This window comes from Achromobacter veterisilvae, assembly GCF_900496975.1.
Taxonomy (GTDB): Bacteria; Pseudomonadota; Gammaproteobacteria; order Burkholderiales; family Burkholderiaceae_B; genus Achromobacter; species Achromobacter veterisilvae.
The window spans coordinates 105,747-162,032 of the sequence record NZ_UFQC01000010.1 but is presented as its reverse complement, the minus strand read 5'-3'; the positions used below and the strand labels follow the sequence as shown (position 1 = coordinate 162,032).

47 protein-coding genes (1 of these 47 cut by a window edge) are annotated in these 56,286 nt (G+C 68.8%); 19 read left to right on the top strand and 28 right to left on the bottom strand.

Annotated elements, in window-relative coordinates:
• Nucleotides 1-83: 83 nt before the first annotated feature.
• From AVE30378_RS11595 to gtdA, 12 genes are all read right to left on the bottom strand, one after another.
• The gene (locus AVE30378_RS11595) at nt 84-776 is read right to left on the bottom strand and encodes an ABC transporter ATP-binding protein (RefSeq protein ID WP_129241062.1); all 693 of its coding nucleotides are present in this window, start codon (nt 774-776) and stop codon (nt 84-86) included.
• A complete protein-coding gene (locus AVE30378_RS11590) occupies nt 776-1,528 on the bottom strand; it encodes an ABC transporter ATP-binding protein (RefSeq protein WP_129241003.1) in 753 nt (250 codons plus the stop codon). Before AVE30378_RS11590 ends, AVE30378_RS11595 begins: the two co-directional genes overlap by 1 nt.
• Nucleotides 1,521-2,507 (bottom strand): branched-chain amino acid ABC transporter permease, encoded by a 987-nt coding sequence (locus AVE30378_RS11585; RefSeq protein WP_422393650.1) that lies wholly within the window; start codon nt 2,505-2,507, stop codon nt 1,521-1,523. Before AVE30378_RS11585 ends, AVE30378_RS11590 begins: the two co-directional genes overlap by 8 nt.
• A gap of 5 nt (nt 2,508-2,512) precedes the next feature.
• Nucleotides 2,513-3,427, bottom strand: coding sequence for a branched-chain amino acid ABC transporter permease (locus AVE30378_RS11580; protein WP_129241002.1), 915 nt, complete (start codon nt 3,425-3,427; stop codon nt 2,513-2,515).
• 67 nt (nt 3,428-3,494) lie between these two features.
• Nucleotides 3,495-4,667 (bottom strand): ABC transporter substrate-binding protein, encoded by a 1,173-nt coding sequence (locus tag AVE30378_RS11575; RefSeq protein WP_129241001.1) that lies wholly within the window; start codon nt 4,665-4,667, stop codon nt 3,495-3,497.
• A 31-nt stretch (nt 4,668-4,698) separates the two neighbouring features.
• A complete protein-coding gene (locus tag AVE30378_RS11570) occupies nt 4,699-5,922 on the bottom strand; it encodes a 3-hydroxybenzoate 6-monooxygenase (RefSeq protein WP_129241000.1) in 1,224 nt (407 codons plus the stop codon).
• A gap of 17 nt (nt 5,923-5,939) precedes the next feature.
• Entirely contained in the window at nt 5,940-7,292 is a 1,353-nt protein-coding gene (locus AVE30378_RS11565) for an FAD-dependent oxidoreductase (protein WP_129240999.1), read from the bottom strand.
• Between the two features lie 42 nt (nt 7,293-7,334).
• A complete protein-coding gene (locus tag AVE30378_RS11560) occupies nt 7,335-8,348 on the bottom strand; it encodes a Bug family tripartite tricarboxylate transporter substrate binding protein (RefSeq protein WP_129240998.1) in 1,014 nt (337 codons plus the stop codon).
• A complete protein-coding gene (locus tag AVE30378_RS11555) occupies nt 8,341-8,724 on the bottom strand; it encodes a chorismate mutase (protein WP_129240997.1) in 384 nt (127 codons plus the stop codon). The genes AVE30378_RS11560 and AVE30378_RS11555 overlap by 8 nt, the downstream gene beginning before the upstream one ends.
• Nucleotides 8,721-9,359, bottom strand: a complete 639-nt coding sequence (gene maiA / locus AVE30378_RS11550; protein ID WP_129240996.1) for a maleylacetoacetate isomerase — start codon at nt 9,357-9,359, stop codon at nt 8,721-8,723. Before maiA ends, AVE30378_RS11555 begins: the two co-directional genes overlap by 4 nt.
• 17 nt (nt 9,360-9,376) lie before the next feature.
• Nucleotides 9,377-10,075, bottom strand: coding sequence for a fumarylacetoacetate hydrolase family protein (locus AVE30378_RS11545; RefSeq protein ID WP_129240995.1), 699 nt, complete (start codon nt 10,073-10,075; stop codon nt 9,377-9,379).
• Nucleotides 10,076-10,155: 80 nt separating this feature from the next.
• Nucleotides 10,156-11,208, bottom strand: a complete 1,053-nt coding sequence (gene gtdA, locus AVE30378_RS11540) for a gentisate 1,2-dioxygenase (RefSeq protein ID WP_129240994.1) — start codon at nt 11,206-11,208, stop codon at nt 10,156-10,158.
• Between the two features lie 171 nt (nt 11,209-11,379).
• Here gtdA and AVE30378_RS11535 point away from each other — a divergent pair, with 171 nt between their 5' ends.
• Together AVE30378_RS11535 and AVE30378_RS11530 are read left to right on the top strand one after the other, a co-directional pair.
• A complete protein-coding gene (locus tag AVE30378_RS11535; RefSeq protein WP_129240993.1) occupies nt 11,380-12,315 on the top strand; it encodes a LysR family transcriptional regulator in 936 nt (311 codons plus the stop codon).
• A complete protein-coding gene (locus AVE30378_RS11530; RefSeq protein ID WP_129240992.1) occupies nt 12,315-12,860 on the top strand; it encodes a hypothetical protein in 546 nt (181 codons plus the stop codon). The genes AVE30378_RS11535 and AVE30378_RS11530 overlap by 1 nt, the downstream gene beginning before the upstream one ends.
• Nucleotides 12,861-13,305: 445 nt before the next feature.
• Here the strand turns inward: AVE30378_RS11530 and AVE30378_RS11525 are convergent, their stop codons facing one another.
• From AVE30378_RS11525 to AVE30378_RS11515, 3 genes are all read right to left on the bottom strand, one after another.
• Nucleotides 13,306-14,784 carry an efflux transporter outer membrane subunit gene (locus AVE30378_RS11525; protein ID WP_129240991.1) on the bottom strand — a complete coding sequence of 493 codons (1,479 nt, stop codon included), beginning with the start codon at nt 14,782-14,784 and terminating at the stop codon, nt 13,306-13,308.
• A gap of 72 nt (nt 14,785-14,856) precedes the next feature.
• Nucleotides 14,857-18,072: an efflux RND transporter permease subunit gene (locus AVE30378_RS11520; RefSeq protein WP_129240990.1), complete on the bottom strand. Its 3,216-nt coding sequence runs from the start codon at nt 18,070-18,072 to the stop codon at nt 14,857-14,859.
• Between the two features lie 18 nt (nt 18,073-18,090).
• Complete coding sequence (locus AVE30378_RS11515; RefSeq protein ID WP_165360154.1) at nt 18,091-19,287, bottom strand: efflux RND transporter periplasmic adaptor subunit; 1,197 nt, start codon at nt 19,285-19,287, stop codon at nt 18,091-18,093.
• Nucleotides 19,288-19,663: 376 nt separating this feature from the next.
• Here AVE30378_RS11515 and AVE30378_RS11510 point away from each other — a divergent pair, with 376 nt between their 5' ends.
• From AVE30378_RS11510 to AVE30378_RS11495, 4 genes are all read left to right on the top strand, one after another.
• Nucleotides 19,664-20,731, top strand: coding sequence for a LysR family transcriptional regulator (locus AVE30378_RS11510; RefSeq protein ID WP_129240989.1), 1,068 nt, complete (start codon nt 19,664-19,666; stop codon nt 20,729-20,731).
• 151 nt (nt 20,732-20,882) lie between these two features.
• Nucleotides 20,883-21,971, top strand: a complete 1,089-nt coding sequence (locus AVE30378_RS11505) for an AI-2E family transporter (protein ID WP_129240988.1) — start codon at nt 20,883-20,885, stop codon at nt 21,969-21,971.
• A gap of 114 nt (nt 21,972-22,085) precedes the next feature.
• Entirely contained in the window at nt 22,086-22,862 is a 777-nt protein-coding gene (locus AVE30378_RS11500) for a phytanoyl-CoA dioxygenase family protein (RefSeq protein WP_129240987.1), read from the top strand.
• Between the two features lie 115 nt (nt 22,863-22,977).
• On the top strand, nt 22,978-23,805 hold the full coding sequence (locus AVE30378_RS11495) for an IclR family transcriptional regulator (protein ID WP_129240986.1): 828 nt from the start codon (nt 22,978-22,980) through the stop codon (nt 23,803-23,805).
• 927 nt (nt 23,806-24,732) lie between these two features.
• Here AVE30378_RS11495 and dapA read toward each other — a convergent pair.
• The 5 genes from dapA to AVE30378_RS11470 are packed head-to-tail and all read right to left on the bottom strand — an operon-like array spanning nt 24,733 to nt 31,092.
• Nucleotides 24,733-25,638: a 4-hydroxy-tetrahydrodipicolinate synthase gene (dapA, locus tag AVE30378_RS11490; RefSeq protein WP_129240985.1), complete on the bottom strand. Its 906-nt coding sequence runs from the start codon at nt 25,636-25,638 to the stop codon at nt 24,733-24,735.
• A 33-nt stretch (nt 25,639-25,671) separates the two neighbouring features.
• Complete coding sequence (locus AVE30378_RS11485) at nt 25,672-27,447, bottom strand: ABC transporter permease subunit (protein WP_129240984.1); 1,776 nt, start codon at nt 27,445-27,447, stop codon at nt 25,672-25,674.
• Nucleotides 27,448-27,451: 4 nt separating this feature from the next.
• Entirely contained in the window at nt 27,452-28,531 is a 1,080-nt protein-coding gene (locus AVE30378_RS11480) for an ABC transporter ATP-binding protein (RefSeq protein ID WP_129240983.1), read from the bottom strand.
• Between the two features lie 20 nt (nt 28,532-28,551).
• Entirely contained in the window at nt 28,552-29,634 is a 1,083-nt protein-coding gene (locus AVE30378_RS11475; protein WP_129240982.1) for an ABC transporter substrate-binding protein, read from the bottom strand.
• A gap of 30 nt (nt 29,635-29,664) precedes the next feature.
• The gene (locus tag AVE30378_RS11470; protein ID WP_129240981.1) at nt 29,665-31,092 is read right to left on the bottom strand and encodes an FAD-binding oxidoreductase; all 1,428 of its coding nucleotides are present in this window, start codon (nt 31,090-31,092) and stop codon (nt 29,665-29,667) included.
• Nucleotides 31,093-31,383: 291 nt separating this feature from the next.
• Here AVE30378_RS11470 and AVE30378_RS11465 point away from each other — a divergent pair, with 291 nt between their 5' ends.
• Together AVE30378_RS11465 and proC are read left to right on the top strand one after the other, a co-directional pair.
• Nucleotides 31,384-32,517, top strand: a complete 1,134-nt coding sequence (locus AVE30378_RS11465; protein WP_129240980.1) for an alpha-hydroxy acid oxidase — start codon at nt 31,384-31,386, stop codon at nt 32,515-32,517.
• Between the two features lie 28 nt (nt 32,518-32,545).
• Nucleotides 32,546-33,352 carry a pyrroline-5-carboxylate reductase gene (gene proC, locus AVE30378_RS11460; RefSeq protein WP_129240979.1) on the top strand — a complete coding sequence of 269 codons (807 nt, stop codon included), beginning with the start codon at nt 32,546-32,548 and terminating at the stop codon, nt 33,350-33,352.
• Here the strand turns inward: proC and AVE30378_RS11455 are convergent.
• Nucleotides 33,349-34,791, bottom strand: a complete 1,443-nt coding sequence (locus AVE30378_RS11455) for an MFS transporter (protein WP_129240978.1) — start codon at nt 34,789-34,791, stop codon at nt 33,349-33,351. The genes proC and AVE30378_RS11455 overlap by 4 nt on opposite strands.
• A 96-nt stretch (nt 34,792-34,887) precedes the next feature.
• Between AVE30378_RS11455 and AVE30378_RS11450 the strand changes: the two genes are divergently transcribed.
• The 4 genes from AVE30378_RS11450 (at nt 34,888) to AVE30378_RS11435 (ending at nt 38,384) form a co-directional block, all read left to right on the top strand.
• Nucleotides 34,888-35,775 carry a helix-turn-helix transcriptional regulator gene (locus tag AVE30378_RS11450; RefSeq protein ID WP_129240977.1) on the top strand — a complete coding sequence of 296 codons (888 nt, stop codon included), beginning with the start codon at nt 34,888-34,890 and terminating at the stop codon, nt 35,773-35,775.
• 87 nt (nt 35,776-35,862) lie between these two features.
• On the top strand, nt 35,863-36,756 hold the full coding sequence (locus tag AVE30378_RS11445) for a DMT family transporter (protein WP_129240976.1): 894 nt from the start codon (nt 35,863-35,865) through the stop codon (nt 36,754-36,756).
• A gap of 60 nt (nt 36,757-36,816) precedes the next feature.
• The gene (locus tag AVE30378_RS11440) at nt 36,817-37,542 is read left to right on the top strand and encodes a PadR family transcriptional regulator (protein WP_208742380.1); all 726 of its coding nucleotides are present in this window, start codon (nt 36,817-36,819) and stop codon (nt 37,540-37,542) included.
• 26 nt (nt 37,543-37,568) lie between these two features.
• Nucleotides 37,569-38,384, top strand: coding sequence for a siderophore-interacting protein (locus AVE30378_RS11435; RefSeq protein WP_129240975.1), 816 nt, complete (start codon nt 37,569-37,571; stop codon nt 38,382-38,384).
• A gap of 206 nt (nt 38,385-38,590) precedes the next feature.
• Here AVE30378_RS11435 and AVE30378_RS11430 read toward each other — a convergent pair whose 3' ends face one another.
• Nucleotides 38,591-39,466 (bottom strand): LysR family transcriptional regulator, encoded by an 876-nt coding sequence (locus AVE30378_RS11430; RefSeq protein WP_129240974.1) that lies wholly within the window; start codon nt 39,464-39,466, stop codon nt 38,591-38,593.
• A 104-nt stretch (nt 39,467-39,570) separates the two neighbouring features.
• On the opposite strand from AVE30378_RS11430, the gene AVE30378_RS11425 reads away from it, so the two are divergent.
• A complete protein-coding gene (locus AVE30378_RS11425) occupies nt 39,571-40,431 on the top strand; it encodes an isocitrate lyase/PEP mutase family protein (RefSeq protein WP_129240973.1) in 861 nt (286 codons plus the stop codon).
• Nucleotides 40,432-40,452: 21 nt separating this feature from the next.
• On the opposite strand, the gene AVE30378_RS11420 is transcribed toward AVE30378_RS11425, so the two are convergent.
• Nucleotides 40,453-43,329 (bottom strand): WG repeat-containing protein, encoded by a 2,877-nt coding sequence (locus AVE30378_RS11420; RefSeq protein ID WP_129240972.1) that lies wholly within the window; start codon nt 43,327-43,329, stop codon nt 40,453-40,455.
• Nucleotides 43,326-46,355 carry a WG repeat-containing protein gene (locus AVE30378_RS11415; protein ID WP_129240971.1) on the bottom strand — a complete coding sequence of 1,010 codons (3,030 nt, stop codon included), beginning with the start codon at nt 46,353-46,355 and terminating at the stop codon, nt 43,326-43,328. Before AVE30378_RS11415 ends, AVE30378_RS11420 begins: the two co-directional genes overlap by 4 nt.
• A gap of 295 nt (nt 46,356-46,650) precedes the next feature.
• Between AVE30378_RS11415 and AVE30378_RS11410 the strand changes: the two genes are divergently transcribed.
• On the top strand, nt 46,651-47,892 hold the full coding sequence (locus AVE30378_RS11410; RefSeq protein WP_129240970.1) for an MFS transporter: 1,242 nt from the start codon (nt 46,651-46,653) through the stop codon (nt 47,890-47,892).
• 1 nt (nt 47,893) lies between these two features.
• Here AVE30378_RS11410 and AVE30378_RS11405 read toward each other — a convergent pair whose 3' ends face one another.
• Nucleotides 47,894-48,274, bottom strand: a complete 381-nt coding sequence (locus AVE30378_RS11405) for a cupin domain-containing protein (RefSeq protein ID WP_129240969.1) — start codon at nt 48,272-48,274, stop codon at nt 47,894-47,896.
• An 80-nt stretch (nt 48,275-48,354) separates the two neighbouring features.
• Here AVE30378_RS11405 and AVE30378_RS11400 point away from each other — a divergent pair, with 80 nt between their 5' ends.
• The 4 genes from AVE30378_RS11400 to AVE30378_RS11385 all read left to right on the top strand — a co-directional run bounded on the left by AVE30378_RS11400 (nt 48,355) and on the right by AVE30378_RS11385 (nt 51,663).
• The gene (locus AVE30378_RS11400) at nt 48,355-48,594 is read left to right on the top strand and encodes an Arm DNA-binding domain-containing protein (RefSeq protein ID WP_129240968.1); all 240 of its coding nucleotides are present in this window, start codon (nt 48,355-48,357) and stop codon (nt 48,592-48,594) included.
• On the top strand, nt 48,591-49,136 hold the full coding sequence (locus AVE30378_RS11395) for an ureidoglycolate lyase (RefSeq protein WP_129240967.1): 546 nt from the start codon (nt 48,591-48,593) through the stop codon (nt 49,134-49,136). The genes AVE30378_RS11400 and AVE30378_RS11395 overlap by 4 nt, the downstream gene beginning before the upstream one ends.
• 105 nt (nt 49,137-49,241) lie before the next feature.
• Nucleotides 49,242-50,729: a DUF1254 domain-containing protein gene (locus AVE30378_RS11390; RefSeq protein WP_129240966.1), complete on the top strand. Its 1,488-nt coding sequence runs from the start codon at nt 49,242-49,244 to the stop codon at nt 50,727-50,729.
• Between the two features lie 4 nt (nt 50,730-50,733).
• Complete coding sequence (locus AVE30378_RS11385; protein ID WP_129240965.1) at nt 50,734-51,663, top strand: LysR family transcriptional regulator; 930 nt, start codon at nt 50,734-50,736, stop codon at nt 51,661-51,663.
• On the opposite strand, the gene AVE30378_RS11380 is transcribed toward AVE30378_RS11385, so the two are convergent.
• Genes AVE30378_RS11380 through kce form a run of 3 tightly spaced genes read right to left on the bottom strand, consistent with a single transcriptional unit; the run spans nt 51,664 to nt 54,671 of the window.
• Nucleotides 51,664-52,482 carry an SDR family oxidoreductase gene (locus AVE30378_RS11380; RefSeq protein ID WP_129240964.1) on the bottom strand — a complete coding sequence of 273 codons (819 nt, stop codon included), beginning with the start codon at nt 52,480-52,482 and terminating at the stop codon, nt 51,664-51,666. It lies immediately after the preceding gene.
• A 25-nt stretch (nt 52,483-52,507) separates the two neighbouring features.
• A complete protein-coding gene (locus AVE30378_RS11375; RefSeq protein WP_129240963.1) occupies nt 52,508-53,704 on the bottom strand; it encodes an ABC transporter substrate-binding protein in 1,197 nt (398 codons plus the stop codon).
• Between the two features lie 31 nt (nt 53,705-53,735).
• Nucleotides 53,736-54,671, bottom strand: a complete 936-nt coding sequence (kce, locus tag AVE30378_RS11370) for a 3,5-dioxohexanoate:acetyl-CoA acetone transferase (RefSeq protein ID WP_129240962.1) — start codon at nt 54,669-54,671, stop codon at nt 53,736-53,738.
• Nucleotides 54,672-55,022: 351 nt separating this feature from the next.
• On the opposite strand from kce, the gene AVE30378_RS11365 reads away from it, so the two are divergent.
• Nucleotides 55,023-56,286 carry the 5' portion of a xylulokinase gene (locus tag AVE30378_RS11365; RefSeq protein ID WP_129240961.1) on the top strand. The gene runs 248 nt beyond the window's last position, so the window shows 1,264 of its 1,512 coding nt (coding positions 1-1,264); its start codon is at nt 55,023-55,025; its stop codon lies off the right edge, out of view.

Here is a 56,286-nt window from a genome sequence, read left to right as displayed (position 1 = left end):
AAAAACAATCTGCCCACGGCCGCATGGGTTTCGCGCGTTCGGCAATCGCGTTCTGGCTTAAGGACTCTCGCGCTCCACCCATCCTACACACCAAGATATCGTTGCGCCAGTTCCGGCTGCGCCGCGAGTTCCGTGGGGCTGCCTTGCCATACGACGCGGCCCTTTTCCAGCACGTGGTGGCGGTCGACCAGCGTGGCCATCTCTTTCAGGTTCTTGTCGATCACCAGGATGGTCTGGCCTTCTTCTTTCAGGCGGCGCAGGCAGTTCCAGATTTCCTGGCGGATCAGGGGCGCGAGGCCCTCGGTGGCTTCGTCCAGGACCAGCAGGCGCGGATTGATGAGGAGCGCCCGGCCCACGGCCAGCATCTGCTGTTCGCCGCCGGACAGGGTGCGGGCGGACTGCGCGCGGCGTTCCTTCAGGCGCGGGAACAGTTCGAACACGCGCTCCACGTGCCAGCCCGCCCGGGTGTTGCGGGCGGTGGCGACGAGGTTTTCCTCCACCGACAGCGAGCCGAAGACGCGGCGGCCTTCGGGCACCAGCCCGATGCCCAACTGCGCGATGCGGTGCGGGGCCAGGCCCGCGATGGGCCTGCCGTCCAGCAGGATGTCGCCGCCCTGCGCGGGCAGCATGCCCATGAGTGTCTTGACCGTGGTGGTCTTGCCCATGCCGTTGCGGCCGATCAGGGACACAACCTGCCGCGGCGCGATGTCGAGGTCCACGCCGAACAGCACTTTGCTTGCGCCGTAGCCGCCTTGCAATGCCTTGAGTTGCAGCATCATTCCTCCTCGCCCAGGTAGGCGGCGCGCACGTCGGGATGGCGGCGCACTTCGTCCGGGGTGCCGGTGAAGATCGTCTTGCCGTAGACCAGCACGGTGATGCGGTCGGCCAGCGCGAAGACCGCGTCCATGTCGTGTTCGACCAGCAGGATGGCGTAGCGGCCCTTGAGCTCTTGCAGCAGGGCCGTCATGCGCTGCGACTCCTCCGCGCCCATGCCGGCCATGGGTTCATCCAGCAGCAGCAGGGACGCGTCCAGCGACAGCGCCATCGCCAGTTCCAGTTGCCGCTTTTCGCCATGCGCCAGCGCGGACACGCGCACGCCGCCGCGGCCGCCCAGCCCGACGCGCTCCAGCGCCTGGCGGGCGGGGTCGCGCAGTCGGGGCAGCCCGCGGGCGTTCTTCCACAGGTTGAAGCCGCCGGGGCTGCGCGCCTGCACGGCCATGGCGACGTTGTCCTCGGCGGTGAAGCCGGGATAGAGCTGGCTGATCTGGAACGAGCGGGCCAGCCCCGCCGCGGGCCGCTTGTGCGCGGGCATGCGGGTGATGTCGCGGCCGTCGAGCAGGATGCTGCCGGCGTCGGGCAGGATCTCGCCGCCGATCTGCGACAGCAGGGTGGTCTTGCCGGCGCCGTTGGGGCCGATCAGCGCGTGCAGTTCGCCGGGCCTGACCGCCAGGTCGACGCCCTGCGTGGCGTGCACGGCGCCGAAGCGCTTCTGAAGGCCGCGGATTTCCAGTTTGGGCCGATCAGTCATGGTGTTTCCCTCCCACCAGCCAGCCATACACGCCGCGCTTGCCGAACAGCACCACCAGCACCAGGACGGGACCCAGGATCAGCATCCAGTGTTCCGTCCACGCGGTGGCGACCTGCTCCAGGCCCAGGTACACGGCCACTCCCAGCACCGGCCCGAAGATCGAGCCCATTCCGCCCAGGATGACCATGGCCATCAGTTCGCCGGACTTCTGCCAGGACGACATGTCCGGGCTGACGAAGAGCGCGTAGTTCGCCCACAGCGCCCCGGCCAGGCCGGTGCCGGCGGCCGACAGCACGAAGGCGGTGAGCCGGTAGCGCAGCGGCGCCAGGCCCAGCCCGACGCTGCGGCGCGGGTTCTGCTTGATGCTTTGCAGCGCCATGCCGAAGGGCGAATCGACGATGCGGCGGCAGGCCAGCACCCAGGCCGTCATGAGCGCCAGGCAGACGTAGTAGAAGGTGGCGGGGCGGTTCATGTCCAGGCCGGGCAGCGTATTGCGCGCGTCGATCGACAGGCCGTCGTCGCCGCCGTAGACCATCAGGCCGACGAGGATGAAGTACAGCATCTGCCCGAATGCCAGCGTGATCATGATGAACTGCACGCCCGAAGTGCGCAGCGACAGGAAACCCACCGCCAGCCCGGCCAGCGCCGCAACCGCGACGGCCAGCGGCCACATGGCCAGCGCGGCGTTGCTGCCGCTCCAGCCGAACAGCGTGTCGCCCTGGCCCAGGTGGAAGCCGGCGATGCCGATCACGTAGCCGCCCAGCCCGAAGAAGGCGGCGTGGCCGAAGCTGACCATGGCGCCGTAGCCCAGGATCAGGTCCAGGCTGACCGCGGCGATGGCGTAGATGAGGAAGCGGGTCATCAGGTTGACCAGGAAGGCCTCGCCCGTGGCCGACGCGATGGCGGGCACCAGGGCGAACAGCAGGAACCCGATGGCGTTGACGAGGACTTTTCTATTGATCGAGGTGTTTGACACTATCGTTCCTAACGCTGCGCGGGCACGAGGCCTCGCGGCTTGAACAGCAGCACGACGGCCATCAGGATGTAGATGCTGGCCGACACCAGGCTGGAACTGGCGGAATCCGACAGTTCCGGCGGCAGCAGCCGCGACATCCAGAACGGGATGTACGCGCGTCCCAGCGCGTCGGTCATGCCTATCATCAGGGAGCCCGCCAGCGCGCCGCGCACCGAGCCCACGCCGCCCACCACGATGACCACGAAAGTGGTGATCAGGATGCGTTCGCCCATGCCGATCTCCACCGCCAGCAGCGGCGCCGCCATCACGCCGGCAAAGCCGCAGAGCAGGGCGCCGAGCGTGAAGATCAGGGTGAACAGGCGCTGGATGTTCACGCCCAGCGCGTCGACCATTTCGCCGTCGTCCGCCCCGGCGCGCACCAGCATGCCGATGCGGGTGCGCGAGATCAGGAACCACAGCCCGACCGCCACCAGCACGCCCGCGCCGATGAAGGCCAGCCGCATCACGGGGTAGTTCAGGCCCGGCAGCAGCGCCACGGACCCCGACAGGAACGGCGGGATGTCCATGAACGGCGGGCTGCGGCCGAACAGCACCGTGACCAGTTCGTTGGTGAACAGCGTCAGGCCCAGCGTGGCCAGCACCTGGTCCAGGTGGTCGCGGCGGTACAGGTGGCGGATCACCAGCAGTTCCACCGCCAGGCCGTACAGCGCCGCGCCGGTCAGCGCCGCCAGCAGGGCCGCGGCGAACGAGCCCGTGGCGGCGGCCGCGCTGGCCGCGCAGAACGCGCCCACCATGTAGAACGAGCCGTGCGTCAGGTTGATGACGTTCATGATGCCGAACACCAGCGTCAAGCCCGCCGACAGCAGGAACAGCAAGGCGCTGTATTGCAGGCCGTTGAGGACCTGCTCCAGGAACATCAGCATGGAAACTCCTTGTGGAGCGGCGCGGAGGCGGTCCGGCCGTGCGCCGTCCGCCCGCCTCCGTCCCGGCCTACATCTTGCAGTCGGCCGCGTGCACGTCGGTGTGGTCGCGCGCGATGACCTTGAGGTTCTTGTAGGTCAGCTTGCCGTCCGGGCCGGCCTCGATGTGCAGCAGGTACCAGTCCTGGATGGGGTGCTGGTTCGGACCGAACTTGAACTTGCCCCGCACGCTGGGGAAGTCGGCGCGGCGCAGCGCGGCGCGGAAGTCGTCGGCGCGGCCGGCGATGTCGCCGTCGACGGCCTTCAGGGCCGAGGCCATGAGGTTGGCGGTGTCGTAGGCCTGCGCGGCATAGGCGGTGGGCGCGCGGTTGTACGTCTTGGTGAAGGCCTCCACGAAGTGCTTGCTCTGCGGGTTGTCCAGGTCGGCGCTCCACAGCGAACTCAGGTAGAAGCCCGCGCCCGCCGTGCCGGTGGCGGCCAGCATGCGGTCGTCCATCGAGTAGATGGGCGTGATCATCTTGATCTGGCCGGCCAGCCCGGAATTGGCGAACTGCTTGGTCAGGTTGATGCCCGCTCCGCCCGGATGGAACTGGAAGATGGCGTCGGGGTTCAGCGAGCGGATGCGCGCCAGTTCGACCGAGAAGTCGGCCTGTTCCAGCTTGGTGTAGATCTCGTCGGCGATTTCGCCCTTGTAGGCGCGCTTGAAGCCGGCGACCGCGTCGCGCCCGGCCTGGTAGTTGGGCGCCATGATGACCACGCGCTTGGCGCCCAGTTCATTGGCAGCCATGCCGGCGGTGTCCGCGTAGGAATCGTTCTGGAACGCGACGGCGAAGTAGTTGGGGTTGCAGGCCTTGCCGGCGTAGTTGGACGGGCCGGCGTTCAGGCTGACGTAGAAGGCGCCGGCGTTCAGCACCGTCGGACCGACCGCGGCCATCACGTTCGAGAAATTGATGCCGGTGAACAGGCGCACGCCGCCCTGCACCATCTTGTCGGCGATCTGCTTGGCGTTGGCGGGCTTGAGCGCGTCGTCCTCGACGCGCACATTGACCGGCACGCCGCCGAGCTTGCCGCCGCCTTCCTTCACGGCCAGCATGAACGCGTCGCGCTCGTCTTCGCCGATATAGCCGGCGGGGGTGGACAGCGTGCCGATGAAGCCGATGTCCACGGGCTTGGGCTGCGCGCCGGCCGCGAACGAGGCCAGCGCCAGCGCGATGGCGGTTCCGCCGATGGTCTTCTTGTACATGGTTGTCTCCTCCTGAGCTTGTTTTTTCTGCTTACTGCGCCGAACCCCGCGCGAGGCAGTTCTCCACTTTCCACCCATACAGCCACTGCAACGCGTCGTAGAACTGGGACTGGCTGCGGCCCGTCCACAGCATGTTGCGCACGGTGCGTTCGACGCCCCGCGCGTGATAAAGCCTGCCCATCTCCCGCGTGGACCAGACCACGCGCGCGCTGCGCGGGATGCGGACCGATTCGTACAGGCGGAAAGCGGCTTCCAGGTCCTGTCCGCAATGCCGGATCGCTTCGCCCAGCGTCACCGCGTCTTCCAGCGCCATGCAGGCGCCCTGGGCCATGTATTGCGTCATGGGATGCGCGGCGTCGCCCAGGATGGTGACGCGGCCCTGGCCCCAGCGCTCCACGGGCTCGCGGTCGGCGGTGGCCCAGCGCTTCCACGAAGTGGGGCGGTCCAGCATCTGGCGCGGGCGGGGGTGGATGCCCTCGAAGTAGGACAGCACTTCCTCCTTGCTGCCTTCGCGCACGCCCCATTCTTCCTGCTCGCGGCTGTGGAAGGTCACCACCAGGTTGTATTGCTGGCCGCCGCGCAGGGGGTAATGCACCAGGTGGCAGTGCGGGCCGGCCCACAGCACGGGCGCGTTGATGCGCAGTTCCTCGGGCATGTTCTCGCGCTCGACCACGGCGCGGTACACGACGTGGCCCGTCACCCGCGCCGGATCGCCCACCATGCGCTCGCGGATCACGGACTTCACGCCGTCCGCGCCCACCACCGCGTCGGCGCGGTAGCGGTTGCCCTGCGTGTCCACCACCTCCACGCCCGCGCCATCCTGCGACATGCCGGCGATCTGCGTGGACGTGCGGAAGCTGATCAGCGGGTTCTGCTGCACGGCTTCCAGGATGGACAGGTGGATGTCGGCGCGGTGGATGACGGCGTAGGGGCCGCCGAACCGTTCGCGGAAGGCTTCGCCGGTGTCGATGCGCACCACTTCCCGGGCGTCCACCGCGTCCATCATGATGATGTGGTCGGTGAACACGGCGCGCCCGCGCGCCGCGGCGCCCACGCCCAGCGCGTCCAGCGCCGCGAAGGCGTTGGGCCCGAGCTGGATGCCGGCGCCGATCTCGCCGATGTGCGCGGCCTGTTCCAGCAGTTGTACGGCGATTCCCTGGCGGGTCAGCGCCAGCGCGGCGGCCAGGCCGCCGATGCCGCCGCCGACCACGATGACGGATTGCCCCGAGGGCGTTATTTTCTGCGTTGCGTTCATTGCGGCCTCCGCGCCGTTCAGTCCCGGCCGCCCAGGAAGGCGCCCTGCTTTTTCAATTGAGCCTGCAAAGCGGGGATGGAAACGCCGGCCGGCGCGATCCCGGCCTGGAGCGCCATCGCCGCAGCCGTGCCGGCCGCTTCGCCCATCACGAAGCAGCTACCGCTCACCCGCGCGGCGGACTGGCCCTCGTGCGTCATGGACGCGCAGCGTCCGGCGACCAGCACGTTGTCCGACAGGCCCGGCCCGCGCCGTGGCACCATCATTCGGAACGGTAGCTGGTTGTAGCCGCGGGATTCCGGGATGGGCGGCCAGACCCACTGCACGTCGCCGGCCGTGTGCATTTCCAGCGGCCAGCCGTTGACGCCGATGCTGTCCTCGAAGTCGGCGCAGCCGAGCACGTGTTCCTTGGTCAGCACGGCTTCGCCGACGATGCGGCGCGTTTCCCGGATGCCCAGTTGGGGAGCGATGTCCAGCACGTAGGCGTTCTCGAAGCCGGGCACCTTGGCGCGCAGGAATGCCAGGTACTGCACGATCTGGCGCCGGCCTTCCAGTTCGCCGGCCGACAGCGAGTCCGCGTCCGTGCCGTCGGCCGCGCTGCCGTCCGCGTTGGCCAGTTGGGTCACGTTGACCCGCCATTCGTAGTCGTGCTTTTGCGGACGCACGATGGCGCCGCGGCGGGGGAACGTGAATTCCCCGCTGGCGGCGGCCTGGTCCATCAGTTGCGGGATGGTCTTCCATGCTTCCTGCGCGCGGGCGCCGTCCACGTTGCCCACCTTGAACATCAGCGTGGGGTAGAGCATGCGGCCGCGGTCGTCGCCCTTTTCGAAGGGCAGGCCGCCCCACTGGGCGATATCGGCGTCGCCCGAACAGTCGATGAAGATCCGGGCGCGCACCGCGCAGCGGCCCGACTTGGTCTCCAGGAAGAGCGCGTCCACGCGGCCGTCCGCGTCCCGCGCCACGCCCGTGGCCAGGGCATGGAACAGCACCTGCGCGCCGCTGTCCTGTACCAGCCCGTCCGCGGCGCACTTGAAGGCCGAGATGTCATAGGCCTGGGCGTGGATCTTGCCCAGGATCAGGTGCGGATCGTTCAGGCCGTCCATGGCGCGCATGCGGTCCAGCAGTTCGTCGGTCATGCCGTGGACCACCTGCCGGATGTCGCCATGGATATTGGCGTGAAGCCCGCAGAAGTTGGACACCCCCGCCGCCGTGCCCATGCCGCCCAGGAAGCCGTAGCGCTCCACGAGCAGCACGCTGGCGCCGTTGCGCGCGGCGCTGGCGGCGGCCAGCAGGCCGGCCGGGCCGCCGCCCAGCACGACGACGCCATATTCGCCGTAGAGAGGGACCTGGCGGGCGGGTTCGGTGATGGCCATCTGATTCTCCTTGCCTGTACTGAGAGGTTGCGCGGCGCCGCGTTACTGGCCCTTGATGCCCAGCTTGCGGATCAGGGGTTCCCAGCGCTTGAGCTCGTCGTCCATGTAGCCGCGGAACTCGGCCGGCGTGCTGCCCACCGGATCCATGAACTGCGCCTGCAGCCGCTTGGCCACGTCCGGATCGCGGACCGCCTGGATCAGCGCGTCGGACAGCTTCTTCTGGATGTCGGCGGGAACCTTGGCCGAGATCACGAAGCCGATCCACGCGGATCCCTCGATGCCCGGCACGCCCACTTCCGCCAGCGTCGGGATGTCGGGCAGCAGCGAAGAGCGCCTGGACGAAGTGACGGCCAGCGCCTTCAGGCGGCCGTCCTTCACCATGGGCATGACCGCGATGGGCGGCAGGGCGGCGAATTGCGTGTCGCCCGACAGCAGCGAGGTCAGCGCGGCGGGCGACGAGGGATAGGGCACGTGGGTGGCGCGCGCGCCGATCTGCTGCAGCATCAATTCCACGGCGAGGTGCGACACCGTGCCCGCGCCCGGCGACGGGAAGTTGTACTTGTCCGGATTCTTCTTCAGCGCCTCCAGCAATTCGCCGACGCTGCCGATGCCGGCGGTGGCGGGCACGACCAGCACGTTGGGCTGGTGCACGGCGAGCGTCAGCGGCGACAGGTCGGTCGCGGGCGCGTAGGGCAGCTTGTCGAACAGCAGGGTGTTGTTGACCAGCGGACCCGTAATCGAGACACCGAAGGTGTAGCCGTTGGGCTTGGCGTTGGCGATGGCGTAGGTACCGATGTTGCCGCTGGCGCCCGGCTTGTTCTCGATGACGATGGACTGGCCCAGGATGGCGCCGGCCTTTTCGCCGACGATGCGCGCCACCTGGTCGGGGCTGGAGCCCGGGCCGAACGGCACGACGGCCTTGAGCGGCTGGGCGGGCCAGGCGTCGGCATGCGCCGCGCCCAGCGGGGCCAGGGCGGCGAACGCCAGCGCCAGCGCGCTGGACGCGATGCGGCGCGCGGGCTTGCGCGGGGCGGCCGGCGTCGAGGACTTATGCATGGGTGTCTCCCAGGTCTTTCATGCTGTTGAAGTAGGTCTGTTCGTTGGCGATGAAGGCGGCGACCATCGCGCGGTAGGTGGCGTCCACCACCTGTTCCAGGTTGGCGAAGCCCCGGTTGTGGCGGTCGGCCAGTTGGCGGGCCTTATCGAAGACCTGGGCCTGGCGGGCGGGCGCGCTGACCTGGAAGGCGTCGCGCTTGAAGCGCGCGGCGTCCTTCACGTACATGGCGCGCTCGGCGATCAGCCGGACGATCTCGTCGTCCAGGCGGTCGATATTGGCGCGCACGTCGGCCAGCGTGGCGCACAGCGGGCGGTAGGCGGGGTCCGTGTAGGCGCGCAGCGGCGCGCCCTGGGCGTCGGGTTCCTGGTTCGTCATGAGGTGTAGTCCGGTTGCTGGGCGGGCGCGGCCTGCTGGAAGGCGGGCTGCGCGTTGCAGTGTTCATGGATGCGCAGCACGCGCGGGTAGGCGGAAAGGTCGCAGCCCATGCGCTGGGCGTTCGCCACCTGCGGCACCAGGCAGCAGTCCGCCAGGGTGGGCGCGTCGCCGAAGCAGTAGGCGCCGTGGCCGTGGCGGGCCAGCAGCGCTTCCACGGCCGTCAGGCCTTCCCGGATCCAGTGGTGGTACCAGGCGTTCTTCTGTTCGTCGCTTGCGCCCAGCACGTCCTGCAGGTAGCGCAGGATGCGCATGTTGTTGACGGGGTGGATGTCGCAGGAAATGGCGTCGGACAGTTCCAGCACGCGTGCGCGCGCCAGCGTGTCGGCCGGGATCAGGCGCGGCTCGGGGTGCGTGGCGTCCAGGTAGTCGACGATGGCCAGCGATTGCGACAGCCTGAGGTCGCCGTCGACCAGCAGGGGCACGCCGGCCGAGGGGTTCAGGGCCACGTAGTCCGCGGCGCGCTGCTCCTGCCTGCGCAGGTTCACGGGCAGGTAGTCGTAGGGCAGGCCCTTGAGCGCCAGCGCGATGCGCACGCGGTAGGAGGTGGAGCTATTGAAGAAACTGTGGAGTTGCATGCGGGTTCCCGGGAGGTTCAGGCGATCTGCACGCTGAGCGTGCCCAGGCCGTCGACGCCGCCGACCATCTTGTCGCCGCGGACCACGGGGCCCACGCCTTCGGGCGTGCCGGTGTAGATCAGGTCGCCGGCTTCCAGGCGGAAGTATCGGGACAGGTAGGAGACGGTTTCGGCGATGGACCAGATCAGCTTGCCGATGTCGCTTCTCTGCTTGTCGGCGCCGTTGACTTGCAGCCAGATGCCGGCCTTGTGGATGTCCTTGACGGCGCTTGCGGGATAGAGCGGCCCGATGGGCCCGCTCTGGTCGAAGGCCTTGCCCAGTTCCCAGGGCCGGCCGGCTTCGCGCATTTTCATCTGCAGGTCGCGGCGCGTCATGTCCAGGCCGACGGCATAGCCCCAGACGTGTTCGAGCGCCTGCTCGACGGGGATGTCGGCGCCGCCGCGGCCGATGGCCGCGACCAGTTCGATCTCATAGTGCAGGTTGGCCGTCTCGGGCGGATAGGGCAGCGACAGCGTGCTGCCTTCGGCCACGGGCACCACGGCGTCGGCGGGCTTGCAGAAGAAGAACGGCGGTTCGCGGTCGGGGTCGAAGCCCATCTCCCTGGCGTGGGCGGCGTAGTTGCGGCCCACGCAGTAGACGCGGCGCACGGGGAAGCGGTCCTGGCTGCCGGCCACGGGAACGGCGACGGGAGCGGCGGGATCGAAGACGAAAGACATGGATCACCCTTTGGGTGCGCGATGCGCACGGAATGGAAACGGAAAGGCGGCGGCCGGCGCCTGGCTACTGTCGGCGGCCTTCAGCCGGCGCGGGCTTCGCGCCAGATGCCCAGCGCGTCCTGCACGGGGCGGTCCGAATAGCTGAACAGCGTGGCGTCTTCCAGCGCGGCAAGCTCCACCGGCATCCAGGACGGCGCGACGAACACGTCGCGCGGACCGAAGTGGAATTCCCGGTCGCCGATGCGCGCCGTGCCGCGGCCCTCGACCACGCTGTAGACCGTGGAATCGGTGCTGCGGTAGGTCTTGCCCTGGAAGCCGGCCGGCAGGAACTGCATGAAGGTGGCCATCGTCGGCATGGGGTAGCCGCCGGTGGCCGGGTTCAGGTAGCGCAGCTTCACGCCGTCCCAGGGATCGAGTTCGCCATGGCGGTAGAGCTGGTCCAGCGCGTCGCGGCTGCGCTCGTAGGGATAGTTGAAGATGGGCGAGGTGCCGCTCGCGGCCTGGTGGCGCACCGGCATCATGTTGTGGCCGTAGCGGGCCATGCTGTCGCCCTCGGGGCGCGTGACCGGCTGGGTGGCGGAGGGGTAGTTCTCGGCGAAGCCCGCGTCCAGGAAGCGCAGCAGCGGGATGTCCAGGCCGTCCAGCCACACCACGGGCTCGCCGCCCTCGGCGGTTTCGGCGTTGCCGTGGTCATGCCAGGTCCAGGACGGCGTGATGATGAAGTCGCCGGGGCGCATGGTGGTGCGTTCGCCGTTCACGGCCGTGTAGGCGCCGCGGCCTTCCACGATGAAGCGCAGCGCCGATTGCGTGTGGCGGTGGCTGGGCGCGATCTCGCCGGGCAGGATCAGTTGCAGGCCGGCGTACAGGCTTTGCGTGATGCTGGCCTGGCCGGGCAGGCCGGGATTTTCCAGGATCAGGACGCGCCGCACGGCTTCCTCGGCGCTGATGAGCGAGCCGGAGGCCATGACGTCGTCGCGCACGTCGTCGTATTTCCAGATGGCGGGCACGCAACGCGGCGCGGGCTCGCGCGGCACCAGGTTGTGCAGCGACTCCCAGAGGGGAGCCATGTTTTTCTTGGCGATGCGCGCGTAATAGGCGGCGCGATCGGCGGCGGGCGTGTGGCCGTCGGGCATGTTTGTCTCCGGAATGTCCGGCTGGCGCCGGCTTCTGCGGGTGGCCGCCGCGTGTTCGCGGCTGATCCTGTTGTGGAGACGATTATGCGTACGGAGCTATGTGTTTTGAAATGAAATTATCTTATTATCCATATCAATAAGAATATACATACGAGACAAACGAGGGCCTGTATGGACTGGACTCACCGGTTGCGCCTGCGCAATCTGAAAATGCTGCTCAGCCTGGCCCAGACCCGCAACATCAGCCATTCGGCGGCGATGCTCAACACCACGCAGCCGGGCCTGTCCAAATGGCTGAAGGATCTGGAAGACGACATCGGGCTGCCGCTGTTCGAACGCCACGCGCGCGGGCTGCGCCCGACGCCGCACGGCGACGTGCTGATCGCCCATGCCCAGCGGGTCGAGGCGCAGTTGGACCGCGCCAGCGCGGACATGGCGGCGCTGCGCGAGGGCGGCGGCGGCAGGGTGGTGATCGGCGCGTCGGGCGCGTCCGCGTCGGACACGGTGCCGCTGGCGGTGATGAAGCTGCTGGAACGCATGCCGCAGGCGCGCGTGAAGCTGGTGGAGGGCACCACCGACCATCTGCTGGCGCAACTGGCGCAGGGCGACCTGGACATCGTGGTGGGCCGTTCCGCGCCCGAGCACCACGATCCCGCCATCCGCTTCGAGGCCCTGTACCTGGAGCCCATCCACCTGGTGGCGCGGCCCCGGCATCCTTTGTTCGCGGTGGAGCAGCCATCCTGGCAGGACCTGCTTTCCTACCGCTGGATCCTCTGGCCCAAGGGCACGCCCATCCGCAACGCGGTGGACGCCGCGCTGGCCGCGGCGGGGCAGGCCCCGCCGCCCGACCACGTGGAGTCCAACTCGGTGACCATCAACCTCACCTTGATCAACAACAGCGACATGATCGGGGTGGCCTCGCATCGCGCCGCGCTGCGCTTTTCGCAGATGCGGGCCATGCGCGTCATTCCCGTGCGGCTGTCGGGCTTCGGGTCGGTGGCCATGTACTGGCGCGAGGATCCGTTCCGTCCGATCGCGGTGCAGGAGGCCATGGCGGCCCTGCGCAACACGGTCGCGGAACATGCGCCGGGCGCCGCGAGGGTGTGATGGACCAGCCGCGCGCGGGCCTGAACGCGCTGATCGCGCAATGCCGCAGGCTGGAAGCCGCGCTGCCCGGGCAGGACGAGCCGTCCTCTTCGGCGGCGATGCACCGCTTCGTGGCGGCCATGGATGCGCGCCGCGCGCCGCCGGGCATGTGGTCGCCGCTGGTGCTGGCCGTGCTGGTGATGACGGGCGGCCTGGGCGTGGGGATCGGGGTATTGGATCTGCTGCGACACGGCGCGGGATCGGCGCCGGCGGCCTTCGCGCTGGTGCTGGTCTGCGCCGGCACGGCGCTGGCGCTGGCGATCGGCGTGGTCGCGTTCATGGGCGGACACGCGTTCGGCCTGGTGGTGCTGAAGCGGCTGGCCGCGGGCCTGGTCGCCGTCGGCATCCTGGGCGGGATCGCCTGGACGCAGGGCGACATGCGAGCGGTGGGGCCCGTGGTGGCGCTGCTGGGCGGCCTGGGCGCCTGGCTGGTGCTCAATAGCAGCGGGTTTTATGTGTACGCCGGGTACCAGATGGCGCGGCGGTATATGGAGCGGAAGAGGTAGGGCGAGTGTCTGACACCTGGCTTTTACATGGAGCGGAGGGGGGTAGGTCCAGTGTCTGACACCCGTACGAGCTGACGGTACGGGTGGAAGGGATGTTCCGGGGTGTCTGACACCCGGGGGAAGATGCTGCTGCCGCGGGTGGGTGTCAGACACCCGGGAAGCGCTGCTTCGGGGTTGAGGCGGCTTGCCGTACGGGTGTCTGACACCTGGTTTTTACATGGAGCGGAAGGGGGCAGGCCCAGTGTCTGACACCCGTATGAGATGGCGGTACGGGCGGAAGGGATGTTCCAGGGTGTCTGACACCCAAGGGAAGATGCTGTTGCCGCGGGTGGGTGTCAGACACCCGGGAAGCGCTGCTTCGGGGTTGAAGCGGCTTGCCGTAGGGGTGTCTGACACCTGGCTTTATACCTGGCTTTGTGTTGTGCCAGGCGCCGGACACTCCGACTCATTTCGCCGCCACCTGCTCCGCGGGCACGGGGTTTTCCCAGCCGCCGCCGATCGCGCGGATCAGGCCGACGGCCGAGCGCGCCTGTTCGCCGCTCAACTGCACGGCCACGCGCTGCTGCAATAGCACGCTGCGGTCGGCTTCGATCACGTCCAGGTAGCTGATGGATCCTTCCCGGTACTGCGTGTGCGACAGCTTGGCGGCGCGCGCGGCCGATTCGACGGCGGCGTCCTGGGCGCGGGTCTGGTCGGCCAGGATGCGCAGGTTGGCCAGGTTGTCTTCCACTTCGCGGAAGGCGTTCAGCACGGCCTGGCGGTAGGTGGCGACGTCTTCCTCGTAGACGGCGCGGGCCCGGTCCAGGCCGGCCTGGCGGCGGCCGCCGTCGAAGATGGGCATGGACAGGGCGGCGCCCACCAGCGGGCCAAGAAGGAAGGTGCGGCTGGACCATTGGAACAGGTTGCCCAGGTCCGACGATTCATAGCCGAAGGCGCCGGTGATGTCCAGGCGCGGGAAGAACGCGGACTTGGCTGCGCCCACGCGCGCGTTGGCCGCCGCCATCGCGCGTTCGGCGGCGGCGATATCCGGGCGGCGTTCCAGCAGGGCGGACGGCAGCCCGGCCGGGATCGACAGCGCCACTTTCTGGATCGGCTGCGGCGGCATCGCGAATTCCGACGGCGCGCGGCCCAGCAGCACCGCCAGCGCGTGTTCGGACGCGGCGCGGCGGCGGTCGATGCCCAGCGATTCGGATTGCGCGCTGGCCAGTTCGGACTTGGCGCGCGCCAGGTCCAGTTCGCTGATGTCGCCGGCGTCGTAGCGGCGCTGGATCAGTTGCAGCGTGTCCGTGCGCAGCTTGACCGTCTGGCGGTAGAGCTGCGATTCGGCGTCCTGTTCGCGGACCAGGAAGTAAGTCGTGGCGACGTCGGCCTGCAGCGCCAGCAGCACCGAGCGGTACAGCGCTTCGCTTTGCTGGGCGTCGGCGGTGGCGGCATCGAAGGTCGAGGCCACGCGTCCGAACAGGTCGGCCTCGTACGACACCATGCCCTGGGCGCGCCAGGTGGTGACGGGGCTGGTCGACGTGCCGTCCGGCAGGCCTTGCGACACGGCGGAAGGACGCTGGCGGTTGGGGCCGAAGGCGGCGTCCAGGGTGGGGAAGAAGCCGGAGCGCGCTTCGCGTTGCAGCGCCCGCGCCTGGGTCAGGCGCGCGGCCGCGGCCTGCAGGTTCTGGTTGGCGTGCTGGGCTTCTTCTTCGAGCTGGTTCAGGCCTTCGTCGTCGAACACCTTCCACCAGGCGCCGCGCAGCGCCTCTTCCGAGGGTTCGGCGGGCTTCCAGGTGCCGGCTTCGGACGCGGGCAGGGCCGCTTCCTTGTAGGCCGCGGGCACCGCGGCCGAGGGCCGTTCGTAGGTTGGGCCCACCGCGCAGCCGGCCAGCGCGAGCAGGACGGCAAGCAGGGCGGAACCGCGGGTCAGTCTTTGGATCATGATGGCTATTCTCTTGGTGGCGCGTCCCGCCGCCGGGGCGGGACGCGCTGGCTATGTTCTCGGTCTGCCGGCTCAGGCGTTGTGCTGCGGGGCGGGCGGCGCGTGCGGGTCCAGGTGCGGCACGCAGACGGGGGCCTCGTGCGGCGCGGCCGAGTGCAGCTTCTTGCCACCCAGCGAACGCAGCAGCACGTAGAACACCGGCGTCAGGAACAGGCCGAACAAGGTCACGCCCAGCATGCCGAAGAACACGGCGACGCCCATGGCGTGGCGCATTTCCGAACCCGCGCCCGAGGACAGCACCAGCGGCACCACGCCCATGATGAACGCGATGGACGTCATCAGGATCGGGCGCAGGCGCAGGCGGCTGGCCTCGATGGCGGCTTCCAGCGGCGTGCGGCCGTTCATTTCCAGTTCGCGCGCGAACTCCACGATCAGGATCGCGTTCTTCGCCGACAGCCCCACCAGCACCATCAAACCGATCTGGGTGAAGATGTTGTTGTCGTTGCCGGTCAGGTAGACGCCCGTCAGCGCGGCCAGGATGCTCATCGGCACGATCAGGATCACGGCCAGCGGCAGGGTCAGGCTTTCATACAGCGCGGCCAGCACCAGGAACACCAGCAGCACGCTGATCGGGAACACCCACAGGCCGGCGTTGCCCGCCAGGATCTGCTGGTAGGTCAGGTCGGTCCATTCCATCTTCATGCCGCGCGGCAGCGTCTCGGCGGCCACGCGTTCGGCCGCGGCCTGTGCCTGGTCGGACGAATAGCCGGGCGCCGGGCCGCCGTTGATGTCGGCGGCGGTGTAGCCGTTGTAGCGCACCACCATCTCCGGGCCGAAGGTCTGCTTGACCGTGACCAGCGACGACAGCGGCACCATGTCGCCGGCGTTGTTGCGGGTCTTCAGTTGCAGGATGTCGTCGGCGTGCGCGCGGAACGGCGCATCGGCCTGCGCGCGGACCTGGAAGACGCGGCCGAAACGGTTGAAGTCGTTCACGTACATCGAGCCCAGGTAGATCTGCATGGTGTCGAAGACTTCCGTCACCGGCACGCCCAACTGTTTGGCCTTCACGCGATCCAGGTCCACGTCCAGTTGCGGCACGTTGATCTCGTAGCTGGAGAAGGCCGGGCCGAGTTCGGGCCTCTGGCGGGCCTTGGCCAGGAAGGCGGCCTTTGCCTTGTCCAGTTCGGCGTAGCCGGCGGCGCCGCGGTCCTCGATCTGGAACTTGAAGCCGCCCAGCGTGCCCAGGCCCATCACGGGCGGGGGCGGGAACACCGCGATGAACGAGTCCTGGATGGCGGCGAACTTCTGGTTCAGCGAGGCCGCGATGGCGTCGCCCGACAGCGCGGCGCTCTTGCGCTCGCCGAAGGGTTTGAGCGTCACGAAAACGATGCCGGCGCTGGAACTGTTGGTGAAACCGTTGATCGACAGGCCCGGGAAGGCGATGGCGCTCTGCACGCCGGGTTCTTTCAGCGCGATGTCGCTCATGCGGCGGATGACCGCCTCGGTGCGGTCCAGCGAGGCGCCGTTGGGCAACTGCGTGAATCCGATCAGGTACTGCTTGTCCTGCGCGGGCACGAAGCCGCCGGGCACCAGGTAGGACACGCCGAGAGTGGCGGCCACCAGCACCGCGTACACGCCCATCGCGCCGGCCTTGCGGCGGATCACGCCGGACACGCCTGTGCCGTAGGATTCCGAGGCGCGGCCGAACATGTCGTTGAACCAGTTGAAGAAGCGCCCGAACACGCGGTTCATGCCGCGGGTCAGCCAGTCGGGTTTGTCGTGGTGGCCCTTGAGCAGGATGGCCGACAGCGCGGGCGACAGGGTCAGCGAGTTGAAGGCCGAGATCACCGTCGAAATGGCGATGGTCATGGCGAACTGCTTGTAGAACTGCCCGGTCAGGCCGGTCATGAAGGCCAGCGGCACGAACACCGCGCACAGGGTCAGCGCGATGGCGATGATGGGGCCGCTGACTTCGCGCATGGCGCGGTAGGTCGCCTCGCGGGGCGTCAGCCCGGCGGCGATGTTGCGCTCCACGTTTTCCACCACCACGATGGCGTCGTCCACCACGATGCCGATGGCCAGCACCATGCCGAACAGCGACAGCGCGTTGATGGAATAGCCGAAGATCAAGAGCAGCGCGAAGGTGCCCACGATGGAAACCGGCACGGCCAGCAGCGGGATGATGGACGCGCGCCAGGTCTGCAGGAACAGGATCACCACCAGCACCACCAGCGCGATCGCCTCCAGCAGCGTGTGCACGACGGCCTCGATGCTGGCGCTGACGAACTGCGTGGGGTCGTACTCGATGCGGTATTCCACGCCCGGCGGGAAGTCCTGCGCCAGTTCGGCCATGGCCGCGCGCACCTTGGTGGACACGTCCAGCGCGTTGGCGCCCGGCGACTGCATGATGCCCATGCCCACCGCCTGCTTGTTGTCCAGCAGCGAGCGCAGGCCGTATTCCTGCGCGTCGAGCTCGACGCGGGCGACGTCGGACAGGTACGTCACGGCGCCGTCCGGCGAGGTCTTCAGGATGATGTCGCGGAACTCTTCCTCGGTCTGCAGGCGGCCGCGCGCGTTCACGTTCAACTGTAGCGGCACGTCGCCCAGCGTGGGCGATGCGCCGATCACGCCAGCGGCGACCTGCACGTTCTGTTCGCGGATGGCGGCCACCACTTCGCTGGCCGTCATGCCGCGCTGGGCCACCTTCTGCGGATCCAGCCAGACGCGCATGGAGTAGTTGCCCGAGCCCCACACCGTCACTTCGCCCACGCCCGAGATGCGGGCCAGGCGGTCCTTCACGTTCAGGATGGCGTAGTTGCGCAGGTAGGTGATGTCGTAGCGGTCGTTGGGCGAAATCAGGTGCACCACCAGCGTCAGCGTGGGCGAGCTTTTGGCCGTGGTGACGCCCAGGCGCTGCACGTCCGGCGGCAGCCGCGGCAACGCCTGCGACACGCGGTTCTGCACCAGTTGCTGCGCCTTGTCCGGGTCCACGCCCAGCTTGAAGTTCACCGTCAGGGTCAGGTTGCCGTCGCTATTGGCCTGCGACTGCATGTACAGCATGTCCTCGACGCCGTTGATGGATTCTTCCAGCGGAGAGGCGACGGTTTCGGCGATGACCTTGGGGTTGGCGCCGGGGTACTGCGCGCGCACGACCACGGACGGCGGCACCACTTCCGGATACTCGGAGATGGGCAGTTGGAACATGGCCAGGATGCCCGCCAGCAGCACCAGTATGGACAGCACGCCGGCGAAGATCGGCCGGTCGATGAAGAATTTCGAGATATTCATGAACGTTCTCGTTGCGGATCAGTTCAGCGCGGCCGAGGCGGTCTTGACCGGATTGCGCTGCGCGGCAACCATCGGGACGACGGTGGGGGCCACGGCATCGCCCGGGCGGATGCGCTGCAGGCCGTTGACGACGATGCGCTCGCCGGCGGCGAGGCCGGAGTCGACCACGCGCAGCCCTTCCTGGTTCGCGCCCAGCCTGATCTGGCGGTACACGGCGTGGTTCTTGTCGTCCAGCACCAGCACGTAGCGCTTGTCCTGGTCGGTGCCGATGGCGCGTTCATCGATCAGCACGGCTTCGCGGGGGGCGCTGCCGCCCAGGCGGACGCGGGCGTACAGCCCGGGCAGGAGCGAGCCGTCGGCGTTGTCGAATTCGGCGCGCACGCGGATGGTGCCGGAAGTGGCGTCCAGGCGGTTGTCCACCGATTGCACGAAGCCCGTGCGGGAGTAGCCTTCTTCGTTCGCCAGGCCCAGTTCGACCGGAACGGCGCCGCTGCGGTCGTTGCGGGCCGGATTCACGTAGCGCAGGAAGGTCTGCTCGTCCACGTCGAACGACGCGTACATCTTGGACACTGAGACCAGGGTGGTCAGCGGCACCGACGCGGCGCCGGCGGCCACCACGTTGCCCACCGTGACCTCGGCGCGCGAGACGCGGCCGGCGACGGGCGCTTCGATGCGCGTGTAGCCCAGGTTCAGCCGGGCGTAGTCCAGCGCGGCCTGCGCGCCCTGGAGATTGGCGGCGGCTTCGCGGGCCGCGTTCTGCTTTTCCTCGAAGTCGCGGCGGGCGATGGCGTTGTCGGTCAGCAGCCGCTGGCCGCGGGCCAGTTCGGTGGCGGTGTAGGAGGCGCGGGCCTTGGCCGCGGTGAGCGCGGCGGCGGCCCGGTCGACTTCGGCCGCGTAGGGGCGCGGGTCGATGGTGAAGAGCACGTCGCCCTTCTTGACGATGCTGCCGTCCTGGAAGTGCACGGCGGTCAGGGTGCCCGACACCAGGGGGCGGATGTCGACGCGGTCGATGGCTTCCAGGCGGCCGGAATAGCGCTGCCAGTCCACGATGGTCTTGTTCAGCACCTCGGCCACCTCGACCGGCGTCGCCGCGGGGGCGCTTTGCGCCTGGGCGGCGTTGGCCACGGCGGGGGTGCGGAAGAGGGCGTAACCGCCGCCGGCCGCGATGACGGCTGCGAAAACGGCGAGCACAGCAATACGATGACGCGAAACCATGATGTTTCCTTGAGTGATGTCGGGACGGAAGCGCGCTTGGCCGGAGCCTGGGGGCGGAAGGCGGCTGCGGCGGCCGGGGGAATGCCGTTCCTCGGGGGCCGGTATGTTGCGACGCAGCATCCAATGCGGTCGCCTATTCCAGGCAAAGGCGCCTTGGCGGGGCGGGTCTTTGCGGTGGCCGGACTCTGAGGATTGACATGCCCCTTGGGGTCGCCGGGCGGCAAGGGCACTTCAAGATGGTTTGAATTTTGAGTGTTTTACGGGGGCGGATAAACCCGTACATTCCGGCAACACTAGTCGATGAAAACGACTAATCCGCGCCGGAATCGGGTTATGCTCCTTCCACACTGACTTATTCCCCAAGGACACCGTCGCCATGGACCGTTTTCAGGCTATGCAGGTGTTTGTGCGCGTTGTGGACGCCAACAGCTTCACCCGGGCGGCCGACAGCCTCTCGCTTCCGCGCACCACCGTCACCACCATCATCCAGAATCTCGAACGCCTGCTGGGCGTGCGCCTGCTCAACCGCACCACGCGCCGCATCGGCCTGACGCCCGACGGCGCCGGGTATTACCAGCACTGCGTGCGCATCCTCGCGGACGTGGAAGAAACCGAGGCCTGCTTCCAGGAAGCGGCCCTGCGCCTGAAGGGCCGGCTGCGCATCGACGTGCCGACCAGCATCGGGCGGCTGATCCTGATTCCCGCATTGTGCGATTTCCACGACAAGTACCCCGACGTGGAACTCGTGCTGGGCCTGGGCGACCGTCCGGTGGACATGGTGCAGGAGGCCGTGGACTGCGTGATCCGCGCCGGCGACCTGGAGGATTCCAGCCTGGTCGCGCGCCGCATCGGCACCTTGCAGACCGTGACCTGCGCGTCTCCCCCCTACGTGGCGCGCCACGGCATGCCGCAGACCATCGAGGCGCTGCGCGACCACTACGCGGTGCACTACTTTTCCAGCCGCACGGGCCGCAATTGCGCCTGGGACTTCAACGTGGACGGCAAGCACCAGGAAGTGGACATGAAGGGCTCGGTGGCCGTGAACGAGGCCGGCGCCTACCTGGATTGCGGTCTCAAGGGTTTCGGCCTGATCCAGGTGCCGCGCTACATGGCGCTGCCGCACCTGCAATCGGGCGAGCTGATCGAAGTGCTGCCCCAATGGAAGCCCAGCCCCACGGCGATCTCGGTGCTGTATCCGCAAAGCCGGCAGCTCTCGCCCAAGGTGCGCGCCTTCACCGACTGGGTGGCGGAATTGTTCGCGGGCTGCCCGCTGCTGAGCGGCCGCGACGAAACCGACCCCGCCGCCGCCCACTGCGGCGTCTACGCGCGCAGCCAGGGCGCCCAGCCCGCCACGGTGGGGGCCGCCATGCCCAGCCCGGCGCTGCCCGGCATGCCGCCGCGGCGCCGCAGCGCGCGCGAAGAGGCGGCCGAATACGCGCTTTAACGATGGCGGGGCGGCGGACAAACCGTCCGCCGCCCCGGGAAACACGGGAAACCCCGTAGTAAATACAGCCCTTGTGTCCCTCGTATTCCGTGAAACGTCTGTATAGTCCGACAGTCAAAGCCTTACAACGCACTTACTGTCGATCCGCTCTATGCAGCCTGTACTTCCCGCCTATCTGATCGCCCGTTGGCTTTTGTTGCTCGTGTTGTTGGCGGGGGTGTATTTCCTTAGCGGCTTCCTGGTTCCCGCCCTGGCGGCGCTGATCATCGGCCTGGCCAGTTGGCCCCTGTACCAACGCCTGGTCGCGCGCTGCGGCGGCCGCACCGCGCTCGCCGCCTCATTGGCGTTGCTGGTGGTCGTGGTCGTGCTGATCGTGCCGATGTCGTTGGCGCTGTCCTACGCCATCAAGGAAGCCAGCGCCTTCTTCGCCTGGGCCATCGCGGCCAATCGCCACGGCGTGGGCGTGCCCGGCTGGATCACGTCCATGCCGGTGGTGGGCGAGCGCCTGGGCCAGTACTGGGAGTCCTACATCGGGCAGCCCCACGCGCTGGGCGCGCTGGTCGAGGCCGTCAGCGGCGAACACCTGGGCAATATCTACCGCATGGTCCTGGCGGCCACGGGCAACGTGTTCCAACTGTTGCTGACCGTGCTGTTCATGCTGATCACGCTGTTCTTCGTCTACAAGGACGGCATCCGCATGGTGGCCCAGTTGGACGTGCTGGGCGAACGCATCCTGCCGGCGCGCTGGCAGCGCTTCTCGCGCGTGGTGCCGGCCACCATCAACTCCACCGTCACCGGCATGGGCCTGATCGCGCTGGGCGAAGGCGTGGTGCTGGGCATCGCCTATTGGGTGGCGGGCGTGCCGTCGCCGGTGCTGCTTGGCGTGGTGACCGGCTTCATGGCCCTGATACCGGGCGGCGCGCCGCTGTCGTTCACCCTGGTGTCGCTGTACCTGATGGGGTCGGGCCACGTAGTGGCGGGCATCGCCCTGATGGTCTGGGGCAGCGTGGAACTCTTCATCGTCGACAAGACCCTGCGCCCGCGGCTGGTGGGCGGCCCCGTCAAACTGCCGTTCCTGCCGACCTTCTTCGGCCTGGTCGGGGGCGTGAAGACCATGGGCATCGTCGGCCTGTTCGTCGGCCCGGTGCTGATGGCCCTGCTGGTGGCGGTGTGGCGCGAATGGGTGCACCACGAAGTCCAGGAGCGCGACGCCGCCCGGGTGAATCCGCCGCCGGCCTGACGTCGGGCGGTTTTGGTAATCTAGCCATCCCCGCGTATGCCGGCGCCTGGCCGGCGCGCGCCTGCGCCGTTTGCAGACGCTTTGCAGCTTACGCCGCGGGGTGTGAGGATCGAGATGTCCGGGTTACCGCTAGATGATCAGATAGCCGTCCTGCGCGAGCAGGGGTTCGTGGTGCTGCGCCAATTCGCGGGCGCTGAACAGGTGGAGGCGCTGCGCGCCGTGGCCGAACGCCACTTGCGAGACCACGTGGCGCCCATTGAATACGAAGCCGACCTGCGCTATCCGGGCGCGCCCGAATCCCGCGCCGCCGAGGGCGGGCTTACCGTAAGGCGCCTTCTCAGCGCATACGCCCGCGACCCGCAGTTCGCGCGATGGGCCACCGACCCGCGCATCGGACAGTGGCTGGCGCGCTATTTCGGCGAAACGCCCGTGCTGTCCACGGTGCACCACAACTGTGTGATGACCAAGCATCCCGCCTACGGCAGCCTGACGGGCTGGCACCAGGACATCCGCTACTGGTCGTTCTCGGACACCGACCTGGTGTCCTGTTGGCTGGCACTGGGAACGGAGACGCGCGCCAACGGCGGGCTGTCGTTCATCCCGGGTTCGCACGCGGCGGCCTACGCGCCCGAGCAGTTCGACGAACAGAAATTCTTCCGCGACGACGCGCCCCGGAATGCCGAGTGGATCGCGCGCGCGGTCAGCCCCGAACTGCAGGCGGGAGACGCGGTGTTCTTCCATTGCCGCACCCTGCACGCGGCCCAGGGCAACCGCAGCGACCGCGTGAAGCTGTCGGTGGTGCACACCTATCATCCGGCGTCCTGCCATCCCGTGCCGGGCACGCGCTCGGCGTCGCAGCCGGGCGTGCCGCTGGACGGGGCGGCCGGATAGCGCTCAAATCAATTGGAATCTGCTATTAATAATTGAATTACAATTAATATTAGCGTACTGCGCATAGCCGCAGTTTCCCGCGCCGCATCCCCAGAACTCGAATAGGCTGTTTCCTGTGCGCAATCCACCCCTAGCCGACACGGAAAAAACGCAGGCGACGACCGAGACCCGGTCTTCGCTCTTCGTAGGCTCCACCGAAAAGGCCTTCCAGGTCCTGCATGCGTTCGATGGTCCGAAGCGGCACATGACCCTGGCCGACATCGCCCGCGCGTCGGGCCTGGACCGCAGCGCCACGCAGCGCCTGGTCTACACGCTGGAAACGCTGGGCTACCTGCGTCGCATCCCCGACACCCGCAATTACGGGCTGACGCCGAAGGTGCTGCAATTCTCGTACAACTACGTGCGCGCCAACGAACTCATCGACAAGGCCTCGCCGTATTTGCTGGACATCAGCCGCACGCTGGGCGAAACCACCAATCTGCAGGAACTGGACGGCCACGAAATCGTGTTCGTGGCGCGTTTTCCCGGGCATCACCTGGTCAACGTCGACATCGCCGTGGGCAGCCGGCTGCCGGCCTATTTCACGGCTTCGGGCACCGCGATCCTGTCGCGCCTGTCCGACGAACAGCGCCGCGAGATCCTGGCGCAGACGCGGCTGGAGGCGATCACGCCGTATACCGAAATCAATCCCGAAAAACTCCTGGAACGCGTGCGGCGGGTGGCGGAGAAGGGCTACGCGATCATCGTGAACGAGACGGTGCTGGGGGATATTTCGGTGGCGGCGCCGGTCATCGATCATCGGGGGCTGGCGGTGGCGGCGATCAATATCGCGGTGCCGACGACGCGGTGGACGGTGGCGAGGGTCGAGGCTGAGTTGGCGCCGCATGTGCAGGTGGCGGCGACTTCGATTTCGAAGTCGAAGTTTTCGGGGTATTCGAGGTAGGGGTTTGTGGGGGTTCTTCGTAGGACTTCTTCGTAGGGCTTCGTAGGTCGCCCGGCGGGGCGGGCGGCATGGACGCTCGCGCCCACGATTGCGGTCCGGAGCCTTCGCTCCGGACTTCCCCTTCGTCATCCTCGTTGTCGCCTTCGGCGACTGCCTTCGGATTCCCTCGGGCGCATCGAGGTTGCTCGCGCCCATGCCACCCGCCCCGCCGGGCTGCCGCCGTCTTGGCCTGAAGCGCTGCTGGACCTGTGTTCAAGGACGGGGTTTGCGTTGCCCGCTGCTTGCGGCCGCGCGGGCGGCCGCAAGCAGCATACGCGGGTTTGGGCGTCGGGGCGGTGTGCGCTTTCGCGAGTGCAGGGAGCGGTTTGCTAATGACGCCGCAGTCGGTTTTGGGGGGGCGGTGATGGGTGGCGCGCGGTGACGGGCTGCTTGCGCATGCAGACTCGGACGCGCGCGCCACCCATCCGGCGCCGGGGTTCAAGTGGCGAATGCTGCGGCAGATGTCTGACGTTCTGCCTCAGGTGCCTCAGGTGTCAGACACCCCACGGCAAGGCGCTACAGGCTTGAAGCAATGCGTCCGGGTGTCTGACACCCATCATGGCGGGCACGTCTTCTCGCTGGGGTGTCAGACACCCGGCAATACCTCATCAAGCGTACCGTCATCTCGTACGGGTGTCTGACACCTGACATGACGGTATGCCTCCGGTGCCAGACGTTATGCCTCAGACGCCTCAGGTGTCAGACACCCCACGGCAAGGCGCTACAGGCTTGAAGCAATGCATTGGGGTGTCTGACACCCATCATGGCGGGCACGTCTTCTCGCAGGGGTGTCAGACACCCGGCAACACCTCATCAAGCGTGCCGTCATCTCGTACGGGTGTCTGACACCTGACACAGAACAGCGCGCAGCGAATTCCAATCCAGGCCTCAAGCCACCCCTTCGAACTCCTTGAGCAAAGGAATCAATTCCGCCCGCAACGCAGCCTGCAAGCCGTCGGCGGGCGCCACCAGGGGATCGAGCACCTCGGGCGCGTCCACGCCGATCAGATCCATCACCGACTTCATCGGCCCTGGATTCGTCTCCGCAAACGCCAGGTTCATCAAGGGAATCAGCCGGCGGTGCAGTTCCATCGACTCCCGCGTGCGTCCCTCGGACGCCAGTTCGTAGACCTTGCGCCAGGCCGTGGGCAGCAGGCTTGCCGTCACCACGATGCCGCCGCGCGCGCCGGCGGCCAGGTGCACGGGCAGCAGCGTGTCTTCGCCGCTGAACACCGCGAACGATTCGTCCACGCCCGCCACGGTGCGCAGGAAGTGGTACATGTCCGTATTGCAGGCTTTCATGCCGATGATGTTCTCGTGGCGCGACAGCTCGTGCAGGATCTCCGGCGCGATCGCGATGCGGGTGCGGTACGGGATCTCGTAGATCATCACGGGCAGCGGCGAGGCGTCGGCGTAGCGCAGGAAGTACTCGCGGATGCCGGCCTGCGTGGGCGTCGTGTAATAGGGCGTCAGCACCATCAGGGCGTCCGCGCCGGCGTCGGCGAATTCCTGGCCGGCCTGGAGGGCGTCGTGGAAGCCGGGGTCCAGCACGCCGGGGATCACCGGCACCTGGCCCCGCACCGCGTCCACCGTCAGCTTGCACATGCGGATGCGCTCGGCGCGCGCCAGCGCGCCGTATTCGCCGGTGCCGCCCAGCGGCACGATGCCGTCGATGCCCCGCTTGAGTAGGTAGGCGATGAGGGCCTGCGCGGCCGGGACGTTGATGGTGTCGTCGGCGTTGACGGGAGTCGGAATGGCGGGGAAGACACCGCGCAGTCGGGTTGCGTTCAGCATGAAACTTATCCTTAGAGGTGAAACAAGCGCGGATCAGCCGGCCAGGCTGCGGCGGCGCAGCCGGTCGGCCAGCCAGATCAGCGCGGCAATGAAGATGAAAAGGCAGGTGGAGACGGCGGCGATCACCGGAGATATCTGCAAGGTCACTTCGTCCCAGAACTGTTTGGGCAGGGTGGCGTTCAGGCCGCCCGAGGCGAACAGCGCGATGGTCAGCTCGTCGAACGATGTGGCGAACGCGAACAGGAACGACGACATCAGTCCCGCGCCCAGGATCGGGAAGGTCACGAAGCGCAGCGTGGACCACGGGCCGGCGCCCAGGCTTTGCGCCGCCAGGTCCAGCCGCGTGTCGTAGTTGCGCAGCACCGCCATCATGGTGATCACCACATAGGGCACCGCCACGACCGTGTGCGCCAGGATCAGGCCGATCATCGAACCCACCAGGCCGACCCGGGCGAAGAAATAGAACATGCCCACGGCGATGATCATGCGCGGCACCACGATGGGTGACAGCACGAAGGCCAGCATGGCCGACTTGCCGCGCAGGTTGGCGCGCACCAGCAGGAAGGCGGCCGGCGTGCCGATCAGCATGGCCAGCAGGCCCGTGCCCACGCCGACGATGAGCGAGCGCGTGATCGCCTGCATCCACACGGGCGAGGTGAACATCTGCTCGTACCATTGCAGCGAGAAACCCTTGGGCGGCCAGGTCAGGCCCGAGCCGGAATCGAACGACAGCGGGATCATCAGGAAGGCGGGGGCGGACAGGAAGGCCAGCACCAGCAGCACGATCCACCACAGCGTGCGGGACTGCCCGGTGCCCGACACCGAGCGCCGCAGGCGCTTGGGCAGCAGGGAGAACAGACGGTCCGAGATCCCGGCCAGCAGCGTCAGCACGGCATCGCCGGCGCGGCGGCCCAGGCCTTCCTTGCCGGAGGCGCGCGCCCGGGTGGAGGCGGCGCCCGTCATGGTGGACAGCCCCAGCACCTTGTCGTAGATGGCGAAGACGACCAGCACCACCACCAGCAGCAGCACCGATACCGCGCCGGCGAACTCCCAGTTCATGGTTTGCTGCACCTGGTCGATGATGATCTGCGTGATCATCGTCTCTTTGCGTCCGCCCAGCAGCGCGGGCGTGATGAAGAAGCCGATGGCGGTCACGAACACCATGATGGCCGCGGCGGCCACGCCGGGCATCGACAAGGGGAAATAGATCTTCCAGAACGCCGTGCCGGGGCGGGCGCCGAGGGTGGAGGCGGCCCGGGGCAGGTTGCGGTCGATGTTCTCCATGACCGACAGCATCGTCAGCACGGCCAGCGGCATCAGCGCATGCACCATGCCCACCAGCACGCTGCCGAAGTTGTAGAGCAGGTTGGCCGGCGCATCCAGGATGCCCAGCGCCTGCAGCAACTGGTTCACCACGCCGTTGCGGCCCAGCAGCACCACCCAGGCGAAGGTGCGCACCAGGAAGCTGGTCCAGAAGGACAGCAGCACCCAGAACAGCAGCGAGGTCTTGCGCCGGGCCGACAGGCTGGAAATCAGGTATGCGACGGGGTAGCCGGCGACCACGGAGAAGAACGTCGTCCAGAGCGAGATCTTCAGCGTGATCAGCAGCACGTTCACGTACACGGCCGATTCGAACAACCGGTGGTACTGCGTCAGCGAGAAACCCTGGTCGCCGAAAACGCTCAACAGCAGCAACTGGCCCACCGGGTAGACGAGCAGCACCAGCAGCAGCACGACCAGCGGCGCCGCCATCAGGAAATGGCGGCGGCCCTGGCTCATGCGCCTGCGGGGAGTGGCTAGGGTCGTCATGCGATCACTCCGAGATGGCCACGGCGTCGGCGGCCTGCCAACTGACGACCAGCGGCTGGCCGATGGCGTATTGCTCGGCCTGGCGCTGCGTGGGGTAGGCGACGACGATGGGTTCGGCGTCCGCCACGCCGCTGTCCAGGTACAGCTTGGTCAGGCTGCCGGTGACCATCACGTCCAGCAGCCTGCCGGTCAGGCCCGCGCCGGACGTGCCGACGCGCAGGTTCTGCGGGCGCAGCATCACGGTGACCTTCTGGCCCGCCTTGATGGGCGCGCCGTTGGACAGGGCCTGTCCGGTCACGCCCTGGTGGGCCAGCCTGACCGACAGGACGTCCCCGTCGACCGACGCGACTTCGGCTTTCAGCAGGTTCGATTCGCCCAGGAAGTCGGCCACGAACAGGGTGCGCGGGCGGAAATACAGGTCCGCCGGCGTGCCCAGTTGTTCGATCGCGCCGCCGTTCATCAGGCAGATGCGGTCGGACATGGTCATCGCCTCTTCCTGGTCGTGCGTCACGTAGACGATGGTCGTGCCCAGTTCGCGGTGGATGCGCTTGATCTCCAACTGCATCTGGTCGCGCAGCTTCTTGTCCAGGGCGCCCAGCGGCTCGTCCATCAGGATGATCGCGGGGCGGTAGACCATGCAGCGGGCCAGCGCGATGCGCTGCTGCTGCCCGCCGGACAACTCGCGGGGAAGGCGCGCCGCCACGTGCGGCAGGCGCACCATCTCCAGCGCTTCCATCGCGCGGCGGCGGGCCTCGGCCGCCGGCACCTTGCGCATCTTAAGCGGGAACACGATGTTCTCCTCGATGCTCATGTGCGGGAACAGCGCGTAGTTCTGGAACACCATGCCGATGTCGCGTTCGTACGGCGCGCCGTGGGTCACGTCGGCGCCGTCGATCAGCACGCGGCCTTCATCGGGCTGGGCCAGCCCCGCGATCAGGCTCAGCAGGGTGGTCTTGCCCGAGCCGGACGGCCCCAGCAAGGTCAGGAATTCGCCGCGCGCGACGTCCAGGTGGGTGGGCGCGAGGGCGACGAAGTCCCCGTAGCGTTTGCCCAGGCCCGAGATTTGCAGATTGGAGGAAGACATGGTGTTCGACTAGAAAGGAATTACTTCAGGACCCAGCCGTTGAAGCGCTCGAGCACGTCGCGCTGCTTTTCCAGCCAGTAGGCGGCGTTGATGTGCAGGCCCGTCTTGATGTTGTCGGGATGGGTCGGGCAGTTGCGGGCCACGTCGGCCTTGATGTAGTCGAAGGCGGCGGGCTGGGTGACGCCGGCGGCGAAGTACTCGACCAGCGCGGCCTGGCGTTTCGGGTCGGAGGCGAACTTGATGAATTCGCGGCAGGCGTCGGCGTTCGGCGTGCCCTTGAGGATGGACCAGTTGTCGCAGCCCCAGATGTTCTGGTCCCACACGATCTGCACCGGCGCGCCGTTGGCGATCGCGGACTGCGCGCGCGATACCCAGGTGGCGATCATGTCGACCTCGCCGGATCCCAGCATCTGCTCGACCTGCGCGCCGGTGTTCCACCACACATCGACCGCCGGCTTGATCTTGTCCAGGCTGGCCAGCGCGCGGTCGATGTCGCAGGGGTAGACCTTGTCGGCCGGCACGCCGTCGGCCATCAGCGCTTCCTCGATGGTGTCGAACGGGTGCTTGCGCAGGCCGCGGCGGCCGGGGATGTTCTTCACGTCCCAGAAGTCCGCCCACGAGGCCGGGGCGCGGCGGCCCTTGAAGGCGTCCGTGCGGTAGGCCAGGACCGTGCTGTAGACGTTGTTGCCGACGCCATAGGGCGACATGTACTGCTTGGGAATGGTGGCCACCACGGGATCGGATTCGAGGCCGTGCTTTTCCAGGTACACCTTGCCGCCTTCGGTCAGCATCAGGATGGCGGGCTGGCTGATCTTGGCCATGTCCCAGGTGTAGTTGCCGGTGTCCACCATGCTGCGGATCTGCGCGGTGGGTTCGGCGTTGGCCTGCACGCCCACCACCTGGATGCCGGTGGCTTCCGTGAACGGCTTGTAGAACACGGCGCCGTAGGCCTTGCTGTAGATGCCGCCGTCGTCGCGCACGACGATGCGCTTGGAGGCCGCGCGCGACGGCGTCCAGATCATGGGCATGGCCAGCGCGGCCGCGCCGGCGGCCACGGTCTTGAGCGCGTTGCGGCGCGAGGCGTTATGGGAGGTCGGTTTCATGGAGGGCTCCTACGGTTCGAGGACGACGGCTCAAGGCAGCAAGCGGCCGGGGTTGAAAAGATGGTCGGGGTCGAAGGCCTGTTTCACGGCGCGCATCATCGCCAGTTCGACCGGCGATTTGTAGTGCGCCATTTCGGCGAGCGAGCTGCGGCCCACGCCGTGTTCCGCGCTGAACGTGCCGCCCAGCGCGTCGGCCACGTCATTGACGACGCGTCGGAGGGAAGCGGCCATGGCGTCGCGGCCGGGCAGGGCGTTCCAGGCATCGAAGGTGAAGAACGGAATGAAATGCACGTTGCCGTCGCCCAGGTGCGCCACGATCAGCACGGGCAGGCCGGGCACCAGCCGGCGCACGGCCTGCGTGGCTTCGTCGATGAAGCGCGGCACGGCGGACACGGGCACCGCCGTGTCGGTGGTGAGGCCGACGCCGGCCTTCTTGTTGCCTTCGGACACGCTGTGGCGCACTTCCCAGAGCGCGGCGCGCTGCGCGCCGCTGTTCGCGACGACGGCGTCGCGCAGCAGGCCCCGTTCGAATGCCTGTTCCAGGATCCGTTGCAGCAGGTCCTGAAGCGCGGCGTCGTCGCCGGTGTCGGACAGTTCCACCAGCACGTGCCAGGGATGGGCGTCCGCCAGCGGGTTCTTGCGGCCCGGCACGTGCGCCATCACTACGTCCAACTGGTTGCTGTCGATCATTTCGAAGGCCGACAGGCGCGAACCGCAGGCGCACTGGAACAGGCCCAGGATGTCCAGCGCGGCCTGCGGGCTCTCGGGCGCCAGCCAGGCCACGGCGTGCGCGGTGGGCAGGGGATGCAGCTTGAGCACGGCGGCCGTGACGATGCCCATCGTGCCTTCGGCCCCGATGAACAGATGCTTGAGGTCGTAGCCCGTGTTGTTCTTGCGCAGCGCGGTCAGGCCGTTCCAGATGGCGCCGTCGGGCAGCACCACTTCCAGGCCCAGGACGTTGTCGCGCGTGTTGCCGTAGCGCAGCACGCCGGTGCCGCCGGCATTGGTGGCGATGGTGCCGCCGATCTGGCATGAACCCTCCGCGCCCAGGCTGACCGGATACAGCCGGCCTTCGACGGCGGCCGCCTCCTGCACCGCGGCCAGGACGCAGCCGGCCTCGACTTCCATGGAATTGTTGGCGGCGTCCACGCGGCGGATCCGGCGCATGCGGGACAGGTTCACGATGACGGGCGGCCGGCCCTCGGCCGCCGGCACCGCGCCGCCGCACAGGCTGGTGTTGCCGCCCTGCGGCAGCACGGGTGTGCCATGTTCACGGCACAGGCGCACGATTTCCGACACCTGCCGCGTGTCGCCCGGCAGCGCGACGCACAACGCCGGCCCCTTGTACCGGCCCCGCCAATCTTCGGTGTAGCCGGCCAGGTCGGCCTCGGAATGAAGGATGGCGTCCGCGCCCAGGGCCTGGGCCAGCGCGTCTAGCAGGGTGATGCCGTTGGTCATGTCTGTGGTCCCCGATTGAGCCTGGGATCGCTAGAGCCCCAAGCGCTTTGGGCACAGCATACGATTACTTAAATTGCTTTTCGATTTAAGTAATCTCAATGAGATTGAATTTAGGGTATGTCCTAGGCCTATGCGGGGGGCGCTTCCCGTATCCCGCCCGCTCCGGCAGTGGATGCGCAGGCCCTGGAGCGTATCTGTATTGCGGTTTTTAAAATAATCGAAATACAATCATATTGATCTATATACAATTTTTATAAGGCACCGACAAGCCATGGGAAACAAGGAAGGGACATGCTGCCCAGCGTGATGGATTACCGGCGGCGCGCGCAACGGCGCCTGCCCCGGCTGGCGTTCGATTACCTCGAGGGTGGCGCCGAGGACGGCGTTGCCATGGCGCGCAATACATCGGCGTACTCGGCGCTGGAATTCCGTCCCGAGGTGCTGGTGGACGTTTCCGAGTGCAGGCTGGAGGTGCCGCTGTTGGGCGCCACGGCGGCCATGCCCGCGGTCGTGGGGCCTACCGGCCTGAACGGCCTGTTCTGGCCCGAGGCGGACATCCACCTGGCGCGCGCGGCGCACAAGGCCGGCCTGCCGTTCGTGCTGTCGACCGCGTCCACGTCCCTGCTGGAAGACGTGCGCGCGGCCACTCCCGGCGAACTCTGGCTGCAGCTTTACGTGCAGCGCGACCGCCGCATCGCGGAACACTTGATGGACCGTGCCTGGCAGAACGGCTACACGGTGCTTTTCTTGACCGTGGACGTGCCGGTGCACGGCAACCGCGACCACGACAAGCGCAACGGCTTCAAACTGCCCTTGCGGCCCTCGCGCCGCCTGCTGCTGGACCTGGCCGCGCATCCGGGCTGGTGCTGGCGCATGCTGCGCCATGGCGGGCCGCAACTGAAGAACCTGGCGGTCAGTTCCAACGCGCGCGAAAACATCACCGAACAGGCTTCGGCGCTGAGCCGCCAGATGGACCTGGCCCTGACCTGGAGCGACGTGGCATGGCTGCGCCGCGCCTGGCGGGGGCGCATCGTCATCAAGGGCATCCAGGGGCTGGCCGACGCGCGCCGCGCGCATGCGCACGGCGTCGACGGCATCGTCCTGTCCAACCACGGCGGCCGCCAGCTCGAAAGCGCGCCTTGCCCGCTGGAAATCCTGCCGGAGGTGGCGGCGGAACTGGGGCGGTCGCTGGAGATCCTGGTGGACGGCGGAGTGCGCCGCGGCAGCGATATCGCGAAGGCGGCGGCGCTGGGCGCGCGCGCCGTGCTGCTGGGCCGCGCGCCCTTGTACGGGCTGGCGGGCCGGGGCCCGGCCGGCGCGCACGAGGTGCTGGCCATCCTGCGCACCGAACTCGAAAACACACTCAGGCTGCTGGGCCGCAACCGCGTCGCCGCGCTGGACGCGGCCGTGGTGCGGCGGCGCTGATCCCTACTGCACTCCTCACAGGAACACTATGCGCGAGAAAATCGTTTTCATCGGCGGCGGCAACATGGCCTGCGCCCTCATCGACGGCCTGCTCGGCCAGGGCCGGGCGTTGGCCGACTTCCTGGTGATCGAACCCTATGCGCCCACCAGTGACGCCCTGGCCGCGCGCGGGCTGGACTGCCGCGCAACCGCCGGCGCCGAACTGGGCGGTGCCGCGCTGTGCGTGCTGGCCACCAAGCCGCAGGTCCTGCGCGAGGCCTGCGGGCAGGTCCGGCTGCACCTGCCGGCGGGCGTCACCGTGGTCAGCATCGCGGCGGGGGTGGAACTCGCGGCGCTGACGGATTGGCTGGGCGGCCACGCGCGCATCGTGCGCGCCATGCCGAACACGCCGGCCAAGGTGGGCCTGGGCATGACCGGCCTGTACGCCACGGCGGCTTGCGGTCCGGCGGAACGAGAGCGGGTGGACTCGCTGTTCGCCGCCGTGGGCGAGCGGATCTGGACCGGCAGCGAAGCCATGATCGACGCCGTTACCGCGGTGACCGGCAGCGGGCCGGGCTACGTGTTCCATTTCATGGCGGCGCTGGAACAGGGCGCCGCCGAACTGGGCTTCGCGCCCGCCGACGCGCGCCGGCTGGCGGTGTCCGCGTTCCGCGGCGCGGCCGCGCTGGCGGCCAGCGAAGATACCGCGCTGACCGAATTGCAGGACCGGGTCACTTCCAAGGGCGGCACCACCCATGCCGCGCTGTCGCACATGCGGGCGGCGGGCGTGGCCCAGGCGATCGCGCAGGCCGTGCACAAAGCCGAACAGCGCGCGCGCGAACTGTCGGCGGGCTAGGGCCGGCGGCCCAGCCACCACAGCAGGGCCGCGGCCGCCGCGATCGCCGCCACGTTGAACTGCAAGGCGCTGGCGAACGCCCGCGCGTGGCACTCGGCCGCGCCGGCGCCGCCGCAGGCCCGCAGTGTGCCGCCGAACAGCATGCCCGCCGCGGATACGCCCAGCGCCGCGCCGATCTGCTGCAAGGTCGACACGATGCCTGCCGCCATGCCGGCCTGGCGGTCGCCGACGAATCCCAGCGCCAGGTTCACCAGGGGCGTGTTGACCGCGCCTTGCGCCGCGCCCAGCCACACCAGGACGGGCACCAGCGACCACGGATCCAGGCTGGCGCCGGCCGCGCCCACGCGCAGCATCAGGGCCGCCGTCGCCCCGCCATACAGCAGGGCCGCCAGCGCGATGGCCGGCGTGCCGAAGCGCGCGGCCAGCCGGGGCGCGGCCATCGACCCGGCCACGAAGCCCACGCTGGCCGGCGCGAAGATCAGGCCGGCCGCCAGGGCGTCCAGTCCGAAGCCCGTCTGCACCAGCAGGGCATAGCAGAGGAACAGCGCGCTGGCGGTCGAGAACACCAGCATCACCAGCAGGCAGCCTGCCGCGAACCGCGGCTGGGCCAGCAAGGCCATGTCGACCAGCGGCGCGCCGCCCCGGGCGCCGATGCGGCGCTGCATCCGCGCGAACAGCGCCAGCGCGGCGGCGGACGCGGCGCCGCAGGCCACCGTCCAGGCGGGCCAGTGCCGCTGCGGGCCTTCGATCAAGGCCAGCAGCAGCAAGGCCAGGCCCGCGCCCACCAGCGCCGCGCCGGGCCAGTCCATGTCCGCGCCGGAAGGTTCGCGGGATTCGGGGATGTGGCGGGCCAGCCGCCAGGCCAGCAGGCCCAGGGGCACGTTGATCAGGAAGATGCCGCGCCACGCGAGGCCGAACAGGTCGGCGTGCACGATCCAGCCGCCCAGCACCTGTCCGGCGATGGCGGCCAGGCCCAGCGTCATCCCCAGCAGCCCGAAGGCGCGCCGCCGCGCGTGCCCCTCGTAGCTGACGCGGATCAGCGCATACACCTGCGGAAAGAGCATGGCTGCCGCCACGCCTTGCAGGATGCGCGCGGCGATCAGCGTGCCGGCGGTGGGCGCCAGCCCGCACAGCGCCGAGGCGAACGCGAAGCCCGCCATGCCCAGCATGAACATGCGCCGCCTGCCGTGGCGGTCCCCCAGGCGGCTGCCCGCGATCAGCAGCACGCCGTAGGCCAGTTCGTAGGCGGCGATGACGAAACCGATCTGCGCGAAGCTGGCGGACAGGGTGGCCTGCATGCTGGGGATGGCGACGTTGACCACGAACAGGTCGAAGATCGTGATGAAGCCGCCCGACAGCAGGACGGCCAGGCCCAGGCGGCCCATGGCGGCCGGAACGGGCGCGCGGGCGCCGGGGCGGGAAAGCGTGGTGGAAGTCATGGACAGCGCCATCGGATGAAGATGGACGCTATTCTGGTGAGGCTTTCTACCTTATACAATTTAGCTGTTTATGCTATTACTGATTGCAATACGGCCATGACCGAAACCGCGATGTCCCGGCGCCTGGAGCGCACCCGCGCCGACCTGTCCGAATTCCTGCGGCTGCGCCGCGCGCGGATCGGTCCCGCCGAACTCGGGCTGCCCGCCGGCGGCCGCCGGCGCACGCCCGGGCTGCGCCGCGAAGAGGTGGCCGTGCTGGCCGGGGTGGGCCTGGCCTGGTACACGTGGTTCGAACAGGGCCGCAACATCGGCGTGTCGGCCGGTTTTCTCGAAAACCTCGCGCGCGTGCTGAAGCTGGACGCGGCCGAACGCCGGCACCTGTACCTGCTGGCGCACCAGCGCCCTCCGTCCGAACCGGGGCGCACCTGGTGCACGGTGCCGGCGCAGGTGCGCCGCCTGATGGACGACCTGCCCGCCCGGCCCGCCTACATCCTGAACCTGCGCTGGGACGTGGTGGCGTGGAACGCGGCCGCGGACCGCGTGTTCGATTTTTCGGCGCAGGCGCCGGGCCGCCGCAACCTGCTGTGGATGCTGTTCGCGGATCCGGCGATGCGGCAGTTGTTCGTGGACTGGCCGTCGCAGGCGCCCGCGATGCTGTCCACCTTCCGGCGCGACTTCGCCAGCGCGGCCGGCGAGCCCGACGTCGCGGAACTGGTGGACGAGCTGGAACGCGTGTCGCCGGACTTCAAGGCCTGGTGGCGCGAACACGACGTGCACGGGGCGTGCATCGGCCTGCGCAGTCTGCGGATCGGGCCCCTGGGCGAACTGGCGTTCGAGCACGCGACCCTCTCGGTCGATGAGAGCCGGCACCTGCGCCTGGTGGTCTACGCGCCCGCGCCCGGCGAACCCCGGGCGGCGGACTTCGCGCGCTGGCTGGAGGCCCCCGGCGCCGATGCGCCCCGCGCGCGTGGCTCCAGAGAATAGGCGCGCCGTGGGTCTACGGGCCGGCCGGGGGCGGCTCCTATAGTCGGTCTTCCTTTTCGACCCTTTCCGCGGATGCCGCCGCCCGCCATGTCCAACGCCGCGCTTTCCCGCCGCAACGCGCTCCTGCTCCTGGGCGTGGTGGTGCTGGCCTGGGGCTTCACCTGGGTCGTCAACAAGCTCCTGCTGCAATACATGACGCCCATCTGGGCCGCCGCCGCGCGCAGTATCGCGGGCACCGCGGCGCTGCTGGCGCTCGGCCTGGCCTTGCGCCGGGTGGCATGGCCCGTAAAGGCCGACATCCCCGTCATCCTCAGTGTGGGCCTGTTGCACATGGGCGCCTTCGCGGCCCTGGTCAGCCTGGGGCTGCAATACGTGCCCGCGGGCCGCTCGGTCGTGCTGGCGTACACCACGCCGCTCTGGGTGATCCCGGGCGCCTGGCTGTTCCTGGGCGAATCCATCGGGCGCGCACGCCAGGCCGGGCTGGCGCTGGGCATGCTGGGGCTGATCGTCATCTTCAACCCGCTCGCCTTCGACTGGCACAACCGCGAGGCGCTTGCCGGCAATGGCCTGATCCTGCTGGCGGCCCTGTGCTGGGCGGCCAACATCGTCTACGTGCGCGCCCACCGCTGGGTCACGCCGCCGTTCGAACTCGCGTTCTGGCAAGCCTTGCTGGCGTCGGCGGCGCTGTCGGCCGTGGCGTTCGCGGCCGAAGGCGCGCCGGCGGTCACGTGGAGCGCGGACCTGGGCTGGCTGCTGGGCTACGCCGGCCTATTCGGCATCGCGGTGGCGTACTGGGCGGCCGTCACCGTCAACCGGGCCTTGCCCGCGGGCGTCACGTCCATCGGCCTGCTGGGCGTGCCCGTGTTCGGCTTGCTGTGTTCCGCCGTGGTCCTGCATGAGCCGGTCAGCGCCTCGCTGCTGGCGGGCATGGCGCTGATCGTGACCGGCATCGCGGCGGGAGTCGCCGAACGCCGCGCTTGACTGCCGGGGGGTGATGTATCGTAAGATATATATCGTAAGATACATATCGAGGAATATCCCATGCGCCATCCCCAATTCCTGACCGCGTTCGCGCGCGGCCCGCGCCGCGCGCAGCACAAGGCCCACGGCCATGCCCACCCGCACGAGCGCGACGGCCGCCATGCCCATCACCAGCGCCACGCCAGCGCCGGCGGCGACTGGTTCGCGGGCTCGCCCGACGGCCGCGGAGACCCCGACGGTTTCGGCGGCGACGGGCGCGGCTGGACGCGCAGCCGCAAAGTCAGCGCCGACGATCTGCAACTCATGCTGCTGGGCCTGCTTGAGCAGAACCCCAGCCACGGCTATGAACTCATCAAGGCGCTCGGCGCGCTCAGCAACGGCTTCTACACACCCAGCCCGGGCATGGTCTATCCCGCGCTGACCTACCTGGAGGAACTGGGCTACGCCACGGTCGAGCAGGCCGGCGCGAAAAAGCGCTACCACCTGGCGGAGCCGGGCCGCGCGCACCTGGACGGCAACCGCGAACGCCTGACCATGATGTTCAACAAGTTCAAGCACGTCGCGCGCAAGATGGACTGGATGCGCCAGGCCTGGAGCGGCCAGCCGCGCAGCACCGGCCCCGAAGGCGAGGACACCGCGACCGGCTGGCTGCCGGAGTTCGTCGCGGCCCGCCAGGCGCTCAAGCGCGCGCTGCTGGAGCGCACCGAAGCCAATCCCAAAGAACAACGGCGCATCGCGGCCATCCTGGCGCGCGCCACCGATGAAATCACGGGCGTCTGTTCCTGATTTCCGACCTCATTCCTGGAGTATTCATGACCCGTACCGACCTTAATGTCGAACGCGTCCGCCACGATCTGAAGATGCGCGCGCTGACCGTGGCCAGCGTTGAACGCATCGCCGGCCTGCTGGCCCGCGTCACCTTCACCGGCGACGACCTGCACGACTTCGTGTCCGCCTCGTTCGACGACCACGTGAAGCTGTTCTTCCCCGAAGATCCCTCGCAGCCGCCCGCCCTGCCGACGGCCGGCCCCGACGGCGTCAAGTTTCCCGAGGGCGCGCCCAAGCCCGCCGCCCGCGACTACACGCCGCGCCGCTACGACACGGCGCGCAAGGAACTCGTCATCGATTTCGTGCTGCATGGCGACGGCCCCGCCTCGACCTGGGCCGAGCAGGCCGCGCCCGGCCAGCAACTGGGCATCGGCGGGCCGCGCGGTTCTTTCGTGGTGCCCACGGGCTTCGACTGGCACGTGCTGATCGGCGACGAAACCGCCTTGCCGGCCATCGCCCGCCGCCTGGAAGAACTGCCCGCCGCCGCGCAGGCGCTGGTGCTGATAGAAGTGCCGGCCGAATCGAACGAGATCCCGCTGGCCACCCGCGCCCAGGCGTCCGTCCGCTGGCTGCACCGCAACGGCACCGCGCCTGGCCACAGCATCCTGCTGCTGGACGCGGCGCGCGAACTGCGCCTGCCGCCGGGCGAGGGCTATGTCTGGGTCGCGGCGGAGTCCGCCGTGGCCAAGGCCCTGCGGGAGATCATGGTGGGGCGGCACGGCATCGACAAGAGCCGCATCCGCGCCGCCAGCTACTGGAAGCGGGGAGCGGCGGCCGTGCACGAATCGCACGAGGGGTGAGCGCTCCTGCCCGGTGTCTGGCACCTGAGACGGGGGCGCCATGCCAAGTGTCTGACACCCCTACGAAACGCCCGTCAGTCCGAGCCAACGCCACACGGGTGTCAGACACCCGGGGTGAGCTGGCCGCATGCGTGTGGCTGTCTCGTACGGGTGTCAGACACCTGAGACGGGTCGCCATGCCAAGTGTCTGACACCCCCATGCACAGCTACCCGGCCAACTCCACCAGATTCCTCACCCGTTCCCCTATCCCTTCCCGCCGCACCGCCAGCCCCAGCACCGCCCGCGGCCAGTCCAGCGCGAAAGGGCGGTACACCACGCCGTCGGGGCGCAGATGGCGCAAGGATGCGGGCACGATCGCCACGCCCATGCCCGCGGCCACCAGGTTCACGGCCGACGACAACTGCGGCGCGCGCTGCCCGATCAGCGGGTTCAGGCCATGCTGCCGGCAGGCCGCCATGATGTCGGCGCTGAGCCCATAGCCGGACTTGCGCGAATACAGGATGAAGCGTTCCCGCTCCAGGTCGGCGGGCGCCAGCCGCTTGCGCCGCGCCAGCGGGTGGCCCAGCGGCAGCGCCACCACCAGCGGTTCCTGCGCCAACTGGGTGAACGCCAGTCCGCCGTCCAAGGCGAAGGGCGGGCGCACGAAGGCGGCGTCGATCGCGCCGCTGCGCAACTGCGCCACCAGCGTTTCGCTGTCGCCTTGCGACAGCGTCATTTCCACGTCCGGATACCGTTGCCGGTACTGCCGGATCAGTTCGGTCACCACGCCGTTGAATGACGCGGATTCCGTGAATCCCAGGGTCAGTTCGCCGACCTCGCCGCGCGCCGCGCGCTGCGCGGCCAGGACGGCGGCCTGCGCCCGCTGAAGAATGTCCTGCGCGCAGGCGAGGAAGGCGCGGCCCGCGTCGTTCAGGACGACGCCGCGGCCGGTGCGGTCGAACAGCGGCGTGCCGACCTCCCGCTCCAGTTGGCGGATCTGCTGGGACAGCGGCGGCTGCGCCATGCCCAGTTGTTCCGCCGCGCGCGTGAAGTGCTGGGCCTCGGCGGTGGCGACGAAGTAGCGCAGATGGCGGAGTTCCATATAGATACTTAAAAAGTACTGATTATAAATTTTCCATATATTGGACATTCTAGTCCGGCAGGCCGATCATGAATGCATCGACCCACGTCCGCAAAGGAATCTCCATGACCGCCTCTCCCAAACCCAGCACCCTGTTGCGCCAGCGCCTGGCCGAGGACATCGTCGTGGCGCCCGGCGCCTACGACGGCATGTCGGCCCGGCTGGTGGCCGCGGCCGGCTTTCCGGCCGTCTACGCCAGCGGCGGCGCCATCGCGCGCGCCGCCGGCTATCCCGACATCGGCCTGCTCAGCTTCACCGAGGTGATGGACCGGGTGGAGAAGATCGTGGACGCCAGCGGCCTGCCGGTGGTGGCGGACGCCGATACGGGCTTCGGCGGATCGGCCAACGTGGAGCGCACCGTGCGCATCATGGAGCGGGCCGGCGTGGCCGCCTTCCACATCGAGGACCAGTCCTTCCCCAAGCGCTGCGGCCACCTCGACGACAAAAGCCTGATCGACGCCGACGAAATGTGCCGCAAGGTGCACATCGCGCGCCAGACCTTGAGCGACCCCGATGCGCTCGTGATCGCCCGCACCGACGCCATCGCCGTCGAAGGCTTCGACGCCGCGCTGGCCCGCGCGGAGCGCTACCTGAAGGCGGGGGCGGACATGCTGTTCGTGGAAGCGCCCGAGACGCCGGAGCAGATCCGCGCCATCGCCGAGCGCCTGCCCGGCCTGAAGCTCATCAACATGTTCTACGGCGGCAAGACGCCGCTGGTGCCGCTGCCCGACCTCGCGGCGATGGGCTACCGCCTGGTCATCATTCCGTCGGACCTGCAGCGCGCCGCCATCCATGCCATGCAGGCCACGCTGGCGGCCATCCGCCAGACCGGGGACAGCAGCGCCCTGGCCGACCGGCTGACCAGCTTCAAGGAACGCGAGGAAATCGTGCAGACCCGCCGCTACCTGGCGCTGGACACGCAATAGGCGTCCAGCGCCGGGCGGGCGCTACCTGCGGCAGCGCCGCGGCAGGGTCAACGGCCACAGCCGCTGGTTGTGGGAGCCGTACAGCGCGCGCACGCCGCATTCCATCGCGACGCGCGCCACCTGCCGGCTGGTGGGGTCGATGATCATCGACATGTCCATCGTGGACACGACGGCGCGCCGCTCCCGGAACGGCGAGACGGTGTCGTACGCGGGCAGGATGGCCAGCCGGCCATGGGCGTCCGCGTAGCCGTAGGCGCGGTCCGTATAGACGGGCGCCAGGCCCTCGCGCAGCGGTCCCAGCGCGTCGAACGCGGGGCCGGTCAGCGCGCCCTTGGCGTCGATCGCGCGCATGGCGCTGCTCGACAACTGAGTTACGGCGAACCCTTCCGAGTAGCCGGACGCATGGCCGTCGACCGTGAAGCGGACCTTGCCGTCGAGACCGGCGTAGTCCGTTTTCTGCTTGCCGGCCGCGCTGTAGCGCCGCAGCAGCGTGGCGGAGTCCCGAGGCCAGCTCCATTCCCCGGCGGACAGCGCGGCGACGGTCTTGCCTTGCGCGTCGATCAGGCGGGCGCCGTCATCGTCGGTCAGCAGGGCGCGGGCGGGCGAGCCGCGGAACGTGCCGGCGACGGCCGCGCCGGGGGCGATCTGCCACTGGCCCCGTGCGTCCAGATAGCCGCTGCGCGGGGCGCGGCGGATTTCCATCCAGTCACCCAGCCGGGCGTAGGTGGCGTCTTCCATGTCCAGCGCGTCGGCGCCATCGGGCGAGACGATCCAGCGGCGCTTGCCGTCGCCGGCCACGATGGCGCCGTCGTCCATGCCGGCCCGCAGCCCCGGCAGGAACGCGGTCAGCGCGCGGCCCTGGGCATTGAACAGGGCGGCGGGGCGCGTGTACTCGTCCGGTTGCGGTCCGGCCTGCTGCACCCTCCACACCTGCGCGTTGACGCGTTCGGCGCCGTGGTGGCTGGCCGGCACGATCCAGCGGCCCTGCAAGTCGATGACGCCCGCCCGGTCCGGCCCCAGCGAGGCCACGGCCTGCCCATCCTGGAATTCGCCGATGTCGCGGTAGCGGGGCGGCGAGATTTCCTTGCCGGCCAGGAAGTCGTACAGGCCCCAGGGGGCGTCCTCGGCCGCCGTTTCCAGGAAGCGGACCACGCCGGGCGCGACGATGTCCGTCTCGAAATAATCGGGCAGCGCGTAGGTCTTGCCGTCGCGGTCGATCATGCGGCTCTCGCCGTCGGCGTAGGCCAGCGCATAGCCGTGGCGGAATGCGCCGATGTGCTGCTGCGCGGGCAGGTCCATGGGCTTGCCGGAGGCATCCAGCAGCCGCATGCCGTCGGCCGTTTCGGCGGCGTAGCGCAATTGCTCCGCCTTCAGTTCGCTGCGTGCCGGCCTACCGTAGTCGTCGTAGTCGCTGGCGCCGTCCAGCGGGATCACCGCGTTCCAGGACGGATCGGCCGCGATACTACCGTCGGCCAGCACCAGGCCCGCGCCCGTGTCGCTGCCGCAATGGCAATGGCCTTGCGAGAGCACGCCGAGCGCGCCGCCGGGAACGTCCAGCGGCAGTTGCTTGAGCGCCATTTCCTGCGCGGCCTGCACCGCCTCGGGTTGCAGCAGCGCGCGGCCGTCGCCGTCCAGCACGTTCAGCAGCCCACCGTCCTTGAAGAGCCACAGCTTGCCCTGGCGCACCTCCATCCGCCCGATCTCGGCCAGCCAGGCGGGCGCGGCGGCTCCGTGCAGCCAGACGCCCTTGGGCGTCAGCAGGCCGGCGGGGATGCTTTCCGCATTCGTGAACAGCACGTAGCCCTGGTCGTCGGCCGCGGCGGACAGGCCCGCGCCCAGCGCCAGCGGCTCGGCGAGGCCCGGCGCCAGCGCCATGAGCCTGCCGCCGGAAGGGTAGAGGAGGGTGTCGCCGTAGCGCCTGGAACCGTAGGCCTCGTCCGCGTTCAGCTTGGCCACGGGCGCGCCCGCGGCGTCCAGGATGGCATAGCTGCCGCGGGCCAGCTCCGCGCTCCAGAAAGCCTTGCCCAGGGGAGACAGGTCCTGGTAGCCGCCGTCCTCGCCGATCGGCTTGCCTTGCGCGTTCAGCAGCACCGCGCCGCGCGGGCCGTAGGCCGTGGCCAGCGCGCCGTCTTCGCCGGGCGCCGAGATGTCCTGGTAGACGGGGTCCAGCACCCAGTTCCAATCCTTGTCCAGCAGCCCATACTTGTCCTGGTCGGTGACCGCGACGTACAGGTCCTTTCCGTAGAGCTTGGCCAACCGGATGCCGGCGTCGCCGAAGCGGCGCTCGCCGGTGCTGGAGCGGTACTCCATCTTGTATTCCACCGTCGCGAGGGCCGGCACCCCGTCCTGCAGGTGCAGGCCGATCACGCCCGGGTCGAACGGTTCGCCGACCGCATTGCCCCGCCGGTCGATGAGCCGTTGCCGGCCGTCCTGCGTGGCCACGGCCAGGCCGATCTCGGCATAGCCTTGCACGGCGTCGAACTGCGGCCGCACCGCCATCCGGCCGCGGGTGTCGATGAAGCCCCACTTGCCCTGCCATTTGACGGGGGCGAGGCCGTGGCGGAAGTCGCCCGCCGCTTCGAAGATCGGCGGAATCGCCAGCCTGCCGTTCTGGTCCAGGAAACCCCAGGCATGGCGGCGCAGCGTTCCGTCGCCCGGCGCCCGGCCCGCGCCTTCCAGCGCGGACGGCAGCAGCACCGCCGCGCGCCCGTCCGACAGCGCGCGGATGCAGCCGTTGGCGTAGGGGCTGCCCGTGCCGGCGTCGGCGTGGGAAAAGCCGCCGTAGGGCAGATCGTCCAGGCAGGAGGAATGGCCGTATTGCGCCTGGGCGGACAGGGACGCGCCCAGCGCGGCCAGGGCGCAGGCAAGGCGGGTGATGCGTAGTGCGCTGGGCTTCATGGTTGTTCCGCGTTGGCGTTGCCGGGGGCGAGTTCGAACTTGTCGGCCGTGGGGCAGCTCATTTTCTTTTGCGGCCAGGTGATCCTGCCGACGTCGTCCAATATCGTCACCGTGTCGCACACCACGACGAACGTCGCGATGGGGGCTCCCTTCGTATCGATGAATTGGGTGAATCCGTCCTGCCGCACCAGCGCGCGGCCTTCCTGGAAGTCCGCGGCCCAGGTGTAGCGGGGCGGGATTGCATAGCGTCCGGTCAGGTCGATGTAGCCGTAGAACTTGCCGGTGCGCTGCAGGCGCTGCGCCACGGCCAGCCCGTCCTTCAACGGGCCCAGCGAGTCGAAGTGCGGTCCCACGATGCGCTTGCCGCTGGCATCGACGAAGCCTTGCCTGCCGTTGCCGCCGTCGCCGCGATAGACCGCCACGCCTTCGCTGGCGCTGCGGTCCCGCACGCTGTACGTGCCCGGGATACGGGTGATCTCGACGCCTTGCAGGTCCGTCATGACGCTGCTGGACGTTGCGTCGTCATGGAAGACGAGGCGCTTCATGGTCGCCAGCGGCATGCCATCGCCCCGCTTCGCCAGCACGGTCCTGCCGTTCTGGTCGATCAGGCGGTAGTTCGATCCGTCATAGGCGCGCGCCAGGCCTTCGGGCTGCACGAAGAAGGGATTGAATTCGCCGTAGAGGGCGGGGATCTTCATGTCGCCCCTGGCGTCGATGGCGCCTTCGCGGTCTTCGCTTTCGATGTAGATCCAGTCCTCGTACTGCTCCTTGCGCTTCGGCCTGCTGTCTGAAAGGCGGAAGGCGCCGCCGCGCGTGTCGAACAGCATGGTGCCCGCATCCGCGAGTTCGCCGATGTAGCGCCCGTCCTTCTGCTTCGTCGGCTTTTCGGCCAGGCGTTCGCTGGCCTTGCCGGTGCGCAGGTCGACCAACCGGTAGGCGCGGTCGGAGTGGCCGCCGCGGCGCGATCTGGATTCGGCCCCGGGGATCAGCATGAGGCCGTCGCCCAGGTATTCGAGGTCGTAGGCGCTTTCGTAGGCGGCGGGCAGCGCCCACTTGCCCTTGCGGTCGATCACGCCCCAGCGCCCCTGGTCCTCGACCTTGGCCCAGTCGTCCTCGAACTTCTCGATGCTTTCATAGGCCGGCTTGAGCACGGGCGCGCCGTCGCGCACGCTCCAGACGCCCCAGCGCTGCTCCCGGTTCTCGTCCGGTTCGCGATAGAGGATGAGGTCGCCGTCGAATTCCATGGCGCCGTCCAGGACCGCGGCGGGGACGGCCGCGGGCTTGCCGCGCGCATCGATCAGCACGCTGTCGCGGCGCGTCGTTCCCGGCATGCGCGCCCAGGCGTAGGCTCCGCGGAACGGGCGGATCTCCGTGAAACGCGGCGGGATGGCCCAATTGCCGTCGGCGTCGATGGCGCCGGCCTTGCCGTCGCGGGTCCGGACCGGCAAGGGCAGGCTGGCGTCGTAGGCGGAGATGTCGTCCCAGTCCGCGTTCGTCACGATCCTGCCCGACGGCGTCAGGATGCCCGTCGCCTGCGAGTAGTCGTGCGGGCGCAGGAGCGCCAGGGGCAGCCTGGCCGGGGGCTTGCCGCCGCGCGCGCGGTCGCGCTGCTCGAAGGGGGTGACGCGATAGGCCCGAAGCTGCGCGATGGTGGCCGCGTCCAGCAGGGGACTGCCGTCGCGGGCGTATACCTGCGCCAGCCCGCCGTCGCTGATTTCCGCGCCGGCGGCCGCGGAGGTTGCGGCCTCCACCGCTGCGGCTGCGGCTGCCGCGGGCGCGCTGACGGCCTCGACCATGGGAGGAGGCGGCATGCCAGGCGCCGGCATGGCCACGTCGGCTGCGGCCTGCGCGCCAGAGTCGGCCGCGGCTTCCTCCGCAAGGGCCGCGTCTGCCTCGGCCGGCACGGCGCCTTCCGCCGCGCCGGCGTCCGCTTCCACGGCGTTGGCGGGCGGGACGCCGGAAACCCAGGCCTGCCCGTCGCGCACGTCCACGCTGCCCTGGCCGAGCGCGAGCTGCATGAATTTGCCGGCGGGATCGATCAGCAGCACGGCGTTGTCGTCGATCAGGAAGCGCCAGCCGTCCCGCTCCCGCATGCCCGCGTAGTCGGAGGCGAAGCGATGCAGGACCTTGCGTTGGCCGTCCAGCAGGAGCGCTTTGCCGCTGCGGTCGGGCTTGGCGAACCACAGGCCGGGAGCGATGAGCCGCAGTTGCTCGTAGCGCTCGGGGGAGAGCGCCTCGCCGCGGGTGTCCACGAATTGCCAGCGTTCGTCGCGGCGCACGGCCAGCACGCCGCCATCGCGCATCGGCGCCTCGCGGGACCGCAGCGTGTGCGGCGCAATGGCCCAGCCGCCGTCCGTGTCCAGCAGGCCCCACCAGCCGCCGTAGCGCGTGTCGCGCAATTGGGCCGGCAGATAGCCGCCGCTGGGCGCGGCCAGGCTCATCACGCCCTCGGGCAGCGTGACCGCCTTGCCGGTCGCGGCGTTGAACAGCCGCGGCGGCAGGGGCATTTCGATCGACGCCAGTTTCTGCCCGGGCTGGAAGCCCCAGGTGCGCGTGCCCAGGGGGAAGGTCTTGAGCGTCCTGCCCTGGCGGTCGATCAGCACGTCGCGGCCGTCTTCCTCGACCAGCGCGGTGCCTTCGGCATTGAAGCCCGTGGCGCGCGGGTAGCGCGGCGGGATGGCCCATTGGCCTTTGCGGTCGATGTAGCCCCAGAGATCGCCCTGGCTCACGGCGGCCAGGCCGTTCTGGAAAGGTTCGGCGTCGGTGTAGGCCGGCGCGATCGCCATGCGGCCTTGCTTGTCGATATAGCCCCAGCTTCCTTCGTCGTCGCCGGCCGACCCGGTCAGCACGGCCGCCAGGCCTTCGCGGTAGGGCTGCTGGCAGCCCGTGCCGGAGCCATCTTCGTAGAAGCTGGCGGCGCATCGGCGGAGCCAGTCGGACTGGGCTTGCGCCGCGCCCGGGACGGCGGCCAGGCCGCCCAGCGCCAGGGCCAGCGCCAGCGGTGTGAGTGCGAGCGGGGCCTTCATTGCGCGGCGCAGCGGAAGGGAGCCGCGAAAGCGTAAAGGCCGAGCGGAGCGTGCCACATGGTCGGATGCCTGCCAGAAAAGGACGGAAGGCAGCACTGTAACCACCCGTAGCAAGCAATAGCTCGATAAATGTAACTATAGAAAACGAAGCGTTAGCGCGCGGTTCGCGCGGCGCTGGCATTCCCGCCGGGCATGCAGCCGACGAAAAATAATCGGTTGAACCGAAGGCGCGGCGCCCCTGTAATAGGCAGCGTGCCCGCCTGAACGGGGGCGTAGCCCACTGCCGAGGTCCGCCATGCCCGCCCTGCGCAAGTCTCCGCTCGATGCGTCTCAACTCTGGTTGCTGGTCCTGGCCGGCGGCGTCGTCATGGGCCTGGCCCTGGGCGTGCGCCACGTGCAGGGCCTGTTCCTGCTGCCCGTCACGATGGACCGGGGCTGGAGCCGCGAAACCTTCGCCATGGCGATGGCGGTGCAGAATCTCACCTGGGGCATCGTCCAGCCCTTTACCGGCATGGTCGCGGACCGCTACGGATCCGCCAAGGTCATCGCGGGCGGGCTGGCGTGCTACGCGCTGGGACTGGCCGGCATGGCGCATGCCGCGACGCCCGCGGCCTTCCTGTGGACGGCGGGCGTGTGCATCGGCGTCGCCCTGTCGGGCACGGCGTTCGCCGTGATCTACGGCGCGTTGAGCCGCCTGGTGCCGCCGGAGCGCCGTAGCTGGGCGCTGGGCGTGGCGGGGGCGGTGGGCGGACTGGGCCAGTTCACCCTGGTGCCGGCCGCGCAATGGCTGATCGGCGGCTGGGGCTGGATCGCGGCCCTGCTGTCGTTCGCGGTCGTCTGCGCCATGCTGCTGCCCCTGGCGTTCCCGCTCAGGGAGCCCGCCAGCCGCTCGCAGGACGCGACCGCGCCGGATGCCGGGCTGTCCCTGGCCGCGGCCATCCGCGAAGCCTTCTCCCAGCCGGGGTTCTGGCTGCTGAACCTGGGCTTCCTCGCCTGCGGCTTCCAGTTGGCGTTCATCGGCACGCACCTGCCGGCCTATCTGATGGACAAGGGCCTGCGCGCGGCCGACGCGGTGGCCGCGCTGGCAATCATCGCGCTGGCCAACGTCATGGGCACCTACGTCTGCGGCATCCTGGGCGGCCATCACCGCCGCAAGTACCTGCTGGCGGGCATCTACCTGATCCGCGCCGCGGCCATTGCGCTGTTCGTGCTGCTGCCGCTATCGACGTGGACCGTGTACGTTTTCGCGGCCGTCATGGGCTTTGTCTGGCTGGGCACGGTGCCGCTGACCAACGGCCTGATCTCGCAGGTGTTCGGCGTGCGCTACATCACGACCCTGTTCGGTTTCGTGTTCTTCGGCCACCAGCTCGGTTCCTTCCTGGGCGTGTGGCTGGGCGGCATCGTGTTCGAGGCGACCGGTTCCTATGACGCGATCTGGCTGGGCGCGATGGCGCTGGGCGTGCTGTCGGCCGCGCTGCACTGGCCCATCGACGACCGCGAGATCCGCCGCGTCCGGCCCGCGGGCGCGGCGGGCTAGATCAGAGCGGCCGGTGCCGCGTCCCCGCGCCCATGGTGACGTGCAGCATGCGACAGGGTTCGCGGACCCTGACCGTGTGCCATATGCCCTTGGGGATCACATAGGCATCGCCGGCCCGCAGCGTCACGTCCTGGATGCCGGTGGGCCATTCCAGCCGCAGCTCGGCCGCGCCCGACATCAGGCGGACGACCTCGTCGGCTTCCGGATGCATTTCCCATTGCGGCCAGTCCGAGGCGAACGTGTATTCGGACAGCAGCCAGCCGCGTCCGTAACGGTCCAGCTCATCGGGCGGCTGCGACCAGAACGCGTCTCCTCCTTCCACGGTGGTGCTGGCGCCCGAGGCGTCCAGCAGGACATAGTGCGATGACAGATCGGTGGCCATGATGCGCTTCCTTGGGTGAGGGGCGTCGGGCCAGTGTAAAGCGATATCATGTCGGTCATCGGCAATGACAGGAGAGGGCGATGCGCCAGGGATTCGACGGAGTGAGGCCCGCGTCCGAGTCTTCCATCGAGATCGGCTTCTTCCACGACGGGCGGCACTGCGTAGAGCGCATCCGGGCCAAGCCCACCGCCGCCAACCTCAAGCGCGCCGCCGAACGGCGGGCCGCCATCCTCGAGGCCATCGCGCGCGGCGAGTTCGACTACGAGGCCGAATTCCCGAAACGCGGCCGCGCGGCCAGGCCATCACAAGGTTCCGCATGACGAGCAACGAGCTGGAAATCAATGACCTGACGCCCGAGGCCTTCCGGGCCTACGGCTGGATGCTGGGCAAGCCCATGCCGGACGGCAATGGCGTGCCGCTGTATTCCAACCCAGCCACCGACTTCTGGCAGGAACACCTGTTCAATACCGGCGCGGGCGGCGACGCTGAACTGCTGTGGGTCAACTACCGCAGCCAGTCCGCGGAAATCGCCAGCCTGGAGAAGCACCTTCTGACCCAGCAGGCCATCGTGCCGCTGACGGGCGGGATCGTCCAGGTCGTGGCGCGCAGCGCGGCCGACGGCAGCCCCGACCTGTCCACCCTGGCGGCGTTCCGGGTGCCGCAGGGCCAGGGTGTCTGCATGCGGCCCGGCTGCTGGCACGCCACGCGCGTCGCCGGCCCGGAAGTCACCTGCCTGATGCTGACCCGCCGCTCCACCACCCTGGACCTGATCCAGCACCTGACCACCGACGCCGCCGCCAGCGAAAGCGCGATCGCGGCCATCCCCGAGCAGCGGCTGGAAGGCATGGACCAGGCGGCTTGAGCCGGCGCGGGCCGTTTCTTCTACATCGCCGGGAAATATGACAGAATCCCCCGGGGATTCACACGCAGCACGCGACGCCGCCCTCTTGAAGTGTTGGAGCATTGGATGCACAACCGTCAGATCCGCACCGGCTTTCCCCTTGCAACGTCTTGCGGCCCCCGTTGGCCGGCCGCGGCCCGGCTGGCCGCCATCGCGGCGCTGGCCGCCGGCCTGGCGGGATGCAGCTTCAATTCGCCCGATGCCGCCAGCGGTTCCCAATCGGTCGGGATCGAGGGCGTCACCGCGCAACAGGCGCGCGGCATCGCCCGCGAAGCGTATCTGTACGGCACGCCCATGGTCGCCAGCTACCAGACCATGTACGCCTTCAATATCGACAAGAACAATCCGCAGTACAAGGGCCCCTTCAATACCGTCAACAGCATCGCGCGCGTCTTCGGCCCCGAAGACACGGCCTTCGTCACGCCCAATTCCGACACCCCGTACTCGTTCGCGGTGCTGGACCTGCGCGCCGAGCCCGTCGTCATCACCGTGCCGCCGATGGAGCAACGCCGCTACTTCGTGCTGCAACTGATGGATCTGTACACCTACAACTTCGCCTATATCGGCAGCCGCGGCACCGGCAACGGCGGCGGCAGGTTCCTCGTCGCCGGCCCGCGCTGGAACGGCAAGGCGCCGCCCGGCATCACCAAGGTCTTCAGATCGGAAACCGAGCTGGTCAACATGGTGGGGCGCACCCAGCTCTTCAACGCCGCCGACCTCCCGAACGTCAAGCGCATCCAGTCGCGCTACCGGATCCAGACGCTGTCCGCCTTCCGCAAGCAGCGCGCGCCCGCGCCGGCGGCGGAAGTGGACTGGATACCCGCCGAGCCGCCCGCGCAGCTACGAAGTTCGCTGGAGTTCTACAACCAACTGGCCTTCCTGCTGCAATTCGCGCCCGCGCACCCGTCCGAGAGGTCGCTGCAGGAACGCTTTGCCAGCATCGGCATTCGGCCCGGCGAACCCTTCGATACCGAGAACATCAACCCCGCGCTGCGCCGCGCCTTGCAGGAAGGCATGCACGACGGCCAGAACGCTATCGACAGGAACCGCGAGGCCCTGGACGGCAAGACCGACGCGCTGTACGGGGACCGCGGCACGCTGAAGAACGACTACCTGGCGCGCGCCACCGGCACGCAGGTCGGCATCGGCGCCAACAGCCGCGAAGAGGCCCTGTATCCTGTGCTGGAAAAGGACGGCAACGGCCAGCCCCTGGATGGCAGGAACAAGTACACCCTGCGCTTCGCCCCGCGCGGCCTGCCGCCCGTCAACGCGTTCTGGTCCATGACCGTGTACCGGCTGCCCGATCAGCAACTGGCGGCCAACCCCATCAAGCGTTACCTGATCAACTCGTCCATGCTGCCGTCCCTGAAGCGGGACGCGGACGGCGGGGTGACGATCCACATCCAGGCGGAGTCGCCGGGCAAGTCCAGGGAATCCAATTGGCTGCCCGCGCCGCAAGGCCCGTTCATGGTGGCGTTGCGGTACTACTGGCCGAAGCCCGCGCTGCTGGACGGCAAATGGGTGTCGCCGGAGATCGGGCGGGTGGCAAGATAGCGGCATGAAGCGCAACTTCAACATCCACGACCTCCGTATTTTCTACACGGTGGTCATGACCGGCTCCACCCGGCAGGCCGCGCAAGTCATGCACCTGACGCAGCCGGCGATCAGCCACGCCATTTCGCGCCTGGAAGGCGCCACCGGCGTGCAGTTGTTCGATCGTTCCCACAAGACCCTGCGGCCGACGGAGGCCGGTCAGTACCTCTACAGCGAAGCGAAGTTCGTGCTGGACGAACTGGTCCGCATCGACGAGGCGCTGCACAGCATCGAACAGTTCGGCGGCCGCGGCCTGCGGATCGCCTCGTCGCCGGCGCTGGCGCTGGGCTACGCGCCTGACGCCGTGCGGCGCTATCTGGATGCGAACGGCACGCGGCCGTTCTCCATCGACATCGAATCGTCCGTGCAGGCGATCAGCGCCGTCGAGACCATGCGCGCGGACTTCGGCCTCAGCGCCGTGAGCCGCGAGAGCCCGCGCCTGAACTTCATGCCCTTCCTGCGCGCCTACGTCATGGCCATCGCGCACCGCGAGCATCCCCTCGCGGGCCGGGACGTGATCGCGGTCGGCGACATCCCGCCCGAAACCTACGTCAAGCCGCTGTGGTCCGACTACGTCGTCGCGCAGGGAAACATCGCGGATTCGCTGATCCTGCGCTCCGGCATGCGCGCGCACATGTCCCTGCTGCCAGGAACCGTCCGGGCCGTGAAGGGCATCAGCCTGGTGAACGCGCTGTCCGCCTGGGACATCGCGGCCGCCTATCCCGATCTGGTGGTGCGGCCGCTGGCCTCCCGGCAGTGGTACGACTTCCTGCTCATCGCTCGCCGGGAAGCGCAGAACCAGGACCTGGCCGAACGCCTGCTGGACGCGCTGCGCGCCACCGCCGATGAGCGCCGCAACGGCGTCTACGCGCAGACCATCGAACTGCTGGGCTGACTAGTCCGCCGGCGGCTGCCAGGGCAGGGATTGCAGGTCGCCGTCGATGCTGATCGCCTGCCCGCTGACCATCGCCCCGAACGGGCTGGCCAGGAACAGCGCCATGTTGGCGATGTCCGCGGCGCGCACGAACTGCCGCAGGCTGACGCCGGACAGCTCCAGCCGGGTTTCTTCTTCGACCGTCAGCCCCATGTTCTTCGCCCGCGCCTCGATCACCCGTTCGATCCGCGGCCCCGCCACCAGCCCCGGCAGCAGCGCATTGACGCGGATGCCGTAGCCGCCCAGCTCCACCGCGAGCGACCGCGTCAGCCCCACCACGCCCCATTTGGTCGCGGCGTAGGGCGTGCGCATCGGCACGCCCATGCGGCCCGCCACCGAGCTGATGTTGATGATGCTGCCGCCGCCGGCCGCGCGCAGCGCCGGCAGCGCGTGCCGCACCGTGTGGAACTGCGAGGCCAGGTTGATGTCCAGCGTGGCGTCCAGTTCCTGCGGCGCGATGTCGGCAATGCCGGCTGTCGGGCCGGCGATGCCGGCGTTGTTCACCAGCACGTCCAGGCCGCCCAGGTGCGCCAGCGCTTCCTGCATATAGCGGTCGACTTCCTCGCGCCGGCTCACGTCGGCCCGCGCCCGCGGATGGGGGCAGGCAGCCAGGGCCTGTTCATCCACGTCGCAGACGTGCACCCGGGCGCCGCGTTCGGCGAACGCGGCGGCGATCGCCGCGCCGATGCCGGCCGCGCCCGCGGTCACGATGACGCGCTTGCCGGACAGGTCCACGGGCAGCGCGGAGATATCGCCCGGGACGTGGCTCTTGATGGTCATGCGGATTCCTTCTCGTGTTGCGGGATCAGGGCTTCATCAGGCGGCAGGTCGATTCCTGGGGCGAGGTATAGACCTGGTCGCCGGGCACGCGCGCCACCAGCTTGTAATAGTCCCACGGCGCCTTGGATTCCGACGGCGCCTTCACCTGCATCAGGAACATGTCGTGCACCATCAGCCCGTCGGCGCGGATCTTGCCGTCCTTGGCGAAGAAGTCGTTCACCGGATTCGCCTTCAGCCACTTCATGATCGTATCGCCATCGGTGCTGTTGGTGGCGGCGACCGCCTTCAGGTAGGTCGCCGTCGCGGAATAGTCCCCCGCCTGCAGCATCGACGGTTTTTTCTTCATGCGTTCTTCGAAACGCGCCGCCCATTGCCGCGAGGGTTCGTCCTGGTCCCAGTACCAGGCCGTCGTCAGGTACATGCCCTGGGCGGCCTGCAGGCCCAGCGCGTGGACGTCCGTAATCAGCACCAGCAGGCCGGCGATCTTCATCTTCGGCGTCAGCCCGAATTCGGCGGCGGCCTTCACCGCGTTGCTGGTGTCGCTGGCCGAATTCGCCAGGCCCAGCACCGAAGCGCCCGATGCCTGCGCCTGCAGGATGAACGACGAGAAATCGGCCGCGTTCAGCGGATGGCGGACCCGTCCCTTCACGTTGCCGCCGTCGGCCTGCACCACCGCCGACGCATCGCGCTCCAGCGCGTGGCCGAACGCATGGTCCACCGTCAGGAAGTACCAGTCCTTGTTTCCTTCCTTCATCATGGCCCGCGCCGTGCCGCGGGCGAGAGAAACCGTGTCGTACACGTAATGCACGGTATAGGGCGTGCACTGCGCGTTCGTCAGTTCCGAGGCCCCGGCGCTCACCACGAAGAACGGCGTCTTCTTTTCTTCGGCCACTTTCGCCATCGCCAGCGCCGCCGCGGAGTTCGCGCCCGCGATCAGCATGTTCACGCCTTTCTGGTCGAGCCATTCCCGGGCGCGCGACGAGGCGATGTCGGCGCGGTTCTGGTGGTCGGCCACCAGAACCTCCACCTTCTTGCCGGCCACCGTACCGCCCAGGTCGGCCACCGCCATCTTGATCGCCTCCGCGCCGCCCGGGCCGTCCGCGTCCGCGGACAGGCCCGACATGTCGGTGATGAAACCGATGCGGATCACCTCGTCGGCCTGCGCCGCGCCGGCCATGCCGAACAGGGCGGCCAAGGCGGCCGCGCACAATGTCTTTTTCATGTCTAGTCTCCCCTCTGGATGGAATCGTTCGTCAGAACGCGACGTTGTCGCGGCCCTTGAGTTGCAGCGTTTCGCGCGCTTCATCGGGCGTGGCGATCCGCAGCGACAGATCTTCCAGGATCCGCCGGATCCGGCGCACCTGGTCGGCATTCGACCGCGCCAGTTCGCCAGGCCCGTCCCACAGCGAATCCTCCAGCCCCACGCGGACGTTCCCGCCCATGGTCGCGGCCATCGTCGCCAGCGGCGTCTGCTTGCGCCCGGCGGCCAGCACCGACCAGATGTAGTCGTCCCCGAACAGCCGGTCGGCCGTCCGCTTCATCATCGCCACGTCTTCGGGATGCGTGCCGATCCCGCCGCGTATGCCGAACACCGACTGGATCAGGAAGGGCGGTTTCAGCAGCTTGCGGTCCACGAAATGCGCCGCCGTGTACAGATGCCCGATGTCGTAGCACTCGATCTCGAAGCGCGTGCCGTTGTCGCCGCAAGCCGTCAGGATGTGCTCGATGTCCTTGAACGTGTTCTTGAAGATCAGGTCGCTGCTGCCTTCGAGATAGGGGCGCTCCCAGGCGTGCTTGAATTCCTTGAAGCGTTCGAGCAGCTCGTACATGCCGAAATTCATGGACCCCATGTTCAGGGATGCCACTTCCGGCTTGAACCGCAGCGCCGGCGCCATGCGGTCGGCCAGGGGCAGCACCGGCGAGCCGCCCGTCGTGATGTTGATCACCACGTCCGAGGCCTGCTTGATGCGCGGCAGGAATTGCGCGTACAGGGCAGGGTCCTGGGTGGGCTGCCCGGTGTCCGGCTTGCGCGCATGCAAGTGCACGATGGCGGCGCCGGCCTCGGCGGCGTCCAGCGCGGACCGGGCGATGTCGTCGGGCGTGACGGGCAGGTGGGGCGACATCGACGGCGTGTGGACCGAGCCGGTGATCGCGCAGGTGATGATGACCTTGTTCCTGGATTTTTTCATGGGCCTTGGGCGCGCGCGCCGCGCACGCGGTTCAGTGGATTCTTGTGGCCCCGGCTGTCTCCTCCGGGCGTGGCCCATTCTGTCGCAGGCCTCCGGCCCCTGTCACCTGAACAGAAATAATCAATTGATAGGGTTTCCGGTGCTGCGGTGCAGCGTAAAACCGCCGTCCGCGCGGGATTCCGGCCGCCGGCCCGGCGTGGCTGCAATACAATCTTCATAGGTCGAAACGCGGTTTCGACGACCTGACCGGATTACGCGGAACGCGCCCCTCATGCTTCATCGTCCGACTTCCCGCCCGCTGCGGGCCATGCCGCCCGCGCGCAGCCAGACTTCCCATTGCAGGACGCCGTCATGAGCCATGTACTGGCGGTGGATCTGGGCGGCACGCGTTTCCGCGCCGCGCTGGTGGACGGCGGAGGCGGGATCGTCCATGCCTGCCACATCGACAGTCCGGCCGGTATCGCGGACCGGCCCGGCTGGGACGAGATCGACCCCGATGCCTGGTGGCGCGGCCTGCAATCCCTGTCCGACACCCTGGCCGCGCGGGCCGGCGCCGCATTCGGCGCGGTCGAGGCCATCGCGATCTGCGGCGTCACGCGCACGCAGGTATTCATCGACGCGCAGGGCGCGGCCATCCGGCCCGCCATCACCTGGCGCGACACCCGCGCGGCCGCGGACGTGGGAGCATGGCTCTCGCCCATGCCGGCCTCGCATCCCGAGTGCGGCCAGATCAATGCCTTCCATCCCTGGGCCCGCGTGGCCTGGCTGCTGCGCGCCGAACCGCAGCATGCGGCGCGGGTGCGCGCGGTGCTGGAACCCAAGGATTACCTGAACTTCCGCCTGACCGGGCGGGTGGCCAGCGACACGGTGTCCATGGCCCGGCTGGCCGCGGCCGCGGCGGCCCCGGCGCAAGGGCCCGACCTGCTCACCGCCGTGGGCGCCGATCCGGCCTGGGTGCCGCCCCTGCTCGATCCGCTGGCGGTCGTCGGGCCGGTGCAGGCCGGCTTGCCGGGCTCCCTGGCGCGCCTGGCGGGGCGTCCCGTGGTGGCCTGCGCCAACGACACCTGGGCCGCCGTGGCGGGCCTGGGCGCCTTGCGGCCGGGCTATGCCTACAACATCTCGGGCACCACCGAAGTCTTCGGCGCCGTGGGCGCCGAGCCGGTCCAGGCGCAGGGCCTGATGACCGTGGACTGGGGCGGCGGCCATCACCAGATCGGCGGGCCGGGCCAGAACGGCGCGGACACCGTCGCCTGGCTGCTGCCCTTGCTGGGCCGCCTGGGCGATGAAGGCATGGCCGGCGTCGGCGAGGCCATGGACGCCCTGCTGGACGCGCCGCGCGATCCGCAGCCGGCGCTGTTCCTGCCCTACCTGCAGGGCGAGCGCGTGCCGTACTGGGATCCGCACCTGCGCGGGGCCTTCCTGGGCCTGAACCGGCGCCATGGTCCGGGGGACCTGGCCTGGGCCGTGCTGGAAGGCGTGGCCTTCCTGAACCGCATCGTGCTGGAACGGGCCGAGGCCGCCCTGGGCGGCCCCGTGGGGGAAATCCGCTTCGGCGGCGGCGCGGCGTCCAACGCGCAGTGGTGCCAGGTCAAGGCCGATATCTGCGAGCGGCCCC

Excerpts from the sequence above, each read along its gene's own strand:
- proC (WP_129240979.1), top strand. The coding sequence starts at position 32,546 with ATGCGCGAGAAAATCGTTTTCATCGGCGGCGGCAACATGGCCTGCGCC.
- AVE30378_RS11425 (WP_129240973.1), top strand. The coding sequence starts at position 39,571 with ATGACCGCCTCTCCCAAACCCAGCACCCTGTTGCGCCAGCGCCTGGCC.
- AVE30378_RS11450 (WP_129240977.1), top strand. The coding sequence starts at position 34,888 with ATGACCGAAACCGCGATGTCCCGGCGCCTGGAGCGCACCCGCGCCGAC.
- AVE30378_RS11535 (WP_129240993.1), top strand. The coding sequence starts at position 11,380 with ATGGACTGGACTCACCGGTTGCGCCTGCGCAATCTGAAAATGCTGCTC.
- AVE30378_RS11455 (WP_129240978.1), bottom strand. The coding sequence starts at position 34,791 with ATGACTTCCACCACGCTTTCCCGCCCCGGCGCCCGCGCGCCCGTTCCG.
- AVE30378_RS11530 (WP_129240992.1), top strand. The coding sequence starts at position 12,315 with ATGGACCAGCCGCGCGCGGGCCTGAACGCGCTGATCGCGCAATGCCGC.
- AVE30378_RS11415 (WP_129240971.1), bottom strand. The coding sequence starts at position 46,355 with ATGAAGGCCCCGCTCGCACTCACACCGCTGGCGCTGGCCCTGGCGCTG.
- AVE30378_RS11385 (WP_129240965.1), top strand. The coding sequence starts at position 50,734 with ATGAAGCGCAACTTCAACATCCACGACCTCCGTATTTTCTACACGGTG.
- AVE30378_RS11570 (WP_129241000.1), bottom strand. The coding sequence starts at position 5,922 with ATGAACGCAACGCAGAAAATAACGCCCTCGGGGCAATCCGTCATCGTG.
- AVE30378_RS11545 (WP_129240995.1), bottom strand. The coding sequence starts at position 10,075 with ATGTCTTTCGTCTTCGATCCCGCCGCTCCCGTCGCCGTTCCCGTGGCC.
- AVE30378_RS11475 (WP_129240982.1), bottom strand. The coding sequence starts at position 29,634 with ATGAAACCGACCTCCCATAACGCCTCGCGCCGCAACGCGCTCAAGACC.
- AVE30378_RS11575 (WP_129241001.1), bottom strand. The coding sequence starts at position 4,667 with ATGTACAAGAAGACCATCGGCGGAACCGCCATCGCGCTGGCGCTGGCC.
- AVE30378_RS11515 (WP_165360154.1), bottom strand. The coding sequence starts at position 19,287 with ATGGTTTCGCGTCATCGTATTGCTGTGCTCGCCGTTTTCGCAGCCGTC.
- AVE30378_RS11400 (WP_129240968.1), top strand. The coding sequence starts at position 48,355 with ATGCGCCAGGGATTCGACGGAGTGAGGCCCGCGTCCGAGTCTTCCATC.
- AVE30378_RS11465 (WP_129240980.1), top strand. The coding sequence starts at position 31,384 with ATGCTGCCCAGCGTGATGGATTACCGGCGGCGCGCGCAACGGCGCCTG.
- AVE30378_RS11445 (WP_129240976.1), top strand. The coding sequence starts at position 35,863 with ATGTCCAACGCCGCGCTTTCCCGCCGCAACGCGCTCCTGCTCCTGGGC.
- AVE30378_RS11565 (WP_129240999.1), bottom strand. The coding sequence starts at position 7,292 with ATGGCCATCACCGAACCCGCCCGCCAGGTCCCTCTCTACGGCGAATAT.
- AVE30378_RS11555 (WP_129240997.1), bottom strand. The coding sequence starts at position 8,724 with ATGACGAACCAGGAACCCGACGCCCAGGGCGCGCCGCTGCGCGCCTAC.
- kce (WP_129240962.1), bottom strand. The coding sequence starts at position 54,671 with ATGAAAAAATCCAGGAACAAGGTCATCATCACCTGCGCGATCACCGGC.
- AVE30378_RS11485 (WP_129240984.1), bottom strand. The coding sequence starts at position 27,447 with ATGACGACCCTAGCCACTCCCCGCAGGCGCATGAGCCAGGGCCGCCGC.
- AVE30378_RS11480 (WP_129240983.1), bottom strand. The coding sequence starts at position 28,531 with ATGTCTTCCTCCAATCTGCAAATCTCGGGCCTGGGCAAACGCTACGGG.
- AVE30378_RS11505 (WP_129240988.1), top strand. The coding sequence starts at position 20,883 with ATGCAGCCTGTACTTCCCGCCTATCTGATCGCCCGTTGGCTTTTGTTG.
- AVE30378_RS11405 (WP_129240969.1), bottom strand. The coding sequence starts at position 48,274 with ATGGCCACCGATCTGTCATCGCACTATGTCCTGCTGGACGCCTCGGGC.
- AVE30378_RS11440 (WP_208742380.1), top strand. The coding sequence starts at position 36,817 with ATGCGCCATCCCCAATTCCTGACCGCGTTCGCGCGCGGCCCGCGCCGC.
- AVE30378_RS11500 (WP_129240987.1), top strand. The coding sequence starts at position 22,086 with ATGTCCGGGTTACCGCTAGATGATCAGATAGCCGTCCTGCGCGAGCAG.
- AVE30378_RS11430 (WP_129240974.1), bottom strand. The coding sequence starts at position 39,466 with ATGGAACTCCGCCATCTGCGCTACTTCGTCGCCACCGCCGAGGCCCAG.
- AVE30378_RS11410 (WP_129240970.1), top strand. The coding sequence starts at position 46,651 with ATGCCCGCCCTGCGCAAGTCTCCGCTCGATGCGTCTCAACTCTGGTTG.
- AVE30378_RS11395 (WP_129240967.1), top strand. The coding sequence starts at position 48,591 with ATGACGAGCAACGAGCTGGAAATCAATGACCTGACGCCCGAGGCCTTC.
- gtdA (WP_129240994.1), bottom strand. The coding sequence starts at position 11,208 with ATGCCCGACGGCCACACGCCCGCCGCCGATCGCGCCGCCTATTACGCG.
- AVE30378_RS11380 (WP_129240964.1), bottom strand. The coding sequence starts at position 52,482 with ATGACCATCAAGAGCCACGTCCCGGGCGATATCTCCGCGCTGCCCGTG.
- AVE30378_RS11510 (WP_129240989.1), top strand. The coding sequence starts at position 19,664 with ATGGACCGTTTTCAGGCTATGCAGGTGTTTGTGCGCGTTGTGGACGCC.
- AVE30378_RS11435 (WP_129240975.1), top strand. The coding sequence starts at position 37,569 with ATGACCCGTACCGACCTTAATGTCGAACGCGTCCGCCACGATCTGAAG.
- AVE30378_RS11560 (WP_129240998.1), bottom strand. The coding sequence starts at position 8,348 with ATGCATAAGTCCTCGACGCCGGCCGCCCCGCGCAAGCCCGCGCGCCGC.
- AVE30378_RS11580 (WP_129241002.1), bottom strand. The coding sequence starts at position 3,427 with ATGCTGATGTTCCTGGAGCAGGTCCTCAACGGCCTGCAATACAGCGCC.
- AVE30378_RS11420 (WP_129240972.1), bottom strand. The coding sequence starts at position 43,329 with ATGAAGCCCAGCGCACTACGCATCACCCGCCTTGCCTGCGCCCTGGCC.
- AVE30378_RS11520 (WP_129240990.1), bottom strand. The coding sequence starts at position 18,072 with ATGAATATCTCGAAATTCTTCATCGACCGGCCGATCTTCGCCGGCGTG.
- AVE30378_RS11375 (WP_129240963.1), bottom strand. The coding sequence starts at position 53,704 with ATGAAAAAGACATTGTGCGCGGCCGCCTTGGCCGCCCTGTTCGGCATG.
- AVE30378_RS11595 (WP_129241062.1), bottom strand. The coding sequence starts at position 776 with ATGCTGCAACTCAAGGCATTGCAAGGCGGCTACGGCGCAAGCAAAGTG.
- dapA (WP_129240985.1), bottom strand. The coding sequence starts at position 25,638 with ATGCTGAACGCAACCCGACTGCGCGGTGTCTTCCCCGCCATTCCGACT.
- AVE30378_RS11525 (WP_129240991.1), bottom strand. The coding sequence starts at position 14,784 with ATGATCCAAAGACTGACCCGCGGTTCCGCCCTGCTTGCCGTCCTGCTC.
- AVE30378_RS11590 (WP_129241003.1), bottom strand. The coding sequence starts at position 1,528 with ATGACTGATCGGCCCAAACTGGAAATCCGCGGCCTTCAGAAGCGCTTC.
- AVE30378_RS11470 (WP_129240981.1), bottom strand. The coding sequence starts at position 31,092 with ATGACCAACGGCATCACCCTGCTAGACGCGCTGGCCCAGGCCCTGGGC.
- AVE30378_RS11390 (WP_129240966.1), top strand. The coding sequence starts at position 49,242 with ATGCACAACCGTCAGATCCGCACCGGCTTTCCCCTTGCAACGTCTTGC.
- maiA (WP_129240996.1), bottom strand. The coding sequence starts at position 9,359 with ATGCAACTCCACAGTTTCTTCAATAGCTCCACCTCCTACCGCGTGCGC.